Source organism: Acidovorax sp. Root402 (assembly GCF_001425125.1).
In the GTDB taxonomy this organism is placed as follows: domain Bacteria; phylum Pseudomonadota; class Gammaproteobacteria; order Burkholderiales; family Burkholderiaceae_C; genus Acidovorax; species Acidovorax delafieldii.
In genome coordinates, this window is record NZ_LMDQ01000016.1 from 1 (window position 1) to 55,734 (window position 55,734).

Annotated in this window: 54 protein-coding genes (1 of these 54 only partly in view); 19 read left to right on the forward strand and 35 right to left on the reverse strand. The window is 65.7% G+C overall.

Features of this window, described 5'->3' with window-relative positions; all coding sequences use genetic code 11:
• Positions 1-614: 614 nt before the first annotated feature.
• The 3 genes from ASC83_RS18310 to nadC all read right to left on the reverse strand — a co-directional run bounded on the left by ASC83_RS18310 (position 615) and on the right by nadC (position 4,498).
• The gene (locus ASC83_RS18310) at positions 615-2,447 is read right to left on the reverse strand and encodes a chorismate-binding protein (protein WP_056065877.1); all 1,833 of its coding nucleotides are present in this window, start codon (positions 2,445-2,447) and stop codon (positions 615-617) included.
• 75 nt (positions 2,448-2,522) lie between these two features.
• Positions 2,523-3,653 (reverse strand): quinolinate synthase NadA, encoded by a 1,131-nt coding sequence (gene nadA, locus ASC83_RS18315; RefSeq protein ID WP_056065882.1) that lies wholly within the window; start codon positions 3,651-3,653, stop codon positions 2,523-2,525.
• Complete coding sequence (gene nadC, locus ASC83_RS18320) at positions 3,650-4,498, reverse strand: carboxylating nicotinate-nucleotide diphosphorylase (protein WP_056065885.1); 849 nt, start codon at positions 4,496-4,498, stop codon at positions 3,650-3,652. The genes nadA and nadC overlap by 4 nt, the downstream gene beginning before the upstream one ends.
• A 178-nt stretch (positions 4,499-4,676) precedes the next feature.
• On the opposite strand from nadC, the gene panB reads away from it, so the two are divergent.
• Both panB and panC read left to right on the forward strand, forming a co-directional pair.
• The gene (panB, locus tag ASC83_RS18325; protein ID WP_056065887.1) at positions 4,677-5,558 is read left to right on the forward strand and encodes a 3-methyl-2-oxobutanoate hydroxymethyltransferase; all 882 of its coding nucleotides are present in this window, start codon (positions 4,677-4,679) and stop codon (positions 5,556-5,558) included.
• Between the two features lie 36 nt (positions 5,559-5,594).
• Complete coding sequence (panC, locus tag ASC83_RS18330; RefSeq protein ID WP_056065890.1) at positions 5,595-6,434, forward strand: pantoate--beta-alanine ligase; 840 nt, start codon at positions 5,595-5,597, stop codon at positions 6,432-6,434.
• Between the two features lie 70 nt (positions 6,435-6,504).
• Here the strand turns inward: panC and ASC83_RS18335 are convergent, their stop codons facing one another.
• Positions 6,505-7,227 (reverse strand): alpha/beta fold hydrolase, encoded by a 723-nt coding sequence (locus tag ASC83_RS18335; RefSeq protein WP_056065893.1) that lies wholly within the window; start codon positions 7,225-7,227, stop codon positions 6,505-6,507.
• Between the two features lie 161 nt (positions 7,228-7,388).
• Here ASC83_RS18335 and ASC83_RS18340 point away from each other — a divergent pair, with 161 nt between their 5' ends.
• The 3 genes from ASC83_RS18340 (at position 7,389) to ASC83_RS18350 (ending at position 14,822) form a co-directional block, all read left to right on the forward strand.
• Entirely contained in the window at positions 7,389-10,886 is a 3,498-nt protein-coding gene (locus ASC83_RS18340; RefSeq protein ID WP_056065896.1) for a DUF2126 domain-containing protein, read from the forward strand.
• 141 nt (positions 10,887-11,027) lie between these two features.
• On the forward strand, positions 11,028-13,673 hold the full coding sequence (locus tag ASC83_RS18345; protein ID WP_056065899.1) for a circularly permuted type 2 ATP-grasp protein: 2,646 nt from the start codon (positions 11,028-11,030) through the stop codon (positions 13,671-13,673).
• A gap of 168 nt (positions 13,674-13,841) precedes the next feature.
• Positions 13,842-14,822, forward strand: coding sequence for a transglutaminase family protein (locus ASC83_RS18350; protein WP_056065903.1), 981 nt, complete (start codon positions 13,842-13,844; stop codon positions 14,820-14,822).
• Here ASC83_RS18350 and ASC83_RS18355 read toward each other — a convergent pair.
• The 9 genes from ASC83_RS18355 to ASC83_RS24450 all read right to left on the reverse strand — a co-directional run bounded on the left by ASC83_RS18355 (position 14,788) and on the right by ASC83_RS24450 (position 21,927).
• Positions 14,788-15,747, reverse strand: coding sequence for an alpha-E domain-containing protein (locus ASC83_RS18355; RefSeq protein WP_056065906.1), 960 nt, complete (start codon positions 15,745-15,747; stop codon positions 14,788-14,790). The genes ASC83_RS18350 and ASC83_RS18355 overlap by 35 nt on opposite strands.
• Complete coding sequence (locus tag ASC83_RS23675; RefSeq protein ID WP_082522527.1) at positions 15,741-15,896, reverse strand: alpha-E domain-containing protein; 156 nt, start codon at positions 15,894-15,896, stop codon at positions 15,741-15,743. The genes ASC83_RS18355 and ASC83_RS23675 overlap by 7 nt, the downstream gene beginning before the upstream one ends.
• 2 nt (positions 15,897-15,898) lie before the next feature.
• The gene (locus ASC83_RS18360) at positions 15,899-17,431 is read right to left on the reverse strand and encodes a circularly permuted type 2 ATP-grasp protein (RefSeq protein ID WP_056065911.1); all 1,533 of its coding nucleotides are present in this window, start codon (positions 17,429-17,431) and stop codon (positions 15,899-15,901) included.
• 92 nt (positions 17,432-17,523) lie between these two features.
• Positions 17,524-18,705 (reverse strand): putative zinc-binding metallopeptidase, encoded by a 1,182-nt coding sequence (locus tag ASC83_RS18365; protein ID WP_056065914.1) that lies wholly within the window; start codon positions 18,703-18,705, stop codon positions 17,524-17,526.
• Positions 18,706-18,889: 184 nt separating this feature from the next.
• On the reverse strand, positions 18,890-19,207 hold the full coding sequence (locus ASC83_RS18370; RefSeq protein WP_056066545.1) for a BON domain-containing protein: 318 nt from the start codon (positions 19,205-19,207) through the stop codon (positions 18,890-18,892).
• 169 nt (positions 19,208-19,376) lie between these two features.
• Positions 19,377-19,769, reverse strand: coding sequence for a hypothetical protein (locus ASC83_RS18375; RefSeq protein WP_056065917.1), 393 nt, complete (start codon positions 19,767-19,769; stop codon positions 19,377-19,379).
• A gap of 78 nt (positions 19,770-19,847) precedes the next feature.
• Positions 19,848-20,012 carry a DUF1328 domain-containing protein gene (locus ASC83_RS23680; RefSeq protein WP_010463174.1) on the reverse strand — a complete coding sequence of 55 codons (165 nt, stop codon included), beginning with the start codon at positions 20,010-20,012 and terminating at the stop codon, positions 19,848-19,850.
• A gap of 378 nt (positions 20,013-20,390) precedes the next feature.
• A complete protein-coding gene (locus ASC83_RS18380) occupies positions 20,391-21,797 on the reverse strand; it encodes a CHASE3 domain-containing protein (RefSeq protein ID WP_056065921.1) in 1,407 nt (468 codons plus the stop codon).
• 4 nt (positions 21,798-21,801) lie between these two features.
• Positions 21,802-21,927, reverse strand: coding sequence for a hypothetical protein (locus ASC83_RS24450; protein WP_255356923.1), 126 nt, complete (start codon positions 21,925-21,927; stop codon positions 21,802-21,804).
• Here ASC83_RS24450 and ASC83_RS18385 point away from each other — a divergent pair.
• Complete coding sequence (locus ASC83_RS18385; RefSeq protein ID WP_056065924.1) at positions 21,920-22,552, forward strand: response regulator transcription factor; 633 nt, start codon at positions 21,920-21,922, stop codon at positions 22,550-22,552. The two genes, ASC83_RS24450 and ASC83_RS18385, sit on opposite strands and share 8 nt — an antisense overlap.
• Before the next feature lie 125 nt (positions 22,553-22,677).
• Here the strand turns inward: ASC83_RS18385 and ASC83_RS18390 are convergent, their stop codons facing one another.
• The 4 genes from ASC83_RS18390 to gpmA form a co-directional block, all read right to left on the reverse strand.
• The gene (locus ASC83_RS18390; RefSeq protein ID WP_056066548.1) at positions 22,678-23,115 is read right to left on the reverse strand and encodes a response regulator; all 438 of its coding nucleotides are present in this window, start codon (positions 23,113-23,115) and stop codon (positions 22,678-22,680) included.
• Between the two features lie 112 nt (positions 23,116-23,227).
• The gene (locus ASC83_RS18395; protein WP_056066553.1) at positions 23,228-23,977 is read right to left on the reverse strand and encodes a HesA/MoeB/ThiF family protein; all 750 of its coding nucleotides are present in this window, start codon (positions 23,975-23,977) and stop codon (positions 23,228-23,230) included.
• A gap of 105 nt (positions 23,978-24,082) precedes the next feature.
• Complete coding sequence (locus ASC83_RS18400; RefSeq protein WP_056065928.1) at positions 24,083-25,519, reverse strand: S41 family peptidase; 1,437 nt, start codon at positions 25,517-25,519, stop codon at positions 24,083-24,085.
• Positions 25,520-25,641: 122 nt separating this feature from the next.
• The gene (gpmA, locus tag ASC83_RS18405; protein WP_015015479.1) at positions 25,642-26,385 is read right to left on the reverse strand and encodes a 2,3-diphosphoglycerate-dependent phosphoglycerate mutase; all 744 of its coding nucleotides are present in this window, start codon (positions 26,383-26,385) and stop codon (positions 25,642-25,644) included.
• An 87-nt stretch (positions 26,386-26,472) separates the two neighbouring features.
• On the opposite strand from gpmA, the gene ASC83_RS18410 reads away from it, so the two are divergent.
• The 4 genes from ASC83_RS18410 (at position 26,473) to ASC83_RS18425 (ending at position 28,849) form a co-directional block, all read left to right on the forward strand.
• Positions 26,473-26,880, forward strand: a complete 408-nt coding sequence (locus tag ASC83_RS18410; protein ID WP_056065931.1) for a rhodanese-like domain-containing protein — start codon at positions 26,473-26,475, stop codon at positions 26,878-26,880.
• Positions 26,881-26,958: 78 nt separating this feature from the next.
• Positions 26,959-27,216: a glutaredoxin 3 gene (gene grxC, locus ASC83_RS18415; RefSeq protein ID WP_015015481.1), complete on the forward strand. Its 258-nt coding sequence runs from the start codon at positions 26,959-26,961 to the stop codon at positions 27,214-27,216.
• Between the two features lie 108 nt (positions 27,217-27,324).
• Complete coding sequence (secB, locus tag ASC83_RS18420) at positions 27,325-27,783, forward strand: protein-export chaperone SecB (RefSeq protein ID WP_056065935.1); 459 nt, start codon at positions 27,325-27,327, stop codon at positions 27,781-27,783.
• Positions 27,784-27,835: 52 nt separating this feature from the next.
• Positions 27,836-28,849, forward strand: coding sequence for an NAD(P)H-dependent glycerol-3-phosphate dehydrogenase (locus ASC83_RS18425; protein ID WP_056065937.1), 1,014 nt, complete (start codon positions 27,836-27,838; stop codon positions 28,847-28,849).
• Positions 28,850-29,178: 329 nt separating this feature from the next.
• Here ASC83_RS18425 and lysA read toward each other — a convergent pair whose 3' ends face one another.
• Positions 29,179-30,423: a diaminopimelate decarboxylase gene (gene lysA, locus ASC83_RS18430; protein WP_056065940.1), complete on the reverse strand. Its 1,245-nt coding sequence runs from the start codon at positions 30,421-30,423 to the stop codon at positions 29,179-29,181.
• Between the two features lie 113 nt (positions 30,424-30,536).
• Between lysA and ASC83_RS18435 the strand changes: the two genes are divergently transcribed.
• Positions 30,537-31,484 (forward strand): LysR family transcriptional regulator, encoded by a 948-nt coding sequence (locus tag ASC83_RS18435; RefSeq protein WP_056065942.1) that lies wholly within the window; start codon positions 30,537-30,539, stop codon positions 31,482-31,484.
• Positions 31,485-31,596: 112 nt separating this feature from the next.
• On the opposite strand, the gene coaD is transcribed toward ASC83_RS18435, so the two are convergent.
• From coaD to ASC83_RS18455, 4 genes are all read right to left on the reverse strand, one after another.
• Positions 31,597-32,103: a pantetheine-phosphate adenylyltransferase gene (gene coaD / locus ASC83_RS18440; protein ID WP_056065946.1), complete on the reverse strand. Its 507-nt coding sequence runs from the start codon at positions 32,101-32,103 to the stop codon at positions 31,597-31,599.
• A 120-nt stretch (positions 32,104-32,223) separates the two neighbouring features.
• Entirely contained in the window at positions 32,224-32,931 is a 708-nt protein-coding gene (gene rsmD / locus ASC83_RS18445; RefSeq protein WP_056065950.1) for a 16S rRNA (guanine(966)-N(2))-methyltransferase RsmD, read from the reverse strand.
• Positions 32,928-34,286, reverse strand: coding sequence for a pitrilysin family protein (locus tag ASC83_RS18450; protein ID WP_056065953.1), 1,359 nt, complete (start codon positions 34,284-34,286; stop codon positions 32,928-32,930). Before ASC83_RS18450 ends, rsmD begins: the two co-directional genes overlap by 4 nt.
• 22 nt (positions 34,287-34,308) lie before the next feature.
• A complete protein-coding gene (locus ASC83_RS18455; RefSeq protein ID WP_056065955.1) occupies positions 34,309-35,742 on the reverse strand; it encodes a pitrilysin family protein in 1,434 nt (477 codons plus the stop codon).
• Positions 35,743-35,770: 28 nt separating this feature from the next.
• On the opposite strand from ASC83_RS18455, the gene ftsY reads away from it, so the two are divergent.
• The 5 genes from ftsY to ASC83_RS18480 all read left to right on the forward strand — a co-directional run bounded on the left by ftsY (position 35,771) and on the right by ASC83_RS18480 (position 43,457).
• Positions 35,771-37,198, forward strand: a complete 1,428-nt coding sequence (gene ftsY / locus ASC83_RS18460; RefSeq protein WP_056065958.1) for a signal recognition particle-docking protein FtsY — start codon at positions 35,771-35,773, stop codon at positions 37,196-37,198.
• Positions 37,199-37,315: 117 nt separating this feature from the next.
• The gene (locus tag ASC83_RS18465; protein WP_056065961.1) at positions 37,316-39,964 is read left to right on the forward strand and encodes an EAL domain-containing protein; all 2,649 of its coding nucleotides are present in this window, start codon (positions 37,316-37,318) and stop codon (positions 39,962-39,964) included.
• 135 nt (positions 39,965-40,099) lie between these two features.
• Positions 40,100-41,173: a hypothetical protein gene (locus ASC83_RS18470; RefSeq protein ID WP_056065964.1), complete on the forward strand. Its 1,074-nt coding sequence runs from the start codon at positions 40,100-40,102 to the stop codon at positions 41,171-41,173.
• 186 nt (positions 41,174-41,359) lie between these two features.
• Positions 41,360-42,301, forward strand: coding sequence for an RNA polymerase sigma factor RpoH (rpoH, locus tag ASC83_RS18475; protein WP_056065967.1), 942 nt, complete (start codon positions 41,360-41,362; stop codon positions 42,299-42,301).
• A 115-nt stretch (positions 42,302-42,416) separates the two neighbouring features.
• Entirely contained in the window at positions 42,417-43,457 is a 1,041-nt protein-coding gene (locus ASC83_RS18480; protein ID WP_056065969.1) for a tripartite tricarboxylate transporter substrate binding protein, read from the forward strand.
• Positions 43,458-43,549: 92 nt separating this feature from the next.
• Here the strand turns inward: ASC83_RS18480 and ASC83_RS18485 are convergent, their stop codons facing one another.
• Genes ASC83_RS18485 through ASC83_RS18505 form a run of 5 tightly spaced genes read right to left on the reverse strand, consistent with a single transcriptional unit; the run spans position 43,550 to position 47,735 of the window.
• Complete coding sequence (locus ASC83_RS18485; protein WP_156379561.1) at positions 43,550-44,164, reverse strand: SCO family protein; 615 nt, start codon at positions 44,162-44,164, stop codon at positions 43,550-43,552.
• Between the two features lie 8 nt (positions 44,165-44,172).
• Complete coding sequence (gene cyoE, locus ASC83_RS18490) at positions 44,173-45,075, reverse strand: heme o synthase (RefSeq protein ID WP_056065972.1); 903 nt, start codon at positions 45,073-45,075, stop codon at positions 44,173-44,175.
• Positions 45,072-46,253 carry a heme A synthase gene (locus ASC83_RS18495; RefSeq protein WP_056065978.1) on the reverse strand — a complete coding sequence of 394 codons (1,182 nt, stop codon included), beginning with the start codon at positions 46,251-46,253 and terminating at the stop codon, positions 45,072-45,074. The genes cyoE and ASC83_RS18495 overlap by 4 nt, the downstream gene beginning before the upstream one ends.
• Positions 46,250-47,005 (reverse strand): hypothetical protein, encoded by a 756-nt coding sequence (locus ASC83_RS18500; protein ID WP_056065980.1) that lies wholly within the window; start codon positions 47,003-47,005, stop codon positions 46,250-46,252. Before ASC83_RS18500 ends, ASC83_RS18495 begins: the two co-directional genes overlap by 4 nt.
• Positions 46,947-47,735, reverse strand: a complete 789-nt coding sequence (locus tag ASC83_RS18505; RefSeq protein WP_056065983.1) for an SURF1 family protein — start codon at positions 47,733-47,735, stop codon at positions 46,947-46,949. The genes ASC83_RS18500 and ASC83_RS18505 overlap by 59 nt, the downstream gene beginning before the upstream one ends.
• A gap of 15 nt (positions 47,736-47,750) precedes the next feature.
• Between ASC83_RS18505 and ASC83_RS18510 the strand changes: the two genes are divergently transcribed.
• Positions 47,751-47,972, forward strand: a complete 222-nt coding sequence (locus ASC83_RS18510; protein WP_056065987.1) for a twin transmembrane helix small protein — start codon at positions 47,751-47,753, stop codon at positions 47,970-47,972.
• A gap of 124 nt (positions 47,973-48,096) precedes the next feature.
• On the opposite strand, the gene ASC83_RS18515 is transcribed toward ASC83_RS18510, so the two are convergent.
• The 8 genes from ASC83_RS18515 to ASC83_RS18545 all read right to left on the reverse strand — a co-directional run bounded on the left by ASC83_RS18515 (position 48,097) and on the right by ASC83_RS18545 (position 54,465).
• Positions 48,097-48,978 (reverse strand): cytochrome c oxidase subunit 3, encoded by an 882-nt coding sequence (locus tag ASC83_RS18515; protein ID WP_056065990.1) that lies wholly within the window; start codon positions 48,976-48,978, stop codon positions 48,097-48,099.
• Positions 48,979-49,043: 65 nt separating this feature from the next.
• Positions 49,044-49,271 (reverse strand): DUF2970 domain-containing protein, encoded by a 228-nt coding sequence (locus ASC83_RS18520; protein WP_056065993.1) that lies wholly within the window; start codon positions 49,269-49,271, stop codon positions 49,044-49,046.
• Complete coding sequence (locus ASC83_RS18525) at positions 49,268-49,903, reverse strand: cytochrome c oxidase assembly protein (protein ID WP_056065997.1); 636 nt, start codon at positions 49,901-49,903, stop codon at positions 49,268-49,270. Before ASC83_RS18525 ends, ASC83_RS18520 begins: the two co-directional genes overlap by 4 nt.
• Positions 49,904-49,920: 17 nt before the next feature.
• Entirely contained in the window at positions 49,921-50,031 is a 111-nt protein-coding gene (locus tag ASC83_RS24365) for a cytochrome oxidase small assembly protein (RefSeq protein WP_225581085.1), read from the reverse strand.
• Positions 50,032-50,042: 11 nt separating this feature from the next.
• Entirely contained in the window at positions 50,043-51,674 is a 1,632-nt protein-coding gene (gene ctaD, locus ASC83_RS18530; RefSeq protein WP_056066001.1) for a cytochrome c oxidase subunit I, read from the reverse strand.
• A 30-nt stretch (positions 51,675-51,704) separates the two neighbouring features.
• The gene (gene coxB, locus ASC83_RS18535; RefSeq protein ID WP_056066003.1) at positions 51,705-52,874 is read right to left on the reverse strand and encodes a cytochrome c oxidase subunit II; all 1,170 of its coding nucleotides are present in this window, start codon (positions 52,872-52,874) and stop codon (positions 51,705-51,707) included.
• A 59-nt stretch (positions 52,875-52,933) separates the two neighbouring features.
• The gene (locus tag ASC83_RS18540) at positions 52,934-53,410 is read right to left on the reverse strand and encodes a DUF2244 domain-containing protein (protein ID WP_056066007.1); all 477 of its coding nucleotides are present in this window, start codon (positions 53,408-53,410) and stop codon (positions 52,934-52,936) included.
• Positions 53,411-53,562: 152 nt separating this feature from the next.
• Complete coding sequence (locus ASC83_RS18545) at positions 53,563-54,465, reverse strand: methyltransferase domain-containing protein (protein WP_056066009.1); 903 nt, start codon at positions 54,463-54,465, stop codon at positions 53,563-53,565.
• Between the two features lie 35 nt (positions 54,466-54,500).
• Here ASC83_RS18545 and ASC83_RS18550 point away from each other — a divergent pair, with 35 nt between their 5' ends.
• Both ASC83_RS18550 and ASC83_RS18555 read left to right on the forward strand, forming a co-directional pair.
• Complete coding sequence (locus ASC83_RS18550) at positions 54,501-55,223, forward strand: ComF family protein (protein ID WP_056066011.1); 723 nt, start codon at positions 54,501-54,503, stop codon at positions 55,221-55,223.
• A gap of 116 nt (positions 55,224-55,339) precedes the next feature.
• A protein-coding gene (locus ASC83_RS18555) for a tRNA (cytidine(34)-2'-O)-methyltransferase (protein WP_056066014.1) crosses the window boundary here: on the forward strand, positions 55,340-55,734 show its 5' portion. It continues 133 nt past the right edge of the window; the window shows 395 of its 528 coding nt (coding positions 1-395); it begins with the start codon at positions 55,340-55,342; its stop codon lies beyond the right edge, outside the window.

Consider the following 55,734-nt stretch of genomic DNA (forward strand, 5'->3'; position numbering starts at 1 on the left):
ACTGCCTTGCTGCTTCTGGTCGCGGCCCTGCGCGTGTGTGTCGGCGTCGTTGCGGGCACCTTGCTGGCGGTGGGTGTTGCCGCCCGTGCTCTGCTCGGCCTGCTGCTGCCCGGCGGGCGACTGGCGCTGAGACGAAGGAGTGTTGGGCTGGTTCTGCGGGTTGTTTTGAGACATGGTGGCTCCTGTCGAAGTGGTTGAACAAAGGTGGCACACAAAGCCTGCAAAGGCGTCTTGTGTGGGTTCATGTTCGAGGGGCACCGCAGCGCTTTTTGTAGGCCGTGTCCTATAGGCCTGTGGGCCAGGTGCGATGCGGTGTAAGCAAGCGCACAGCAGGTAGCGGGATGCAAAAGGGGGCATTTGCCAGACCGCAGCAACCGGCCTTGCCAGGCCGGTGCGGTCAGGCTGGGTGGGCGCCATGCAAGCGCCTACAGCCCGGGCAAGCAGCGTCACATCCTGATGCACAGGATGCGCGTTGGAACGCTCGGCCCGCTGACTGAACGACCACCGAAGGCAACACACCCACGGCCTGATCCACTGCGCTGAACGGCCCCTGCGGCGGCCGCCAAGCACCTGGGGGCGGGACGCCAACAGGGAGGTTGCGAAAAAAGGACTGGCTACGCGTCCAGCGTGGCGTCCAGCCAGCCGCGCAGGCTGTTGATGAACGCCCAGCCTTGCACGCGGGGGATGTCGGCCACGCGCAGCACGGCCTCCACCACGTGGCCGTCCTGCAGTGCCACGGCGCGGCCCACGCCGGGCAGCAGGCCGCAGGACAGGGGCGGCGTCACCCAGCGCCCATCGACGAGCGCGGCGATGTTGCCGAAGGTGCCTTCGGTGATCTCGCCCGCCTCGTTCCACAGCACCGTGTCGAACACGCCGGGGGTGGTGGGTGCAAACGCCGCGTAGTGCGCGCGGCGCGTGGTCTTGTAGCGCACAAACTCGCTGTGTGCGGCCGCAAAGGGGCGCGGCGCCAGTTGCAGGCGCACAGGCACTGCCGTGGTCTGCAGCGCAAAGGCCTCGGCGCGTGCGCTGCCGTCCGCCGCCAGCAGCAGGCGCACCCGCCAGTCGCCATCGCGGTGTTGCAGGGCGGCAATCTGCAGCTCCTGGCGCACCGCATGGGCGTTGAACACAAAGCCGAAATGCGCGGCCGCCTCGCCCATGCGGCGCACATGCTGGTCGGCGTGCACGAATTTGCCGTGGTGCAAGCCCAGGGTTTCGAGCACCTCGAACGGAGCGCTGGCCCGCTCGACAAAGGCGCGCTTGTGGTGCCACTCGGCCCATTCGGCGCCCGCCCCGGCACCCGAGGTGATGCCGCTGCCAATGCCGCAGGTGGCTTTGGCAACGCTGGGGGAGGCCTCCGCACCGGCACCCGTACCCACGCCACGCAGCACCACGGTGCGGATGGGCACATTGAACGTGGCCGCCACCGGGTGCAGGCCGTCCGGCCCCGCCGCCCCGCCAGGCCGCACCACACCTACCGCGCCGCAATACACACCGCGCGGCGCGGGCTCCAGCGCGCGGATCATCTGCATGGCGCGCACCTTGGGCGCCCCCGTGACGGAGCCACAAGGGAACAGCGCCGCAAAAACCTCTGTCAGCGTGGTGCCGGGCCGCGTGCGCGCCGTCACGTCCGAGGTCATCTGCCACACCGTGGGCAAGGCCTGCGTGGCAAACAGCGCAGGCGCCTGCACACTGTGCGGCAGCGCAATGCGCGACATGTCGTTGCGCAGCAGGTCCACGATCATCACGTTCTCGGCACGCTCCTTGGGCGCCGTGCGCAGGTGCTCGGCCTGCTGCGCGTCCTGCTCGGGGGTGGCGCCGCGCGGGGCCGTGCCCTTCATCGGGCGGGCCAGCAGGGTGCCGCCTTCTGGGGCGTCCTGCCAGTCAAAAAACAGCTCCGGCGACACCGACAGCACCTGCTCGTCACCCGCCTGCAGGTAGGCGGCATAGCCCCCGGGCTGGGCGCGCAACAGTGCAGCAAACAGGGCCTGCGGCGAGCCCTGCAGCGTGCCGCGAAAGGGTGCGGTGTAGTTGACCTGGTACAGCTCGCCCGCCGCAATGGCCTGCTGGATCTGCGCCAGTGCGGCATCAAATTCCTCGCGCTCGGGGCTGTCGTCCCACACCACCTGCGCTGGTGTTGCCGCTGCGGCAGCATCCGCCGCATCGTCGGCCCCAGGCTGGGGCGCGTCGTACACCGCAAACCAGGCCAGCGGGCCGTCGGCCGCGTGGGTCTGCAATGCGGCATCAAAGGCCGGAGCGGCCTCGTAGCGCACATGGCCCACGCACCAACGGCCTTGCTGGGCGGCGGCGAACACGGCGTCGAGCACATTGCGTACCTCGTGCAGTGCGTGGGCCACCAGCACCTCGCGCGGTGCCTCGAACCGGTGGCGCAGGCGCGTGGCGCCCGCAGTCAGCGGCTGGGTGAAGTCAATGTGGCAACTATGGGTCAAAGCAGGCGGTAGCGCTAGTGGATCATGCGCCTATAGCTATCAAAAAATGAGCATACATCACCACACCGAGCGCTCTCAGGCAGCGCCCAGGTGGGGCACCAGTGCGCCGGTGGGTTGACCGTTCTTGAGCGCCGCCGTGAAGGCCAGCATGCGGTCAATCGGCTGGCGCGCACGCGGGATGAGCGCGGGGTCCACATGCACGGCGTTGGCACCCGTCTCCAGCACGCGGGCCACATCGGCCAGGCCGTTCATCGCCATCCAGGGGCAGTGTGCGCAGCTCTTGCAGGTGGCGCTGTTGCCCGCCGTGGGCGCTTCGTAGAAGGTCTTGCCAGGGTTGAGCGTGCGCAGCTTGTGCATCATGCCGTTGTCGGTGGCCACGATGAATTCGGTGGCGTCCATCTCGCGCGCGGCTTTGAGGATGGCGCTGGTGGAGCCCACGGCGTCGGCCAGGGCCACCACGTCGGCGGGGCTCTCGGGGTGGACCAGCACCTTGGCATGCGGGTGCTGCTGCTTGAGCAGCTCCAGCTCCAGCGCCTTGAACTCGTCGTGCACGATGCAGGCACCGTTCCAGAACACCATGTCGGCGCCCGTCTCACGCTGGATGTAGGCGCCCAGGTGGCGGTCGGGGGCCCACAGGATCTTCTGGCCTGCGGCCTTGAGGGCGCTCACGATGTCGAGCGCGCAGCTCGATGTGACGAGCCAGTCCGCGCGCGCCTTCACGGCTGCGCTGGTGTTGGCGTAGACGACCACAGTGCGGTCGGGGTGCTGGTCGCAGAACGCGCTGAATTCGTCGATGGGGCAGCCCAGGTCCAGCGAGCAGGTGGCTTCCAGATCGGGCATGAGCACGGTCTTTTCCGGGCTCAGGATCTTGGCCGTCTCGCCCATGAACCGCACGCCGCTCACCACCAGGGTCTGCGCCGCGTGGTCGCGGCCAAAGCGGGCCATCTCCAGCGAGTCGCTCACCAGGCCGCCGGTTTCCTCGGCCAGGTCCTGCAGGTCCGGGTGCACGTAGTAGTGCGACACCATGACCGCGTTCTTTTCCTTGAGCAGGCGACGGATCTTGTCCTTGAGCGCGACACGCTCAGCCTGTGTGGGCTCGGGCGGCACGCGCGCCCAGGCGTGTTTGGTGGAGCAGACGGCGCCTTCCTCGGTATCGAGCGGCTGCTCATACTCCACGTCGATGCGGTTCAGTACAGCGGTGGTCATGACAGCTCCTGCAGGCGCATCGAAAAGTCCGTGGCCTTCACGTCCTTGGTCAGCGTGCCGATGGAGATGCGGTCCACGCCGGTCTCGGCCAGTTCGCGCAGGCCGTCGAGCGTGACGCCGCCCGAGATCTCCAGAATCGCCCGGCCTGCATTGATGCGCACGGCCTCGCGCAGCATGGTCAGGGGCATGTTGTCCAGCAGCACCATCTTGGCGCCAGCCTCCAGCGCCTCGGCCAGTTGCTCCAGGGTTTCGACTTCGATCTCGATGAACTTTGCCTGAGACGCCACCCGCTCGGCAGCGCGCAGCACGGCGGTCACGCCTCCCGCAGCGGCAATGTGGTTCTCTTTGATCAGCACCGCATCGTGCAGGCCAATGCGGTGATTGGTGCCGCCGCCCACGCGCACGGCATATTTCTGTGCCAGGCGCAGGCCGGGAATGGTCTTGCGCGTGTCCACGATGTGGGCGCGGGTGCCAGCCACCACATCCACATAGGTGCGGGTCTTGGTGGCCACGGCCGACAGCAGTTGCAGGAAATTGAGCGCCGTGCGCTCGGCGCTGAGCAGCGCGCGGGCATTGCCTTCAATCTCCAGCACCACCTGGTCGGGGGCGCAGCGCTGGCCTTCGGCCACATGCCAGGTGATCAGCACCGTGGGGTCGAGGGCGCGCAGCGCGGCTTCGGCCCAGGGGGCGCCGCAGATCACGGCAGCTTCGCGCGCCAGGATGCGCGCACGGGCGCGGCGGGCGGGGTCGATCAGGCCGGCGGTGAGGTCGCCGGTGCCCACGTCTTCGGCCAGGGCGCGGGCCACATCGGCCTGGGCCAGGGCCTTCACTTCGGTATCGCTCATGGGGGTCTTTGCGGGGGAATGTGCGGAATATGTCGCAGCTGTCATGGGCCGCGAGCATACCGGGAACGCAAAGGCCACTGTGCCAGCGCAGGCCCCTGGGACCCGCGCAGGAAACCAATAAGTACACCCAGTATTGGTCGCATAGACTCGCGGCAATTTTTTGGCTCCACCGCGCTAAATGACCGCCACCAGCCCTGTTTCCGCCACGCCCTACGGCACGCTGCCGCCCGCATCGCCCCTGCCCCAGCGCCGCCCCGTGAGCCTGCCCCGCCTGGCGCAGATGCGCGCGGCGGGCGAGAAGATCACCATGCTCACCGCCTACGACGCCACCTTTGCGGCCGTGGCCGATGCGGCGGGGGTGGAATGCATCCTGGTGGGCGACTCGCTGGGCATGGTGTGCCAGGGCCTGCCCAGCACGGTGGGCGTGACGCTGGACACCATGGCCTACCACACAGCCAGCGTGGCGCGCGGCCTGCACCGCGTGCAGGGCACCGCCTGGCTGGTGTCCGACCTGCCCTATGGCACCTACGCCGAAAGCCGCGAACAGGCGCTGCGCAGCGCCTGCGTGCTGATGCAGGCGGGGGCACACATGGTCAAGCTCGAAGGCGGCGGCTGGACGGCGGCCACGGTCGAATTCCTGGTGCAGCGCGGCGTGCCAGTGTGCGCCCACCTGGGCCTGACGCCACAAACGGTGCACGCTCTGGGTGGCTACCGCGTGCAGGGCAAAACCGACGACGCGGCCCGCACGCTGCGCAAAGAGGCCCATGAGCTGCAGGACGCAGGCGCCGCCATGCTGGTGCTGGAGATGGTGCCCGCAGCGCTGGCCGCCGACATCACGGCCGAGCTGCCGCACTGCCACACCATCGGTATCGGCGCGGGCAACGGCACGGCCGGGCAGGTGCTGGTGTTGCACGACATGCTGGGCATGAACCTCGGGAAGATGCCGAAGTTCGTGCACAACTTCATGCAGGACGCGGGCAACGTGCGCGGCGCCATGGAGGCGTATGTGCAGGCCGTGAAGCAAGGGCGCTTCCCGGACAACGCTGTACACGCCTGGTGAGCCCTTTTCCTCTCTCCTTCTGACCCCTCCGACCCCATGCTGATTGCCCGCTCCGTTGCCGACCTGCGCCAGGCCCTGGCCCCCTACCGCCGCCCTGCCTTTGTGCCCACCATGGGCAACCTGCACGACGGGCACATCGCCCTGGTGCGCCAGGCCAAGCCCCTGGGCGATGTGACCGTGGCCAGCATCTTTGTGAACCGCCTGCAGTTTCTGCCGCACGAGGACTTTGACAGCTACCCCCGCACCTGGGAGGCCGACTGCGCGCAGCTGCAGGCCGCCGGTTGCGATGTGCTGTTTGCCCCGCGCGAGACGGACCTGTACCCCGAGCCCCAGACCTTCAAGGTGCACCCTGACCCGCAGCTCGCCGACATGCTGGAAGGGCACTTTCGCCCCGGCTTTTTTGTGGGCGTGAGCACGGTGGTGATGAAGCTGTTTGCCTGCGTGCTGGGCCAGACCGGCGGCACGGCCGTGTTTGGCAAGAAGGACTACCAGCAGCTCATGGTGATCCGCCACATGGTGCGGCAGTTTGCGCTGCCCATTGACATCGTGGCGGGCGAAACCTGCCGCGCAGCGGACGGGCTGGCGCTGAGCTCGCGCAATGGCTACCTGGGCCTGGAAGAACGGCAGGAGGCCGTGGCTCTGTCGCAGGCCCTGAAGCGGCTGGCGCAGCAGTGGCTGGCCGCCAGCGACCGCAGCACGCTGGAGGCCCAGGCGCAAGATGCCTTGCGCGCCCGGGGCTGGGCGCCCGACTACCTCACGGTGCGCCGCCGGGCCGACCTGCTGCCCGCCACGGCCGACGATGCCGCGGGCACGCTGGTGGCGCTGGGTGCTGCACGGCTGGGCAGCACGCGGTTGATCGACAACCTTGAGTTCTGATTAGCTACTATTTTCATAGCTAATCAGGCATATTCCACTAGCGCTTGCAGCCAAAAACTCTTCAATTTATTCAAATCCACCCGTTGCGGGCCAGCCACTGCACCAGCAAGCGGGTCACCACCTCGGGCTGCTCCATGGTCAGCATGTGGCCGCTGTCGGGCAGCAGGTGGTGTTCGGCGCCTGGCACCAGCGCCACGATCTCCGCAGAACATTCGGGCGGCGTGAGCTGGTCGGCCGCACCACACACCACCAGCACGGGGCAGGCCACCTGCGGCAGATGCACCCGCGCATCGGGCCGATGGATCACGGCGCGGTTCTGGCACACCAGGTGGTCGGGGCCCGCATCCAGCACAAAGTCCAGGTAGGCCTGCACCAGGTCCGCCTTGGCGGCGTTCACGGGGTGGAAGGCCAGGACCACGTTGGGCTCGATGACCTCGCGCACCTGGCCCTGTTCAAACAGCGCGATGGCGCCTTCGCGCAGGGCGCGCATGTCGGGCGTCTCGGGCCGCGCGGTGGTACCCAGCAGCGCCAGCCCTGCCACACGCTGCGGCGCGTGGCGCGCGGCCTCCATGGCGACCATGCCGCCCATCGACGCGCCTGCCAGCACCAGCGGCCCCGCGTGCTGTGCCAGCAGGCGTGCGGCAAAGTCTTCGATGCGGTGCAGGTTCACATCCTGGTGGGCGGTGGCGACCTCGGGGCGCAGCGCGGCGGGCAGCAGCGGCAGCACGCCGCGCCACATGCGTTCATCGGCGGCCAGGCCCGGCAGGAGCAGTAGTTGGGGGGAATGGGACATGGGTGAATCAGGGCATCACCAAGTTGGTGCGCGATAAGCTAAAGAGAGACAGCCCCGGCAGCGGGGCACGGACCGCACATTGTGAACAGCCGATGACGGCTTGTCACCGCCCCCGGAATAGTTGCCCGCGATGGCTCGGGACTTGCTAGCATGGCTTGCATATGCCTATCCACGCCGCGCTCCACCACGTCACGCATTACCAATACGACCGGCTGGTAGGCCTCGGGCCGCAGACCATCCGATTGCGGCCCGCGCCCCACTGCCGCAGCAACGTCATTTCGTATTCGCTCAAGGTCGAGCCTGCGCAGCACTTCATCAACTGGCAGCAGGACCCGTTTGCCAACTACCAGGCGCGGCTGGTCTTCCCCGAGAAGACGCGCGAGTTCAAGGTCACGGTGGACCTGGTGGTGGAAATGGCGGTGTACAACCCATTCGACTTCTTCCTGGAACCCGAGGCCGAGAACATTCCGTTCAAGTACAGCAGCGATGTGCTGCAGGAGCTGGCGCCCTACCTGGCCACCGACCCGATGACACCGCTGGTGCAGGCCTATCTGGACAAGGTGGACCGCAGCAAGCAGCGCACCATCGATTTCCTGGTCAAGCTCAACCAGCAGGTATCGCAGGACATCCGCTACCTGATCCGCCTGGAGCCCGGCGTGCAGACACCCGAGGAGACGCTGCAAAAAGCCAGCGGCTCGTGCCGCGACTCGGGCTGGCTGCTGGTGCAGCTGCTGCGCCACCTGGGGCTGGCGGCGCGGTTTGTGTCGGGCTACCTGATCCAGCTCACGCCCGATGTGAAGGCGCTCGATGGCCCCAGCGGCACAGACCACGACTTCACCGACCTGCACGCCTGGTGCGAGGTCTACCTGCCCGGCGCGGGCTGGATCGGCCTGGATGCCACCAGCGGCTTGATGGCGGGCGAGGGCCACATCCCGCTCGCTTGCACACCCCAGCCCTCGGGCGCCGCGCCGATTGAAGGCGGCGTGGACAAGGCCGAGGTGGAGTTCAGCCACGAGATGCGCGTGACGCGCATCTTTGAATCGCCCCGCGTGACCAAGCCCTACACCGAAGACCAGTGGCAGGCTGTGCTGGCGCTGGGCGAGCGGGTGGACGCCGACCTGGTGGCGGGCGACGTGCGGCTGACGATGGGCGGCGAGCCCACCTTTGTGGCCGTGGGCGACCGCGACGCGCCCGAGTGGAACACCGACGCGCTGGGCCCCACCAAACGCGGCTTTGCCACCGAACTCACGCACAAGCTGCGTGCCGAATATGGACAGGGCGGCTTTCTGCATTTTGGCCAGGGCAAGTGGTACCCGGGCGAGCAGCTGCCGCGCTGGGCGCTGTCGATCTGCTGGCGCGCCGACGGCCAGCCTGCGTGGCAGAACCCCGCGCTGTTTGCCGACGAACGCAACCCCTCGCACTACACCAGCGCCGACGCCGAGCGTTTTGTGCGCCACCTCACGCGCAAGCTGGGCGTGACGGACCGCTACATCCAGCCCGGTTATGAGGACACCTTCTACTACCTGTGGCGCGAGCGGCGCCTGCCGGTCAACGTGGACCCATTTGACGCACGTCTGGACGATGAGCTGGAGCGCGCACGCCTGCGCCGCGTGTTCGAGCAAAAACTCGACAGCGTGGTGGGCTACGTGCTGCCGCTGCAGGCAGGCGAAGGCGCGGGCACGCTGGCAGGCAGCGTGTGGAGCACGGGGCCGTGGTTCTTCCGCGATGACCGCATGCTGCTCATCCCCGGCGATTCGCCCATGGGCTACCGCCTGCCGCTGGACGCCCTGCCCTGGGTGAAGGCATCAGACACCGAGCACCTGATCCCGCAAGACCCGACCGCGCCCCAGAGCCCGCTGGCCGCTGCCACCACGCTGCGGGCGCAGTATTCCGTGCCATCCGGCCCGGTCACCGGCGACCGCGACCTGCCCTACCTGGCAGGCGCCACCGCCCCTGGCGAGGCACGGCGCGTAACGCAGAGCACTGCGGGTGGTGATAACGCGCGCCTGTCCGGTCAGCCCGACCCGCATGCGGGCGTGCAGCCACCCGGCAAGTTCCAGTCGGCCGCAGGCCTGTCGCGCACGGCGCTGTGCGTGGAGGTGCGCGATCCGCGCCGAGCCAGCGGCCCCAAGGCCGAGAAGGTGGGCGAAAAGTACGGCGTGCTCTATGTCTTCATGCCGCCGCTGTCGCGCCTCCATGATTACCTGGACCTCCTGGCCGCCATCGAAGCCACGGCCGAAGAGCTGGGCATGAAGATCGTGCTGGAAGGCTACCCGCCCCCGCGCGATGCGCGCCTCAAAGTGCTGGCAGTCACGCCCGACCCGGGCGTGATCGAGGTGAACATCCACCCCGCCAGCCACTGGAAGGAGCTGGTGCAGCACACCGAGTTTCTGTACCGGGCCGCGTGGGAGACGCGCCTGTCGGCCGAGAAGTTCATGACCGATGGCCGCCACACCGGCACCGGTGGCGGCAACCACTTTGTGATGGGCGGCGCCACACCGGCCGACTCGCCGTTCTTGCGCAAGCCCGAGCTGCTGGCCAGCCTGCTGCTCTACTGGCACAACCACCCCAGCCTGAGCTATCTGTTCAGCGGCCTGTTCATCGGCCCCACCAGCCAGTCGCCGCGCGTGGACGAGGCGCGCAACGACCAGCTGTATGAGCTAGAGATTGCACTGCGCGAGATCGAAACCAACCGCGCGGTCTACGGCCAGGACATGCCGCCCTGGCTGGTAGACCGCACGCTGCGCAACATCCTGGTGGACGTGACGGGCAACACGCACCGCAGCGAGTTTTCCATCGACAAGATGTTCTCGCCCGACAGTAGCACCGGCCGCCTGGGCCTGCTGGAGCTGCGTGCGTTCGAGATGCCGCCCCACGCCCACATGAGCGTGGTGCAGCAGTTGCTGCTGCGCGCACTGATCGCCCGCTTCTGGAAGACCCCCTACCGCGCCCCCGCCGCCCGCTGGGGCACCGAGCTGCATGACCGCTGGATGCTGCCCACCTTCATCCAGCAGGACATGCACGATGTGGTGGCAGAGATGAACGCCGCAGGCTACGCGTTTGACGCGGCCTGGTTTGCACCGCAGTTCGAGTTCCGCTTCCCCATGGTCGGCACCGTCCAATCGATGGGTGTGGAGCTGACCCTGCGCAACGCGCTGGAGCCCTGGCATGTGATGGGCGAGGAAGGCTCCGCCGGGGGCACCGTGCGCTATGTGGATTCGTCGCTGGAGCGCATCGAGGTGCGCGTGACGGGCATGAACGAAAGCCGCCATGTGGTCACCGTCAACGGCCAGCCGCTGCCGCTGCAAAGCACAGGCACCACCGGTGAATTTGTGGCGGGAGTGCGCTACAAGGCCTGGAACCCGCCCTCGGCCCTGCACCCGACCATTGGCGCCCATGCGCCGCTCACGTTCGACATCGTGGACACCTGGATGAACCGGTCGCTGGGCGGCTGCCAGTACCACGTGGCGCACCCGGGCGGGCGCAACTACGACACCTTCCCGGTCAACGCGTATGAGGCCGAAAGCCGCCGCCTGGCGCGCTTCTCGCGCATGGGACACACGCCGGGGCGGCTGGCGGTGCCACCTGCGACCATCGAGCTGCCGGGCAGCCGGGAGTTTCCGTTCACGCTGGATCTGCGGCGCAAGATGCGGAGGTAGAGAAGCCCCCTGAGTCGCTGCGCGCCTTCCCCCCAGGGGGACGACGCCCTTGCTTGGCGTCTCTGGCATCGGCCCCGCCAGTTTCGACGGTGCGGGTTACCCGCAGAGTGTTGTCGACCAAATGCCCGAAAATCGAGCGCAGTGAACCACCTCAACGACAGCCTCCCCACCCCCGACCCTTCTGACAGCGCAGCCCAGTTGGCGGCTGCACTGGCGCCCGCTGCGGCGGCCGGGCATTTTGACGAGCTGCGGGGTGCCAGCGTGGCGGACGCCCCCGGCGCTGCCACTGCATCGGCCACTCCCAAATCAATAGCAAACAAGCCAGATATCACTGGCGCCTGGGCCCAATTCTTTGATCAATTGGGGCCCGAGGGCTTCCAGGACCTGGACCGGCGCATGCAGAGCCTGCAGCGCCAGGTGCGCGACAACGGCATCACCTACAACGTCTATGCCGACGCCGACGGCCCGCAGCGGCCCTGGTCGGTGGACCTGTTCCCGCTGATCCTTTCGCAGGTCGACTGGGCACACATCGAGCGCGGCGTGCTGCAACGCGCACGCCTGCTCAACCGCGTGATGGCCGACGTGTATGGCCCGCAGGAGCTGCTGCGCAAAGGCCTGCTGCCCAGCGCGCTGGTTCAGGGCCACCCGGGCTACCTGCGCGCCATGCATGGCGTGCAGCCCGTGGGCGGCACCCATTTGCACATCGCGGCGTTTGACATGGCGCGCGACGCGCAGGGCGACTGGTGGGTGGTGACGCAGCGCACGCAGGCGCCCTCAGGCCTGGGGTATTTGCTGGAGAACCGGCTGCTCATCTCGCGCCTGTTCCCCGAGGCGTTCAGCCAGATGCATGTGCAGCGCCTGGCCGCCACCTACCGCGCACTGCTCGACGGGCTGCGGCAGATGAGCCCGGCGGGGGCGGATGCGCGCATCGTGCTGCTCACGCCCGGCCCGTACAACGAGACCTACTTTGAGCACGCGTACCTGGCGCGCTACCTGGGTCTGACGCTGGTGGAGGGCAACGACCTCACGGTGCGCGATGCGCGCCTGTACCTCAAGACGCTGCACGGCCTGCAGCCGGTGCACGGCATCTTGAAGCGCCTGGATGACGAGTTTCTGGACCCACTGGAGCTGCGCAGCGACTCGCGCCTGGGCGTGCCTGGCCTGCTGCAGGCCATCCGCGCGGGCAACGTGCTGGTGGCCAATGCGCCGGGCTCGGCGTTCCTCGAATCGTCGGCGCTGCTGGGCTTCATGCCCGCGCTGTCGCGCCACCTGCTGGGCGAAGAGCTGGCCCTGCCGTCGCTGCCCACTTGGTGGTGTGGCGAGCGCTCGGCCATGCAGGCGGTGCTGCCGCAGCTCGCGCACAGCGTGATCCGCCCCACCTGGCCCATGGCGCAGCGCGTGCCCGTGCTGGGCGGTGCGCTGTCGGCGCAAGACCTGGCGCAGTGGTCCGCTCGCATCGAGGCCCAGGGCGACGAATACACCGTGCAGGCCCACCTTCCGCTGTCGCAAATGCCCACCTGGCGCAGTGACGCCGCAGAGGGTGCGGGCCAGGACGGTGGCCCCATCGCCCCCCGCTCGGTGATGCTGCGCGTGTTTGCGGTCTGTGACGGCCCCGGCTCGTGGCGCGTGCTGCCGGGCGGGCTGGCCCGCCTGGCCCAGGGCGACAGCGGCATTACATCCATGCAGCGAGGCGGCAGCAGCGCCGACGTATGGGTGCAGACCGATGGCCCCGTGGACACCACCACGCTGCTGGCCCACAACCAGGCCGCGCCCGCCGTGGTACACCGCAGCCGCCAGGTGACCAGCCGCGCGGCCGAAAACCTGTTCTGGCTGGGCCGCTACACCGAACGCACTGAGAACGTCACGCGCCTGGCGCGCATCACGCTGCAATGCCTCAATGGCGAGGACCAGACCTCGCAGCCGCTGCTGACCTGGCTGAGCGCCATGGGCGTGAGCCAGGGGCTGGTGCTGCCGACCGTGCCTGCGGCCGGGCAGGCACGGCGCGTGTTCGAGCGCTCGCTGATCGCCGGGCTGACGCAGCCCGCGCAGGTGACCAGCGTGGGCTACAACCTGCGCGGCATCCTGGGTGCGGCCTCGGCCGTGCGCGACCGTTTGTCGCAGGAACACTGGAACCTCATCGTGCGCGCCGAGGCGGAGTTTTTTGCGCCTCGCACAGGGGCCGAAGACGACGGTGACTACTCGCCACTGGACGCGCTGCGCCAGCTGGAAGGGCTGAGCGGCCACACCGCCGCCATGACGGGCCAGCAGACCGACCGCATGACCCGCGACGACGGCTGGCGCCTGCTGTCCATCGGGCGCCATCTGGAGCGCCTGGGCTTTCTGGCCTCGGCGCTGGAAAGCGGCCTGCAGACCGGCGCCGTGCACGATGAAGGCGGCTTCGAGGCCATGGTGGCGCTGTTCGACAGCACCATCACCTTCCACGCGCAGTACCAGCAGCGGCGCGACATGCCCGCCCTGCTGGACCTGCTGGTGATCGACCGAGACAACCCCCGCTCGCTGGCCTGGGTCGCGCAGACGCTGCGCGGGCGCATTGCCAAGATCGAAGCGGCCGCGGGCACGCCCGGCGAATCCGCCGCCACGGGCATCCCTGAGGCGTCCGACCTGTCGCTGGTGGCCCTGTGCGCACAGGATGCCGAGGGGCGCCATGCCGCTCTGGAGGAATATCTGGGCCGGTGTGTGCGGGGCGTGATGGGCTTGTCGGATGTGCTGGCCACGCGCTACTTCACCCACTCCATCGATGCGTTGCGGCACAGCGTAGGAGCTTGATATGGGACACCCCCCTGAGGCGCTGCGCGCCTTCCCCCCGCTCTCGCATCGCTGCGCGATGCGGGCAGGGGAACGCAGCCTTTGCTGCGGGGCGGCCCTTGCTCGGCCGCCCTCGCCTCGGGCGTGCCAGTTTCGCACCCTGCGTCCGACTTCAAGGCCTGGATTTTTATGAAGCTGCGCGTCATCCACGAAACGGTGTACCACTACAGCCCGGCGGTGCAAAACGCCCAGCACATGGCCCATCTGCGCCCGCGCACCGGTGTGGTGCAGCGCGTGCTGACCCACAGCCTGCAGGTGGATCCCGCCCCAACACAGTGCAACATGGTGCAGGACGTGTTTGGCAACACCCGCGCGTTCTTCAGCCTGCCGTTCACCCACGAGCAACTGCGGGTGCGCGCCGAAAGCCTGCTGGAGACCCTGCCCGTGCCCGCCGCACCGCCTGGCGAGCCCTGGGAGGCCGTGCGCGAGCGACTGGGTTATCGGCGCGGCCAGCCCTACCACGCGGCCACCGAGTTCAGCTTTGCGTCGCCCTACATTCCCCGGCATGCCGACTTTGTGGCCTATGCCGCCGAGAGCTTTGCACCCGGCCACCCGCTGATGCAGGCCGCCCGCCACCTGATGTCGCGCATCCATGCCGACTTTGCCTACACATCCAACGCCACCGACGCGGGCACGCCCGCGCTCGAATCGCTGCGGCTGCGCCGGGGCGTGTGCCAAGACTTTGCCCACGTGATGATCGGCTGCCTGCGCAGCCTGGGCCTGGCGGCGCGGTATGTGAGCGGCTACCTGCTGACCGAGCCCCCGCCCGGGCAACCCCGGCTGGTGGGGGCCGATGCATCGCACGCCTGGGTGTCGGTGTGGTCACCGGCAGCCGACGAAAGTGATGGCGCATCAGACGACAACACCTGGTTTGACCTGGACCCCACCAACGACCGCGCGGCGGGCGAGGACTACGTGACCCTGGCCATCGGCCGCGATTTTTCGGATGTGTCGCCGCTGCGTGGCGTGATCCACGGCGGCGACCACCATGTGCTGCAAGTGGGCGTGACGGTGGAGCCGGTGCCCGCCGCTACGGCCGCTACGGCCGCTGCGCCAGACGCGCCAGATGCGCCCCTCACACCGCCGCAGGCACCAGAAAATCCCGGCTGATCCGCGCGCCCAGGTCGTTCACCCGCTCTAGGAACTGGGTGAGGTAGGCATGCAGTCCATGGGTCAGGATTTCATCGATGCGTGCGAACTTCAGGTGCGCCAGCAGCCGCCCCGCGTGCCGCTGGGTCTCGGCCGACTGGCCGCTGCCCAGCATGTCGAGGTTACCCAGCACCTCTTTCATGCAAGCGTGCAGTGAGCGGGGCATGTCGGCCCGCAGGATCAGCAACTCGGCCACACGTTCGGGCGTGATCACGTCGCGGTACACCTTGCGGTAGGTCTCGAAGCCCGACACGCTGAGCAGGATGGCGCTCCAGTGGTAGAAGTCGTAGTCTTGGTCCTGCGCCGTGGCCGCGCCCATGAAGTCGCTTTGCACCGCGTGAAACTTCACATCCAGCAGCCGCGCCGTGTTGTCGGCCCGCTCCAGAAAGGTGCCCAGGCGCATGAAGTGCAGCGCCTCGTCCTGCAGCATGGTGCCCACCGTCACACCCCGCGAGAGGTGCGAGCGGAACTTCACCCATTCGAAGAATCGCGCCGGGTCCTGCTCCAGTGCACCGCTGGCGATCAGGCGGTTCACTTCGAGCCAGGTCTGGTTCTGGATCTCCCAGGCCTCGGTGTTGAGCGCACCGCGCACCGCCCGCGCGTTCTCGCGTGCAGCCTGCAGGCAGGCCACGATGGACGACGGGTTGGACGGGTCCTTGACCATGAAGTCGAGCACCTTGGCGGGCGTCACCTCGCCATGCTGGGCGATATAGGCAGGCAGCAGCTCGCTGATGGACAGCAAGCCCTGCCAGCCCAGGGTGGCCACCTCGGTCGATTGGGGTAGCAACGCACTCTGGTAGTTGACGTCGAGCATGCGTGCGGTGTTCTCTGCCCTTTCGGTGTACCGGGCCATCCAGAACAAATGATCGGCGGTGCGGCTCAGCATGTGATCTCCTTCTTGGACGAGGGCAGAGAACCCCGAGCGTGTTGCACACGCTTGCGGTATTTTTTCGAAAGCCCCGCTGCGCAGGGCTTTTCTGCCCGTTCGGTGTAACGGGCCATCCAGAACAAATGATCGGCGGTACGGCTCAGCATGGTCATTCCCTCCCTTGGCGTTGTGTTTGCATTGGTGGTGACGGTATGTGTGCTGTAGCGGGCTGATCGCCCAGCACCCAGGTGTCCTTGGTGCCCCCGCCCTGCGACGAATTGACCACCAGCGACCCCTCCTTGAGCGCCACGCGCGTGAGGCCGCCCGCCACCATCTGCACCTTCTGGCCGCTGAGCACAAAAGGCCGCAGGTCGATGTGGCGGGGCGCAATGCCGCTGTCCACATAGGTGGGGCAGCTGGAGAGGCTCAGCGTGGGCTGGGCGATGTAGCCGTCGGGCTTGGCGATGACTGCAGCGCGGAAGGCCTCGATCTCGGCCCGGGTGGCCGCAGGGCCAATCAGCATGCCGTAGCCACCCGCGCCATGCACCTCCTTCACCACCAGTTCATGCAGGTGGTCCAGCACGTACCGCAGGTCGTCCGGCTTGCGGCACATCCAGGTGGGCACGTTCTGCAGGATGGGCTCCTCACCGAGGTAGAAGCGGATCATGTCCGGCACATAGGGGTAGATCGACTTGTCGTCCGCCACGCCTGTGCCCACGGCGTTGCAGATGGCGACATTGCCGGCCCGGTAGGCGGACATGAGCCCCGCACAACCCAGGGTGGAGGTGGGGCGGAAGACATCGGTATCGAGGAAGTCGTCATCCACCCGGCGGTAAATCACGTCCACCCGCTGCAGCCCGCGCGTGGTGCGCATGTACACAAACTGGTCCTTGACCACGAGGTCCTGCCCCTCGACCAGCTCCACGCCCATCTGCTGCGCGAGGAAGGCGTGCTCGAAATAGGCGCTGTTGTACATGCCGGGGGTCAGCACCACCACGGTCGGGTCGGCCGCACCGGCCGGGGCGCTGGCGCGCAGGGTGTCCAGCAGCAAGTCCGGGTAATGCGCCACCGGTGCCACCTGGTGCTGAGCGAACAGTTCGGGGAACAGCCGCATCATCATCTTGCGGTCTTCGAGCATGTAGCTCACGCCGCTGGGCACGCGCAGGTTGTCTTCCAGCACGTAGTACACGCCCTCGCCTGCCGCATCCGGTGCCCGCACGATGTCGATGCCGCTGATGTGGGAGTAGATATCGAGCGGCACATGAACGCCGACCATCTCCGGCCGGAACTGGGCGTTGCGCAGGATCTGCTCGGCAGGCACGATGCCTGCGCGCAGGATGTCCTGGCCGTGGTACACGTCGTGGATGAAGCGATTGAGCGCCGTGACCCGCTGCACCAGGCCCCGCTGCATGTGCGCCCATTCCTGCTGCGGAATGATGCGGGGAATCAGGTCGAAGGGGATGAGCCGCTCGGTGCCCGCGCCGTCCTCGTCCTTGGCGCCGTAGACGGCGAAGGTGATGCCCACGCGCCGGAAGATGACCTCGGCCTCGGCGCGCCGCGCCTGCATGGATTCGGCACTCTGGCGCGCCAGCCACTGGGCAAACCGCGCGTAGTGGGGCCGTACATCACTGCCCGCCCAGCCTGCCGCACCGCCCAGGCCGGCCAGGGGCAGCCGGGTAACCATCTCGTCGAACTTCTGCATGAGAGCCAATCTCCTGCAAGCCCTCAAGCAAGTTCCAGGCCGTTTTCATGCCCGGCCGACAGCCACCGTCAATATTTCGACCGAATCGCTATCTAGCGCCGGTCTTTATTGGCTGCCTTGCTATTCTTTTTGACACCTTGATTCGCAGCCGGCGAGGGTGGCGGCATGGGTGCCATAGTGGCCACAGGGGCAGGGCGCGCGGCCGCTGCACGCACCATGTCGTGCACAAAGCGCAGCTTGGCCAGCACCTCACCCGCCAGCGCGAACGGGTAGGCATCAGGTTGACCCAGGCTGCGCGTAAGGCTGTTGAGCAGCAGCGTCAGCGGCACCAAGTGTTGCACCATGGACTGAAAGTCGGGCGCCGGGCTGGCAAACGGATCGATGGCGCTGCTGCGCTGCGCGCCATAGATACCGGGAATAGTGACCTCGGTGGCATAGCTGGCCGAGGTTTCCAGCAGGTCGATCATGTGCAGGTAATGGGCCCAGGTTTCAGCCCAGTCTTCCCAGGGGTGGGCGGCGGCATAGGCACTCACATGGTGGTTGGCCCAGTCACTGCCCTCGTTGCCCTTGGCGTAGTGCGCCTCCAGCGCCGCTGCGTAGTCCTGGCGCTCGTCACCAAACATCTGTCTGAAGTCGTCCAGCCGCCCGCCGTCGCGCACCAGCTGGTCCCAATAGAAGTGGCCGGACTCATGGCGCAGGTGACCGATCAGAGTGCGGTAGGGCTCACCCAGCGCGATGCGGCGACGCGCGCGCTCGTCGTCGTCCGCCTCGGCCACGTTGAGCGTGATGGTCCCACTGTGGTGGCCCGTCAGCACGGGCGGTCCGCCCGGCACCTCGGCCAAAAACTCGAACACCGGACCGGTACGCCCGGGCGCCGGCTCCAGGCCCAGGCGGGCCAGGCTGTAGAACAGCCGCCGCTTGGCCGCTTCGATCTGCATCCAGCGCCCCATGTTGGCGGGCTCGGACAGGTCGGGCATCACCCGGGTCTGGCGGCACGACACACACAGCTCTGCAAAGTCGTTGGCGGGTATCGCAAAGTTGCAGGCTTGGTGGTCCGTGTGGTTGCGGCACATGCGGTACAGGCGCCCGCTGTAGTGGGCACTGCCCTGCCCCCCTTGGCGGCGCCACAGGTCGGCTCCGTCCTGCGGTGCAGGGGCCAGGGCAGCCATGGTCAGCACATCGGGCAAGAAGGCCAGCGCACTGCCGCAATGCAGGCACTGCACGCTATCGAAAAACACCAGATGACCGCAATGGTCGCAATTGAATACCCGCATGGTGTGGAGCTTATACCCCGTGGACCGGAGCAGTGAGGAGGAACAACGCACGGACCCCCTTTTGCAGCGCCAGGATGGGTCCATGAAAAAAGCAGGCCCCGGGACATGCCCGGAGCCTGCTTCAGGATCGAAGCCACTGCGCCAGGGGCGTGGGACCCCGGGTGCAGGGCGTCAGCCCTACCGGTCAGGGCCGCACAACGATGCTGTTGCGCACTTCGCGCACATGCTTGGTGTTGCGCGCAATGTTTTCGGCCTGGTTCTTTTCAGCCTGCGACTTGGCAAAGCCCGACAGCTGCACCGTGCCATTGAGCGTTTCCACGCTGATGGAGGTGGCAGACACGTTCTTGTCTTCAGCCATCTTGGCCTTCACGGCGGTGGTGATGCCAGCGTCATCCACATAGGAGCCAACTGTTTGCTGTTCGCGGGCCACCGAGCAACCGGTGGCTGTGACGATGGTGATACCGGCAACTGCGGCAAAAGCGAGGGCACGTGCGTATTTCATGGTGTTTTCCTTGTTCAAGAATGGTTGGGAACGCGGGTGCTGGGACATGTTCAGTCCACCGGTCTGTTGCACCCTCCGCGACCGGCGGACTGTGGGAAAAGGACAGCGCTGGCGCATAGCCAGGCGCTGCGGGCAAGGCACCGGCGTGCAAACACCGGCGTGCTAGCCCTCAGTATGCATTGCGCCGGCGGGACATCCACATCGCCACGGTGGCCAGCAAAGCCCCCGATGCGGCGGCGATGACCAGCGACTTGCCGGGCTGCTCGGCCACATACTTGCCGGTGACTTCGGCTGCCTGCTGGATCTGACGGCGTGCACGCGCGCTGGTCTCGGCGCAGTAGTCAATGCTGCGAGCAGCCAGGTCCTGTGCACGGGCGGCCAGGTCATCAATCGCCGGGTCGGTCTGGCGGCGCAGGGCGCGCACGCTTTCTTCGGCCTTGTCCAGCGACTGGTCGGCGGCAGCCCGGGTGGTCTGCACTGCGTCCTGCGCGCTTTGCAGCACGTCATCGGCCAGGTTGCGAACACCGTGGGTCACTTTGTCGGTAGCGGTCTGAAGGCTCATGGGGAAACTCCTTGGGGTATGGGGTACAGGGGATGCGGGAGGGGGTGAAGGGCAGCAGTCCAGGCGTTGCGGCCTGACTCACCCCTTTTTCAGGAGCCCCAGCACGAAGGTGACGACAGCCATGATCACGAACACAAAGAACAGAATCTTCGCAATGCCCACGGCACCGGCAGCAATACCGCCAAAACCGAAGAGGGCTGCAATCAGCGCGATCACCAGAAAAACAACTGCGTAGTGCAACATTTCCATCTCCTTATGGGTGGCCGGCTTGCCGGCAGATCGGGTGGCGCCAAAACCTCAACGCCTGGGACCAACTGTAGGTATCTCCCTATGCCCTGGATGCCGGTGCGCGGCGCGCGCCCATGTCGGCGGCGCAGTGGGGGTCATGTAGGACGGCGCGCACTGGCCGGACCGGTCGGACTGGGCGCACGGTAGCGCGCACAAGCGGCTGCAGCGCAGGCACGCCACAACGGGACGATGGCTCCGGGCAGCATGGCGTGCCCACAGCCCACAGCCCACAGCCCACAGCCCACAGCCCGCAGATGTCGCACGTGGGCCTGCATGCGCTGCGCCACGCAATGCAGGGAATGAGGGAGATGCAGGAAGAGGGCGGCGTATGCCTCAGGCATCGTGTGCAGCGGCGTTGCGGCGCGGCTCCGACGAGGTGCGCGGCAGCGGCAGCACGGCCGACAACAAGGTGCCATTGCCAGGCCGCGAAGTGAGCGTGAGACGCCCGCCCGCTGCCTCGACCCGGTGGCGCATGCCAGCCAAGCCGTGCGAGGTGGGGCGCACGGTGCCAGGGTCGAAACCCACACCATCGTCGCGCACCTGCACCGCCACATGCGTGGGGTAGCCGTGCACCGACACCAGCACCTTGCTGGCCTTGGCGTACTTGCCGATGTTGGTCAGCGCCTCTTGCACCATGCGATACACCGTGAGCTGCGCTGCGTCGGGCAGTTGAACGGCCTCCAGACTGGTCTCAACCTCAATGCCTGCGCGCTCGGCGTATTCGCGTGTCAGGATCTCCAGCGCTGCCGTAAGCCCCAGGTTCGACAGCGACGACGGCCGCAGGTCTTCGATGATGCGACGCTTGAGCGCAATGCCGCTGTTGAGCGTTTCGGTGAGGTGCTTGAGGCGCTCGGCAATGTCGGGCGCAGTGGCGTCGATCTTGGATTTGAGGCGCGCCACATCCAGCTTGGCAGCCGTCAGCAGCGCGCCCAGCTCGTCGTGCAGTTCCCGCGCCAGATGACCCCGTTCTTCTTCGCGCACCTGCTGCAAGTGGTTGGCCAACTCGGACAGCGTGGCCGTGCGGTCGCGCACCAGCCCTTCCAGACGGTCGCGCTCACGCTCCAGCACCTCTTGCTCGCGCAGGTTGACGGTCTGAACCGCCTGCGTCTGGCGCAGGTACATGTAGAACGCCAGCAGGCCAATGGCAGTGACCGTGGCAATGCCGATGCGCGACAGCATCAGCGACTGCTCGATCTGCTCGCGCCCCTGTTGCAGGCGCTGGTCGCTGCGGGCAATCAGCTCTTGCGCGTGCTGCCGGATCGCCTCCATGTGCTCCTTGCCCACATCCGTGTTCAGAATGAACTTCCATGCGTCTTCGTTGCCCTGGCGGCGCAGGCGCAGGCTCAGCTCCATCTCAGCCAGCTTGCGCGAGATCTGCCGCGACAGCAACGCAAACTCCTGCATGTCCTCGGGCGACGCCATGAACTGGTTGCGCAGGCGATCCAGGTTGGTCTGCACGGTCGCTACGGCCTTGTCATACGGTTCCAGGTAGGTCTCGTTGCCCGTGAGCAGATAACCCCGCTGGCCGGTTTCGGCATCCAGCATGCTTTGCAGCAGCTTGTTCACATCGGCCCGCGTGGTCAGCCCCTGGGCCAGTTGTTCCACCGCGTCCTGCGAACGCATGTGCCCCGTTTCATTGATGCCCACCAGCACCATGGCCGCCAACAGCGCCATGGGCAGGCTCAAGGCCATCTGTCGGACTTTTGGTAACCAACGCCGGGTGTTTTCTTGGAGATTCATACGCTTATTCTGGATAATGACCCGTTACCTGCCAGGTGCGCCAGCCATGCAACCACATGCCGAGCGCCTGGACTTCAATACACACCGGCAGCACCTTTGCTGCCGCCTCGAAAGAAGCATCAATGATCAAGATTGGCATTGTGGATGACCACGCGATTGTTCGTTCCGGGCTGCGGCAGTTCTTGTCCGAGCACGTGGACTTGCGGGTGGAAGGCGAGGCCGCCAACGGCCGCGAGGCCATCGACCTGGTGCGCAACAAGGAAATCGATGTGCTGCTGATGGACCTGTCGATGCCTGGCCAAAGCGGGCTGGACGCGCTGGCCATGCTGCGCGCCAAGGCGCCCGACATGGGCATCCTGATCCTGAGTGGCTACCCTGAAGAACACTACGCGATCAACCTGATCCGTCAGGGTGCCAGTGGTTACCTGAACAAGGAGTGCGAACCGTCGGAGATCGTGGAGGCCATTCGCACCATTGCTCTGGGCCGCCGCTACCTGACGCCTGCCGTGGCCGAACTGCTGGCACAGCAACTCAACCGCAAGGACGATGCGCCACCGCACGAGCAGCTGTCTGAGCGAGAGTTCCAGGTGTTCCTGAAGCTGGCCAAGGGAGAGACGGCGGGCGATATCGCCAAGTCGTTGTCGCTGAGCGTGAAAACGGTGAGCACGTACCGCACACGCCTGATGGAAAAGATGAGCCTCTCGTCCAACAGCGACCTGACCTACTACGCGCTCAAAAATCGCCTGATCGACTGACATCCAGGATCTGGCCAGAGCCCGGCGCTGCCGGGCGTAGGCAAGTCTTGCTTTTGCGCTGAAAAAGAAGGAAAAAGAAGCATCCCGACTGCCGCATGCACCCACGCACGCGGCGGTGGGTTGTGTCACTGGGATGCGCCCGATGAGGCGGCTGACACACCGCCGCCGCTACCGGCGTCCAGCCCGTGAGCCGGGCTGCTGTGCTGTACGCAGTAGTCCACCAACGCGTCGATCTCGTTGGATTTGTCAAACACGGCATCCACACCCAGCTGCGCACAGCGCATGCGCACATCCGGCGTGGCGTAATTGCTGAGCACCACCATTTTTTGGCCAGGCCGCCGCGTGCGGCAGGCAGCCAGCACACCCAATCCGCTGCCCTGGCGCAAGAACAGATCCACGATGGCCAAGTCCCATTCCTCAGGGTGCGAGGACAACCAGTTCGTACCGTCGTCTTCGGTTTCTGCCACGCCCACCGCTTCTACAGACGCCAACTCCTCCAGAGTTCCGATCAGGTTCTCGCGGATGGTCGCGTTGTCTTCAACAATGTAGGTGCGCAGTTTCACGGGCGGGTCCATGTGTACGGACAGTGCGGGTCACGCTGTCCTAGCCTTGAATTTAAGGCTTCCATGCGCCGGATTCTGCCAGCCACAACACGCTGGCCATGTAGGAAAAATCCTACCGCGCAACACACACCTTGCAATGGGCGTGGCGCTGAACGCGCATGGTGCTCCACTCCATAGCCCGGCCATCGAGCATCAGCAGCCGACCCGCCAGCGACTGCCCCACACCCGCTATGAGCTTGAGCGCCTCGGCTGCCTGCATCGCACCCACCACACCCACCAGCGGAGCAAATACACCCATCGTGGAGCAGCGGACTTCTTCAAACTCCGCATCCGGCGGGAAGATGCAGGCATAACAAGGCGACTGCGCATCGCGCGGGTCCACCACCGTGATCTGCCCATCGAACTGGATCACAGCCCCCGCCACCAAGGGTTTGTTATGACGCACACACGCGGCATTGACCGCCTGGCGGGTCGCATAGTTGTCGCTGCAGTCGAGTACCACGGTGGCATCGCGCACCAGACTGTCGAGAGCCGCCGCATCCACCCGGGCCTGCAGTGCGGTGACCTGCACCTCGGGGTTGATGTCGGCCATGGCCTGCGCCGCCGACTGGACCTTGGGACTGCCCACGCGCGCGGTGGTGTGCGCAATCTGGCGCTGCAGGTTGGTCAGGTCCACCACATCGTCATCGACGAGTGTGATGTGGCCCACACCGGCGGACGCCAAGTACAGCGCAGCGGGCGACCCCAACCCGCCAGCGCCGATGATGAGAGCATGGGCTTCCAACACCCGCTCCTGCCCCTCGATGCCCACCTCGTCGAGCAGGATGTGGCGGGAATAGCGCAGGAGCTGGTCATCGGTCATGGGAAGGCTGGCCTGCAGCGGCCAAAAAATCAACGGTGAAACAGGCGGACATGAAAAAGGCTGGATTCCTCGCGAAATCCAGCCCGGGGTCGGAGCGCGAAAGGCTCAATTCTCTTTCTTTTCTTCCTTGCGCTCTGTCAGCGTCTTGCTGACCAGCACAGGGCGACCCTTGAGCTGATTGAGGGCCTGCACCAGCTGGAAGTCCTTGTCCGAACCGAATTCGGGCACCTTGCGGTCGGCCGCAGGCTTCTTGGCTTCTTCTTCCATGCGCTTGCGGGCTTCCTCACGGGCCTTTTCACGGGCTTCGTCCTTCTTCTCTTCACCCTGGCCGCTGTTCAAGTGCTTGTCCAGATCTGCCTCGCGCATGCGCAAGGCGGCAAAGATGTTGCCCTCTTCCGACTCGTCAATCATCACGTCGGGCACGATGCCCTTGGCCTGGATCGACTTGCCACTCGGCGTGTAATAGCGGGCGGTGGTCAGCTTGATGCCCGTGTCAGGCCCCAGCGGACGCACGGTCTGCACCGAGCCCTTGCCAAAGGTCTGGCTGCCCATGATGGTGGCGCGCTTGTGGTCCTGCAGCGCGCCAGCCACGATCTCGCTGGCGGAGGCAGAGCCTTCGTTGACCAGCACTACCAGCGGCACCGCCTTGAGGGACGCGGGAAGGCGTTTGAGCGGATCACCGCCGCCGCGGCGCTGGTAGTAGTCGGGGGCAGCCTTGTAGGTGGCCTTGCTGTCGGCCAGCTGGCCATTGGTGGTGACCACCGTCACGTTCTCGGGCAGGAAAGCCGCAGAAATTGCCACGGCTGCATCCAGCAGGCCACCGGGGTCGTTGCGCAGGTCCAGCACCAAGCCCTTGAGGTTTGGCTCCTGCTTGTAGACCTCTTCCACCTTGCGCACAAAGTCATCCACCGTGCGCTCCTGGAATTGCGACAGGCGGATCCAGGCGTAACCGGGCTCGATCACCTTGCCCTTGACGGACTGGGTCTTGATCTCTTCGCGCGTGATGGTGACAGGGAACGTGCGGTTCTCGTCCTTGCGGAAGATGGTGAGGGTGACCTTGGTACTGGGCTCGCCGCGCATGCGCTTGACGGCGTCATTCAGCGCCAGGCCCTTGACGGCGGTTTCGTCAATTTTGGTGATCAAGTCGTTGGTCTTGAGGCCGGCGCGGAAGGCCGGCGAGCCTTCGATGGGCGACACGATCTTGATCAGGCCGTCTTCCTGCGTGATCTCGATGCCCACGCCCACGAAGCGGCCGGAAGTGCCCTCGCGGAATTCCTTGAAGGACTTCTTGTCGAAGTACTGCGAGTGCGGATCCAGGCTGGAGACCATGCCGGAGATGGCGTCGGTGATGAGCTTCTTGTCATCGACCGGCTCGACGTAATCGGTCTTGACCAGGCCGAACACGGCGGACAACTGCTGGATTTCTTCGAGCGGCAACGGCGTCATGGCGCCACGCGCCACCGTTTGCAGTGACACCGTGGTGAGCGCACCCGCCACCACGCCTACCGATACCCATCCTGCAATCTTGAGTTTGTGGCCCATACAACACCTTTTACCGCTTCGAAACCAATATACACCTTGGAAGGGCCAAACCCGCCGCAGTTCCGCATGGATGCTCACTTTGGCGGGGATAAGCGGGGTTTTCCCCGCTCTTTACCTGCGATTTACGCTTTGCCCTGCGATGCCACGGCGGCTGCGGCCTTGGCCGCCGCTTCGGCATCGCCCAGATAGTAGTGACGGATGGGCTTGAGGTCGGCGTCGAGCTCGTATACCAGTGGAATCCCGTTGGGAATGTTCAGACCCACGATGTCGGTCTCGGAGATGTTGTCCAGGTACTTCACCAGCGCGCGGATGGAGTTGCCATGCGCAGCCACCACCACCCGCTTGCCCGAGCGAATGGCGGGCGCCATGGCCTCGTTCCAGAACGGCAGCACGCGGGCCACGGTGTCTTTCAGGCACTCGGTCAGGGGCACATTCTCGGCAGCCACCCCAGCGTAGCGGCGGTCACCACGCTCGCTGCGGGGGTCGGTGGCTTCCAGCGCTGGCGGGGGCGTGTCATAGCTGCGGCGCCATACCAGCACCTGCTCGTCGCCATACTGCTTGGCCATGTCGGCCTTGTTCAGGCCCTGCAGGGCGCCGTAGTGGCGCTCGTTCAGGCGCCAGTCCTTGACCACGGGCAGCCAGGTGCAGTCCATTTCGTCCAGCGTGTACCAGAGGGTGTGAATGGCGCGCTTGAGCACGCTGGTGAACGCCAGATCGAACTCGTAGCCCTCGGCCTTGAGCAGCTTGCCGGCCGACATGGCCTGGGAGACACCGGTGGGCGTGAGGTCCACATCGGTCCAGCCGGTAAAGCGGTTTTCAAGGTTCCAGGTGGATTCGCCGTGGCGGATCAGAACGAGCTTGTACATGGTTTCCCCAGGAAAGGCAGGTCAAAAAAATGCGGGCCAAAACCCAGCATTCTAGAATTACGCTGTTCGCCAACCCAAGGAAGCTTCGTGAAATTCATTATTGATAACTGGTATCTGTTCCTCGTTGCACTGGCTTCGGGCAGCATGTTGCTGTGGCCGGTCCTCAAGAACGCCAGTGGCGGTTCGCTGACGCCAGCACGCGCCGTGCAGCTCATCAACCGCGAAAAAGCGGTGGTCATCGACGTGTGCGAAGCCGAGGAATTCGCCACGGGCCACGTGACTGGCGCCAAGAACGTGCCCGTGTCCCAGCTCGAAGAGCGCCTGCCCGCCGTGATCAAGAACAAGGCCCTGCCCGTGGTGCTGGTGTGCGCCAGCGGCGCACGCGCCAACCGCGCCGTCGCCATTGCCAAAAAACTGGGCTACGACAACGCCCAGGCACTCGCCGGTGGCATGAAGGCCTGGCGCGAAGCCAGCCTGCCTGTGGAAAAAGCCTGATCCGCCCCCAGTTATTCGGTCAGCGCTAGTCTTGCGACTGGTTTTTCAGTCCCACAGGAAGAAAGAGGAAGGTTCGCCATGCAACCCGTGAAGATGTACACCACCGCCGTCTGCCCCTATTGCATCCGGGCCAAGCAGATCCTCAAGTCCAAGGGCGTGGAGCAGATCGAAGAGATCCGCATCGACACAGACCCCGCCGCGCGCAGCCACATGATGGAAATCACCGGTCGCCGCACGGTGCCGCAGATCTACATCGGCGACACCCATGTGGGTGGCCACGACGATCTGGTGGCGCTGGACAGCCGTGGCGAGCTGATGCCCTTGCTCGGCGCCTGACCCCCTGTCTGGGCGCTGCATAATGCAGCCCCATGTGCCCGCTGCGGGAGCTGCTCCCCGGCGGGTTTTGTTTTGCTAGCAATTTCGTAAGAGCAAAGAGACTTCACCATGGCCGACCAAGAAAACCCCGTGTTCCAGATCCAGCGCGTCTACCTCAAGGACATGTCGCTGGAGCAGCCCAACTCCCCCGCCATCCTGCTCGAACAAGAGCAACCCAGCGTGGACATCCAGCTGGGCGTGGAAGCCACCCCCGTGGCCGAAGGCATCTTTGAAGTGGCTGTGACCGCCACCGTGCAGACCAAGATCAAGGACAAGACTGTGTTCCTGGTCGAAGCCAAGCAAGCCGGCATCTTCGAAATCCGCAACGTGCCCGAAGACCAGATGGGCCCCATCATGGGCATCGCCTGCCCCCAGATCGTGTACCCCTACCTGCGCGGCAATGTGGCCGACGTGATCAACCGCGCTGGCTTCCCGCCCGTGCACCTGGCCGAAATCAACTTCCAGGCCATGTACGAGCAACAGCAAGCCCAGGCCGCAGGCCAGGCCTCGCCCATCATCACGCAGTAAGCATTTACAGGCATTTTTGCCTGTAGTGCTGGATGAATAAGCGCATACAGCTATGAAAATCATAGTATTGGGCGCTGGAGCCTGGGGGACAGCGGTGGCCATGAGTGCCGCCCAGCACCCCGCAGGCCATGCCGTCACCTTGTGGGCGCGCGATGCCGCCCAGGCAGCCCAGATGCAGACGCAGCGGCAGAACGCGCGTTACCTGCCCGGCATCACCCTCCCCCCCTCCCTCACTCTGGCCCATGGCGACTTTGCGGCGCTGTGGACCGGGGCCGACCTCGTCATCGTGGCCACACCCATGGCGGCTTTGCGCGGCATGCTGCAGGCCTTGCATGGCTGCGCTGCCCCTGTGGCCTGGCTGTGCAAGGGCTTTGAGGCTGCAACCGCTGGCAATTCCACGTCTTTTGGGCTGCTAGCGCACGAAGTACAAGCCCTGGTAGCTCCTGAACTGATAGCAGGCGTATTTAGCGGCCCCAGCTTTGCGCAAGAAGTGGCGCTGGGCCAGCCCACCGCCCTGGTGGCTGCCAGTCCCCATGCGCAGGTGCGTGATGCGCTGGTCAGCGCCTTCCACAGCCCGAGCGTGCGCGTGTATGCCAACGAGGACATCGTGGGCGTGGAGGTGGGTGGCGCGGTGAAGAACGTGTTGGCCATTGCCACCGGTCTGTGCGACGGGCTGGCGCTGGGGCTGAACGCCCGCGCCGCGCTCATCACGCGCGGCCTGGCCGAGATGACGCGGCTGGGCCTGGCGCTGGGCGCGCGGCCCGACACCTTCATGGGCCTGTCGGGCCTGGGGGACCTGGTGCTGACCGCCACGGGCGACTTGTCGCGCAACCGGCGCGTTGGCATGCTGCTGGCCGAGGGCAAAACCCTGCCGCAGGCCGTCGAGTCGCTGGGCCATGTGGCCGAGGGCGTTTACAGCGCCCGCACCGTGGCGCAGCGGGCGGCCCAGCTGGGGGTGGACATGCCCATCACCCGCGCGGTGGTGGCGCTGCTGGATGGCCAGCTCACGCCGGCCGATGCGGTCGTCACGCTGATGGGGCGCGGGCCCGCGTCCGAGTTGATGTGACCCCAATAGTGATGCCCAAAACAAAAGGCCTCTGCGGAATTCCACAGGGGTCTTTTGTTTGGTGGCGCTGATGCCATGCGCTCCGCGGGTGGATTCAAAACACCCCAAACAGCATCAGCAGCAGCACAACCGACAGCGGGACGCCAAGTAGCCAGGCAATGAGAGGCATGGGGATCTCCTTGAAAGGTGAGAAGTTCAGGTGGTTTCACTGTATTTCTCACCCCGGCTGGTGCTTGTCCGGCTTTGCACCCCAAACCCGTAGGCCCTCACCTACCCGCACCTCTTGCCGGCTCGGCCCGCGGCGCCCCTGAGCAGCGCTGCGGCCTGGCTTACAGCCCCAACTCCAGCGCCAGCAGCTCGTCCACCGTCTGGCGGCGGCGGATCAGGCGGGCCTGGCCGCCATCCACGAGCACCTCGGCAATCAAAGGCCGCGTGTTGTAGTTGGAGGACATGCTGGCGCCGTACGCCCCGGTGTCGTGGATCACCAGCAGATCACCCACCTGCGCGGCGGGCAGGTCGCGCGGCAGCACCACGCCGCCGTCGCCCTGGGTGAACACGTCGCCCGACTCGCACAGCGGGCCCGCCACCACCGTGGGGTGTTCGGCCGCCGTGGAGCCATCACGCCGCAGCACGCTCATGGCGTGGTAGCTGCCGTACATGGACGGGCGCATGAGTTCGTTGAAGCCGGTATCAACCAGCACAAAGTGGTTGTTGCCCGCGTTCTTGGTGGCGCGCACCTGGCCCAGCAGCACGCCCGATTCGGCAACCAGGAAGCGGCCGGGCTCGATCTCCAGGCCGAGCTTGTGGCCCACGATGGCCTCGGCCTGCTGGCGCGCGGCGTCCCACAGGCCGTGGTAATGCTGCGTGTCGACCACGGGGTCGCCGCTGCGGTAGGGGATGGACAGACCACCACCGGCGGAGATGGCGTGCAGGTCATGCCCTGCCGCATGCGCCGTGCGCACCAGGTTGACCATGGCGCCACACACTTCCTGCAGGTGGCTGTAATCCACACCCGAGCCAATGTGCATGTGCAGGCCCACCAGCTTCAGGCCATGCTGCTTGATCGCATCCAGCGCCGCAGGCAGGTCGGTGTGCCAGATGCCGTGCTTGCTGTGCTCGCCACCCGTGTTCGTCTTGTTGCTGTGGCCGTGGCCAAAGCCGGGGTTGATGCGCAGCCACACCGCATGGCCGGGCGAACGCGCGCCCAGCTGGTGCAGCATGTCGATGGAGCCTGCGTTCACGGGCACGCCGTGCTCCACCACGCAGTCCAACGTGGCGGCGTCGAACAGGTCGGCGGTGAAGACGATCTCCGAAGGCTCGCCACCCGCCACATAGCCCGCCGCCAGCGCACGCAGGATCTCGCCGCGCGAAACGGCATCCACCTTCACGCCCTGCTCGCGCATGAGCTTCAGGATATGGATGTTGGAGCAGGCCTTTTGCGCAAAACGGATGGTCTCGAAATTGGACACCTGCGCAATGCGCTGGCGGATGGTGGCCGCGTCATACACCCATAGCGGGGTGCCGAACTGGTCGGCCAGGGCCCAGAGCTGGGCGGGGGAGAAAGGGTTGGACATGGGGAAGCTCCAAAGGCAGAAGGCGAGAACGATGCGCGGATGATGCCGCCATCTATGTATTCAGTCGAATGCTTTGATTTACGCCATCCATTCAATATGGATATGCTCCATGCATGACCGGACCGACCGACACGCCCCTGGCCCACCGCATCACCCACCGCCACATCGAGGTCTTTCGGGCCGTGATGACCGCTGGCAGCGCCACGGGTGCGGCCGACCTGCTGCACAGCTCGCAGCCCACCGTGAGCCGCGAGCTGGCGCGGCTCGAATCGCTGCTGGGCTATGCGCTGTTCGAGCGCGTGCAAGGCCGACTGCGCCCCAACGCCCGGGCGCTGGCGCTGTGGGACGAGGTGCAGCGCTCGTGGCAGGGGCTGGAGCGTGTGGTGGACCGGGCCGTGGCCCTGGGCCGGTCGGGGGCCGTGCAACTGTCGGTGCTTTGCCTGCCCGCGCTGGCCCATGCACTGCTGCCAGGTGCGGCGGCACGGCTGATGCAGGCGCACACCGAGGCACGCTTGTCCGTCACACCGCAGGAATCGCCCCTGCTCGAAGAATGGATGAGTGCCCAGCGGTTTGATCTGGGCCTGTGCGAACAGACCACCGCCCCGCCGGGCACACGGGCCGAGGTGCTGCTGACCCTGGACGAGGTGGCCGTGCTGCCCGCCCACCACGCTTTGGCACGCCAGCCGGTGCTGCAACTCGGCGACTTTGCCGGTGAATTTTTTGTGAGCCTCTCGGCCGACGACCCCTACCGCCGCCTGATCGACGCCCGGCTTACCGAGGCGGGCGTCGAGCGCACGCTGCGCGTGGAAACCCATAGCGCCGCCGCGGTGTGCGCCATGGTCGAGCAGGGCCTGGGCATCGCCATCGTCAACCCGGTCACCGCCCTGGCCGCCGCCAGCGAGCGGCTGGTGCTGCGGCGGCTGGCGTTTTCTATCCCGTTCAGCGTGACAGCGCTGCTGCCGCTGTACCGCCCGCCGCTGCCCGAGGTGGTGCCCATGCTGGAGGCCCTACGCGCGCAGGCCCAGGCCATTGCAACGCAGCTGCCGCCCGCCATGGACTGATGCAACAGAATCTACATACTATGATTTTGATAGCATTCAAGGCATATTGCACTAGCGCTATCGGCAAAAAGGAGCCACAACCGGGGATCCTTGTGCGTTTCGGACAGTGTCCTCAGCCGCCCGGCGCCGCCAGGCTGCGCACCTTGACCGCCAGCCGCTCTTCGACCGAGGGCGACACGAACTTGGTCACCTCACCGCCCAGCACCGCAATCTCGCGCACAAAGGTGCTGCTGATGAACTGGTACTTGTCGCTGGGGGTCAGGAACACGGTCTCCACCTGCGGCATCAGGCTGCGGTTCATGCCCGCCAGCTGGAACTCGTAGTCAAAGTCGGTCACGGCACGCAGGCCACGCACCATGGCCTTGCCGCCGCGCGACACCACAAAGTCGCGCAGCAGGCCCGAGAAGGGCTCGACCTGCACCTGGGGATACATCTTCACGGCCTCGCGCACCATCTCGATGCGCTCTTCCAGCGAGAACAGGGTCTTCTTGTGGTGGCCCGCCGCCACGGCCACGATCACACGTTCAAACAACTGGGTGGCCCTGCGCACCACGTCTTCATGGCCCAGCGTGATGGGGTCAAAGGTTCCGGGGTACACGGCGAGCACGTTCTGGGCCATGGCTGGTTGTCTCCTGTCTGGCGATTGACGTTGGCCCCGGCCCCCGGGGCGCTCCCCGCAGGGCCCGCCGGGCCGCGTGCGCGCATTATGCAGTGCAGTGCAACATGAACCGGCGTTGGCTCATTCTGTGGTGGCTGCCACAGGGCGCAGCAGGTGTGCGTGCACGGCGCCAGCCTTCAGATGCCGGTACACGGCCAGGCCGCTCCCGGCCAGTTCCTCGTCCGTCCAGGCGCGGGGCGCTTCGAGGTAAATAAAGCCCTGGGCGGCCACAGCCTTGGCTGCGGCTTGCAGAGCGGGCGCAAACAGGTCGCCGTCAAAGGGCGGGTCCAGCAGCACCAGGTCCACACTGGCAGGTGCGGCCTGCTTGAGGGCGGCTACGCCGTCGCCGCGCTGCACGCGCACAGCGCTGGCCTGCAGCTTCGCTTGCAGCACCTGCAGCTGGGCCACCAGTGCAGCATCGCTTTCCACCAGTTGTACCGACGCGGCGCCGCGCGAAGCGGCTTCCAGCCCCAGCGCACCGGTGCCCGCAAAAGCGTCCAGGCAGCGCCAGCCAGAGAGGTCCTGGCCAAGCCAGTTGAAGAGCGTTTCGCGCACCCGGTCGGGCGTGGGGCGCAAGCCGGGGCGCTGCGCCACGGGCAGGCGGGTGCGCTTCCATTGCCCGCCAATGATGCGGATTTCGCCCGCGCCCTTGGGGGCGGCAGCCGCCGCAGCTTTGTCCTTGGCGTTTTTCTTGGTGGCCTTGGGGTCCACAGGGGCCGCAGCGGCTGCGGCCTGGGCCTTGCGGATTTCGGCGGTGATGGCGCTGCCGCGCAGGGTGGAGCGGCTCATGGCTGCTTGCCTCCCACCACCACCGTCACCATGCGACCGGGTTGCAGCTTTTGGGCCATGGCGGTGCGCACATCGGCCACCGTCAGGGCCTCGACCTTTTTGGCCCACTGGTCCAGGTAGTCCAGGGGCAGGTCGTTCCACGCGATGTTGGCCACGTTGCCCAGCAGCTTCTTGTTGCTGTCGATGCGCAGCGCAAAGCCGCCGATGAGGTTGTCCTTGGCGGCGCGCAGCTCGGCCTCGGTGGGGCCTTCGGCCACAAAGCGGGCGATCACGTCGCGCGAGACCTGCACTGCCTGGGCGGCCTGGTCGGGGCGCGTCTGCAAGCCCACGGTGAAGGCCCCGGCGTGCAGGCCGGGGGCGAAGTAGCTGTAGACGCTGTAGGAGAGGCCGCGCTTTTCGCGCACCTCGTGGGTCAGGCGCGACACAAAACCGCCGCCGCCCAGGATGTGGTTACCCACCAGCAGCGCGAGGAAGTCCGGGTCGCGGCGCTGGAAGCCCGGCTGGCCGATCAGCACATGGGCCTGGGCCGACGCGAACGGGATGGTCTTCTCGGCAGGCGCCGTCAGCGCTACCACCTCGCCCACGGGCGGCAGCGGTGCGCAGCCTGCAGTGGCAGGCAGGCGCGACAGCAGCGTGGCCACCAGCGTCTGCGCCTGGGCGCGCGATACGGCGCCCACGATGCTGACCTTGGCGCGGCAGGCGGCCACGTACTGTGCGTGAAAGGCCTGCATGTCGGCCACGCTGATGCGGGCCAACGTTTCTTCGGTGGTGCGCACGCCGTAGGGGTGGCTGCCATACACCGCAGCGGCAAACGCGTGGTTGGCCACGGTGGCGGGGCGCGTGTTGGCTTCTTTCAGGCTGGCACTCCAGCGGGCGCGGTCGCGTTGCCAGACGTCTTCGGTCGTCACGGGCTCGGCAATCTGGCGGGCCGCCAGGCGTGCGGCGCGCTCGAGCAGCGGCGGGTCGGTCAGCGAGCGCAGCACGTAGTGCAGTGTGTCGTTGTCGGCATTGGCTTCAAAGCTGGCGCCCAGGTCGGCCCAGGCCTCGCCCAGGCCGTTTTCGTCCAGCGCGGGCTCGGCTGTGGCGTCGCGCCCGGCTTTCACGCCCTTGCTCGCCATGGCCGCCACCGCATTGGCCAGGCCGGACTGGCCTGCCGGGTCGCGGCGCGTGCCGGCGTCAAAGTCGATCTGCACATCCACCATGGGGATGACCGGGCTTTCGACCAGGTAGACCTTGGCCCCATTGGGCTCCGTCCAGTGCTGGATGGGCAGCAGCGCCCAGGCCGAATTGGAAGAAAAAAGGGCGATAGCGCTAGTGCATAAAGCACGGACAGCTATGTTTTTGATAGTAATCATGGGCAGTTTCCGCAGGGCGGGTTCAGCGGATGGCAGCGCCCGGGGGCAGCTGGGGACGGGCGCGGGGGGCGTCCAGGGGCTGGGGCAGCAGCGTGGCCACGGTGAGCTGGTCGTCGCCAAAATACCTGGCAGCCACGGCCTGCACCTGCGCAGGGGTCACGGTGCGCAGCAGGGCCAGCAGGCGCTCGTTGGCGTCCAGGGGAAAGCCCTGCACCCAGTTGCCCCCCAGCTCCTGCGCCTGGCTCATCACCGAGTCGCGCTCGTACACCGTGGAGGCGATCCATTGCGTCTTCACGCGGTTCAGCTCGGCCTCACTCACCCCATCCTTGGCCACACGGGTCACCTCGGCGCGCAGCGCGTCTTCGACCTGTTGGGCGGTCTTGCCCGCAGCGGGCACGCCGCTGAGCATGAACAGGCTGGGTCCGCGCCCGGTGACCATGGCGGAGCTGCTGGCGCTGTCGGCCACGCGGTTGGGCCCCTGGGTCAGTGCGCGGTCCAGCCGGGCACCGTCATAGCCATTGAAAACGGCCGAGAGCACCATCAGCGCGAGGGCGTCGCGGTCTTCGTCGGTGAGGTTGTCCACGCGGTCCAGGCTGGGCGCGCGGAAGGCCAGGGCCACATAGGCCTGCTCTGCCGGGGCCTTGACGGCAATGCGGCGCAGGCCCTTTTGCTCGGGCTCGGTGCGCGGTTTGCGCGCGGGCAGCGCGTGCACGGGCAGGCTGCCGTAATACTTTTCGGCCAGCGCACGCACCTGGGCCACATCCACATCGCCCGCCACCACCACGGCGGCGTTGGTGGGGGTGTACCACTGGCGGTGGAAGGCGCGCACGTCATCAGGCGTCATCGCGTCCAGGTCGCTCATCCAGCCCACGATGGGGCGGCGGTAGGGCGACGCATTGAAGGTGGCGGCAAACAATTGTTCGGCCAGCACGGCCCGGGGCTGGTCTTCGGTGCGCAGGCGGCGCTCCTCCTTGACGACCTCGATCTCTTTCTTGAACTCCTCGTCGGGCCAGTGGTTGTTGGCAAACCGGTCCGATTCGAGCTTCATCACGTCCTCCAGCCGGTTGGACGGGATCTGCTGGTAGTAACCGGTGTAGTCGCGGCTGGTGAATGCGTTCTCCCGCCCGCCCAGCGCCGCCACGCGGCGCGAGAACTCACCCGGCGGCAGGGACTTGGTGCCCTTGAACATCATGTGCTCCAGCGCATGGGCCACGCCCGAGGTGCCGTCCACCTCGTCCATCGAGCCCACACGCACCCAGACCATGTGCACCGCCGTCGGGGCGCGGCGGTCGGGCTGGACGATGAGCTGCATGCCGTTTTTGAGCGTGAACTGCTGCGCGCCAGAGGCCGTGGCGGACGGCGTGGTGGAGGGTTGAGACACCGGGGTGGTTGCCGCAAAGGCAGCCCCGGACGAGAGGCAGGCCAGCAGGCCCAGTAGGGTGAAAGCGCGTTTCATAGAATGGGGTGATTCTAAGAACCCGCCAATGTTCAGTTTTTTCAAGAAAAAGCCCGCTCCTTCGCCCGCCCCCACCGATGTGCCCGCCCCGGCCCAGCCGGTAGGCGCACCGGCGCCCACCCTGGTTGCGCCCGTAGCGCCCCCCCTGCCCGCCACGCCGCCCGTGGCTACCCTCAACCCGCCAGCGCCCGCTACACCGGCTCCCGTGGCGGCGCCCGCCCCGGCAGGCTTTGGCTGGCTGCGCAACCCGTTTGGCAACAAAGCCCCTGAGCCCGCTGCGCCGCCCCCCGCAGCACCAGCGCCCGTCACTGTGACCCCGCCAGCGCCCGTGGCGATGCCTCCGGTGGCACCGGTCGTCACCCCACCGCCCCCTGCAGCACCGGCAGCCACGACGCCCGCCGCTGCTCCGGTGGTTACAAGCCCTGCATTGCCCCCCGTGGCGCCCCCGATTTCCGTTGCTGCACCTGCGCCGGTTGCACCACCCACGCCCGCCACACCACCGGTTGCGCCAGTGGCAGCACCCGCAACCTCGGCTGCGCCCCCTGCCCCGGCGCTTGAGCGCAAAGGCTGGCTGGACCGCCTCAAGGCGGGCCTGCGCAAGACTGGCAGCAGCATTGCCACCGTCTTCACCGGCACGCAGATTGATGACGCGCTGTATGAGGAGCTGGAAGAGGCCCTGCTGATGGCCGACACCGGCGTGAAAGCCACCACGCACCTGCTGACGGACCTCAAGCGCCGCGTGAAGGACAGCAAGACCACCGACCCTGCGGCAGTCAAGGGCCTGCTGGCCGACGCGCTGGCCGACCTGCTGCGCCCGCTCGAAAAAGCCCTGGTGATTGGCGAGCACACCCCCACCGTGATCATGGTGGCCGGCGTGAACGGCGCGGGCAAGACCACCTCCATCGGCAAGCTCACCAAGCACCTGGCGGATGAAGGCGCCGCCGTGCTGCTGGCCGCCGCCGACACCTTCCGCGCCGCTGCCCGCGAGCAGCTGGGCGTGTGGGCCGACCGCAACACGGTCGAGATCGTGAGCCAGGAAGGCGGCGACCCTGCCGCCGTGAGCTTTGATGCCGTCACCGCCGGCAAGGCGCGCGGCAAGGATGTGGTGCTGGTGGACACCGCCGGCCGCCTGCCCACGCAGCTGCACCTGATGGAGGAGCTGAAAAAGATCCGCCGCGTGGTCACCAAGGCCGATGCCACCGCCCCGCACGAGGTGCTGCTGGTGATCGACGGCAACACCGGCCAGAACGCGCTGGCCCAGGTGCGCGCGTTTGACGATGCGCTGCAGCTCACCGGCCTGATCGTCACCAAACTGGACGGCACGGCCAAGGGCGGCGTGCTGGCCGCCATCGCGCAGGAACGCCCCATCCCGGTGTATTTCATCGGTGTGGGCGAAAAGCTCGAAGACCTGGAAACCTTCAACGCCCGCGAATTTGCCCAGGCTTTGCTGAGCTGAGCCTCGCGATCTCCCCTCAACCTTGTGAGCAATGGCCCCATCCGGGGCCATTTACACGTTTACGGATCGCAACGTTTCCTCCATCATGGGCTTTCCCCTCGGAAAGCACGGAGGCCCATGTTCATTGAGCTGGTCAAAGGCGTTGCGCTGCTGCTGGCGCTGTGCTTTCTGCATGGGTTCAACATCCGCGTCTGGCGCCAGCACCCGTGGGTAGGCCAGGTCTTTTCGGGGCTGATCTTCGGCGGGATCTGCGTGGTGGGCATGCTCACCCCGGTGGTGCTGATGCCGGGCGTGATCTTTGACGCGCGCTCGGTGGTGCTGAGCATGGCCGGCCTGTTTGGCGGCCCGCTGGTGGCGGGCATTGCGGCGCTGATGGCGGCCACCGGGCGCCTGTGGCTGGGGGGCGCGGGTGCCGAGGTGGGGCTGATGGTGATCGTGCTGTGCACAGCCATGGGGCTGGTGTACCGCGAGGGCCGCGCCCGGGGGCGGCTGGGAGTGGAGCCCGTCCCCCTCGCACTGTTCGGGCTGCTGCTGCACACGGCGGTGATCGCGCTGTTTCAGCTGCTGCCCGCCGAGGCCGTGCAGCGCATCAACCAGACGCTGGCCCTGCCCTATCTGCTGACCTTCACCCCAGCCACTGTGGTGCTGGGCCTGCTGCTGCACGATGTGGAGCAACGCATGGCCACCGAGCGTGCACTCACTGGCACGGCAGCCCGCCTGCATGCCATCACGCAGGCCATCCCCGATGTGCTGCTGGTGCTGGATGCCCAGGGCCGGTATGTGGAGGTACTGTCCCCCAACGACGCCACCCTGGTCGCCAGCGCCCCCGAGCTGGTAGGTAAACGGCTGCACGATGTGCTGCCCGCCGAGCAGGCAGAACGGTTCATGGCGCTCATCCAGGACACGCTGCAGTCTGGCCAGACCCACAGCGTGGAATACGAGCTGCAGACCCTGTCAGGGCTGCGCCAGTTCGAAGGACGCACCCAGCCCCTGGGCGTGCAGGTGGGTGGCCAGGCGGCTGTGGTGTTCCTCGCCCGCGACATCACGAAGCGCAAGCAGGCTGAAAGTGCGCTGCGCGAGTCCGAGCTGCGTTTTCGCTCGCTGCTGCGCAATATCCCGTCCATCTCGGTGCAAGGCTACCTGCAGGACGGCACCACCAGCTACTGGAACCAGGCGTCCGAGCAGCTGTACGGCTACACGGCCGAAGAAGCCCTGGGCGGCAATCTGCTCGACCTCATCATCCCGCCGCCAATGCGCGACGGCGTGCGGGCACACATGCAGCACATGTTCGCCACCGGCGAGGTGATCCCGGCGGGCGAGCTGCAACTGCAGCGCAAGGACGGCACGCCGGTGCATGTGTTCTCCAGCCATGCCTACATCCAGGTGCCGGGGCACCCGCCCGAGATGTTCTGCATCGACATCGACATCTCGGGCCGCAAGGCCGCCGAGGACGAGGCACGCTACCTGGCGTTCTACGACGCACTCACGCAACTGCCCAACCGCCGCCTGCTGGTGGACCGGCTGCAGCAGGTGCTGGTCAACGGTGCGCGCTCGGGCCTCACCACGGCCGTGCTGTTTGTGGACCTGGACAACTTCAAGACCCTGAACGACACCCGGGGCCATGAGGTGGGCGACCTGCTGCTCAAGGACGTTGCCCAGCGCCTGCGCAGCTGTGTGCGCGAGCAGGACACCGTGGCCCGCCTCGGAGGTGACGAGTTTGTGGTGGTGCTGCAGAACCTGAGCAGTGACGCCCCCGAGGCCGCTGCGCAGGCGCGCACGCTGGGCGAGCTGATCCTGGCGCAATTGCGCCAGCCCTACGAGCTGGCGGGGCACGAACACCACTTCACCGCCAGCATCGGCGTGACCCTGCTCAACCACCAGCGCGACTCGGTGGACGAGGTGCTCAAGCAGGCCGACATGGCCATGTACCGTGCCAAGGACGCCGGGCGCAACACACTGCGCTTTTTTGACCCCGACATGCAGCAGGCCGTGAACCGCCGCGCCCTGCTGGAAACCGAGCTGCACAACGGCCTGCGGCGCGCGCAGTTCCTGCTGCTGTACCAGCCGCAGGTGGACAGCCAGGGGCGCGTGACCGGCGCAGAGGCCCTGGTGCGCTGGCAGCATCCGGTCCAGGGCATGGTGCCGCCGTTGGAGTTCATTCCGCTGGCGGAAGAATCGGGCCTCATCCTGCCACTGGGCCACTGGGTCATGGAAACCGCCCTGCGCCAGCAGGCCCGCTGGCGACAAGACCCGCAGTTTGCGCAGCTGAGCCTTGCCATCAACGTGAGCGCACGCCAGTTTCTGCAAGACGACTTTGTGGCCCAGGTGCTGGCGCTGGTGCAGCAGACCGGCGCCAACCCCGCGCAGATCAAACTGGAGCTGACCGAAAGCCTGCTGCTGGACAACGTGGACAGCGTGATTGCCACCATGCGCGCCCTCAAGGCCCATGGCCTGGGGTTTTCGCTGGACGACTTTGGCACGGGCTACTCGTCGCTCAGCTACCTCAAGCGCCTGCCACTGGACCAGATCAAGATCGACCAAGGCTTTGTGCGCGACGTGCTGCTGGACGCCAGCGACGCGGCTATCGCCCGCTCCATCATCGCGCTGGCTGGCAGCCTGGGCCTGTCCGTGATTGCCGAGGGGGTGGAGACCACCGCCCACTACCAGTTTCTTTTGGCCCATGGCTGCCAGGCTTTCCAGGGCTACCTGTTTGGCCGCCCGCTGACGCTCGAAGACTTTGAAAGCCGGGTGCGGCAAGAGGTGTAGCGGGGGGGGGCGGAGACTGCCACCACGCCAGCCATCGGGTACCCGGCAAAAGGAAGCCAGAAAGAGGGCAAGGCAACATTCAAGTTCTTTCTCCGTGGCGTCGATATCTCTGTGTGGAAGCCCTGGAGGTGTCCCATGAAGATTGAATCGTCCGCCCTGCAGATGCAGGCCCAGCACGTTGCCAGCCGCGTGCACACCCAAAGCAGCCACTTTGAAGCCTGGGTCGGCGATCGCCGCCCCACCAGTGCCCCTGGCCTTACCCGAGCGACCCCGGCCGTACAAATTTCTAGCACAGCACGCCTGGCCCGCGCCGCCCAGGAGGCCATCGACCCCAACCATGCCGCAGATGCCGCGCCCGGCAGCAGCCCCAGCGACGGCCTGACACCCCAGCTGGCCATGATCCGCGACCTGATTGCCCGCATGACGGGCGTGCAGGTGCGGGTGTACACCGGCCAGACGGAACCCGCACCTTCCCCACCCGCCAGCCGCCCCGACACGACGCCGACCGCCGATGCAGGCCGTCCCCGTGCCGGGTGGGGCCTGCTGGTGGAGCAGCGCGAAGTGGTCGTAGAAACCGAAAGCACCCAGTTTGCCGCCCAGGGCACCGTGCGCACCGCCGACGGGCGGGAAATCCGCTTCAGCCTGCAGCTATATATGCAGCGCAGCTACCGCCAGGAATCATCGTTCAGCCTGCGCCTGGGCGACGCTGTGGCGGTAGACCCGCTGGTCATCAACTTCGACGGCTCGGCCGCGCAGTTGCAGGACCTGCGCTTTGCGTTCGACCTGGACAGCGACGGCCAGACCGACAACGTGCCCCTGCTCTCAGGCAACCGGGGCTACCTGGCCCTGGACCTGAACCACAACAGCCGCATCGACAACGGCCGGGAGCTGTTCGGCCCCGGCACCGGCAACGGCTTTGCCGAACTGGCCGCCTATGACAGCGACGGCAACGGCTGGATTGACGAGGCGGACCCGGTCTTTCAGCAGCTGCAGGTATGGACCCCGTCGGCGGATGGCGCCGAGGGCGCCGGCAGCCTGCGCACCTTGGCCGACGTGGGCGTGGGCGCACTCTCCACCAACGCCATCGCCACCCCTTTTGCCCTGCGCACCGCCGACAACGCCAGCCTGGGCACCGTGCGCTCCACCAGCGCCTACCTGCGGGAAAACGGCAGCGTAGGCACAGTGCAGCAGGTGGATCTGACCGTCTGACGGTATTGCAGCGACAGTCCGCTACTATGATTTTTATAGCTTCACAGGCATGAAACACTGGCGCTTGATGGCAATTTGACTCAAAAAAGTCCAACGGTATCAATGAGCAACCCGACGGGAACTCCGGGCTTAGCACTCAATCATAGAGAGTGCTAATATCATGGCTTAGAGGAAAGGATTCCCGGAATGAACATTCAATCTGGAACCGCGACGATGTCTCTGGCGCCCGCCAATCCCTGGGCGCTGGTGCCCCCCTTGGGCAATCTGGACGCCTACATTTCGGCCGTCAACCGCCTGCCCCTGCTCACGCACGAAGAAGAGCAGACTTACGCACGCCAGCTCAAGGACAACAACGATCTGGACGCCGCCGGCCGGCTGGTGATGTCGCACCTGCGCCTCGTGGTTTCGATTGCACGCCAGTACCTGGGCTACGGACTGCCCCATGGCGACCTGATCCAGGAAGGCAATGTGGGCCTGATGAAGGCCGTCAAGCGCTTCGACCCCGACCAGGGCGTACGCCTGGTGAGCTACGCCATGCACTGGATCAAGGCCGAGATCCACGAATACATCCTGAAGAACTGGCGCATGGTCAAGGTGGCGACCACCAAGGCGCAGCGCAAGCTGTTCTTCAACCTGCGCTCCATGAAGCAGGGCTTCAAGGCCGATGCATCGGCCGCCGATGCCGCCACGCACCGCGACACCCTGTCGGACCATGAGATCGACGCCGTGGCCGCGCAGCTCAATGTGAAGCGCGAAGAAGTCATCGAAATGGAAACCCGCATGGCGGGTGGCGATGTATTGCTGGACCCGGCCCCCGCCGACGATGGCGAGCAGGCGTTTGGCCCCATTGCCTACCTGGCCGATGCGTCGCACGAGCCCACGGCCATGATCGAGTCGCGCCAACGCGACGCCCTGGCTACCGACGGCATTGCCAACGCGCTGGCCAGCCTGGACGACCGCAGCCGCCGCATCGTGGAAGAGCGCTGGCTCAAGGTCAATGACGACGGCAGCGGCGGCATGACGCTGCACGACCTGGCGGCGGTGTACGGCGTGAGCGCCGAGCGCATTCGCCAGATCGAAGTGGCTGCCATGAAGAAGATGAAAAAGGCCCTGGCCGAATACGCCTGACCGGTCCGGGCAGCGGGGTTAATATCCCCGGCTGCAGAAGTTGCCTCGCGGGGCCCCAGTTCTGGGGCCCCGCGTCGTTTGGGCCCCCGAATATTCTTCAAGGAGATTGCACCCCATGCCCTCACGTCCCGCCTTTCCTGGCCGTGTTTCCCGCCGTGCTTCGCTGTTGATCGCGCTGGCTGCCGCGTCCCCCTGGGCCCTGGCGCAAAGCGCCGGCAAGGCTGCTGCCACTGCGCCCGCGCCGCTGGCCTGGCCCACCAAGCCGCTGAAGATCATCGTGGGCTTTCCTGCGGGCTCGTCGCCGGACCTGACGGCACGCACGTTCTCGGAACCCCTGTCCAAGGCCCTGGGCCAGCCCGTGATTGTGGACAACAAGGTGGGCGCAGGCGGCAACATTGGCGCCGACGCAGTGGCCAAGGCCCGTGACGATCACACCATCGGGCTGATGATCAACGGCAACATGACGATTGCCAAGCTGCTGAACCCGGCGGTTCCGTATGACCCGATCAAGGACCTGGCACCGCTGAGCCTGATCGGCACTTCACCGCTGATCCTGACTGCACCCGTCAACCAGCCCGGCGTGGCCGCCAACAGCAGTGCCCGCGACTTCTTCGTGGCAGCACGCAATGGTGGTGACAAGTGGAGCTACGGCACGCCAGGCGTGGGTACGGTGGGCCACATCGGCACCGAGCTGCTCAAGGCGCGCAGCAACATCAACCCCGTGCATGTGCCCTACCCTGGCTATCCGCAGGTGGCCAACGCGATGCTGGGCGGCCAGCTGCAGATGGCGCTGCTGCCCCCGGCGCTGGCGCAGGCCCAGGTGCGTGCGGGCAAGCTGCGCGCGATCGGCGTGACCTCCTCCGGGCGCAGCCCGCTGGCACCCGAGGTGCCGAGCCTGGCCGAGGCAGGCATCAGCAACTTCAACCTGGAAATCTGGAACGCCTTCGCAGCACCTTCCACCATGCCCAAGCCCATCCAGGCCAAGCTGGCCGCGCTGATCAGCGAGATCGGCCGCAGCGAAGACGTGCGCAGCAAGCTATTTCAGCAGGGGTGGCAGACGGTGGGCTCGTCTCCCGAAGGCTTGGCCAACCGCATCAAGGCCGACACCAATCTGCTGGGCGGCGTGATTGCGATGCGGGGCATCAAGGCCGAATAAGGCCCAAGAGCATCAACTCATGCGGGGCCGCACAGTGCCTCGCATAACGGCGGCCTGACACAGGCCCCGGGTCACTCAGGGGCTGGAGGGGCTCAGCCCCCGGCCTCGGCCAACAACACCTTCACATCGGCCGCCAGGGCCTGTGCGCCGCTGCCATAGCGGTTGTAGACCCGCAGGCGCCCTGCGGGGTCGTACACGTAGCTACCTGCAGAGTGGTCCATGGTGTAGCTGGTGGGCGTCTTGCCATCGACTTTCTTGTAATAGATCTTGAAGTCCTTGGCGACGGCGGCCAGTTGCTCGGGTGTGCCGTGCAGCGCCAAGAAGCTCGGGTCGAAGTTGGCCATGTAGGCCTTGAGCACTTCGGGCGTGTCGCGCTCCGGGTCCACCGTTACAAAAATGCCCTGCAGACGGCCTGCGTCCTTGCCCAGCATCTGCTTGACCTCGGCCAGCTCCTGCATCGACGTGGGACACACGTCGGGGCACTGGGTGTAGCCGAAGAACACCACCACCACTTTGCCGGCAAAGTCCTTGATGTGGCGTGGCTGGCCGTTGTGGTCGGTCAGTGGAATGTCGCGGGCGTACTCAGCGCCGGTGACGTCCACGCCGCGGAATTCGGCCTTTTTCTCGGAACATGCACTCAGGAGGCCTGTAGCGCATATGGATATTGCACCAGCCGCTATCAATTGAAGAGCGTTTCGTTTCTGCATGGAGATCATCACAGCACATAGTGGTCCACCAGCAGTGCCGCAAACAGCACGCTCAGGTGGATAAGGGAGAAGCGGAAGGTCTTGCGGGCCAGAGCGTCCGAATAATTGCGCCACAGCGCGAACGCGTAGCCGCAGAAACCCAGACTGAGGAGCACGGCGGCAACCAGATAAATCCAGGAACTCATGCCGTAGATGAAGGGCATCATGCACCCCGCCAGCAGGATCAGCGTGTACAAGAAAACTTGCAACCGCGTGAACTCGTTGCCGTGCGTGACGGGCAGCATGGGCAGGCCAGACTTGCGGTAATCCTCCACCCGGTACAGGGCCAACGCCCAGAAATGCGGTGGCGTCCACAAAAAGATGATGAGGAAGAGGATAAGCGCCTCGGGCCCTACATCGTTGGTCATGGCCGCCCAACCCAGCACCGGCGGCATGGCCCCCGAGGCACCGCCAATGACGATGTTCTGGGGCGTCAAGGGCTTGAGGATCACGGTGTAGACCACCGCGTAACCCACAAAGGTGGCAAAGGTGAGCCACATGGTCAGCGGGTTGATCCAGACATACAGCAGCAGGGAGCCGGCGGCACAGAGTACGGCCGAGAACAGCAGGGTCTGCGCGTTGGACAGCTCGCCCTTGGCCGTGGGCCGCCAGGCGGTGCGCTTCATTTTGGCGTCAATGCCTTGCTCGACGATGCAATTGAACGCGGCTGCAGCACCAGCCACCAGCCACACGCCCAGGCAGGCCAGCGCCATGTGGCCCAGTTGCGCAGCGTTGGGCAGGCCGGGCACAGCCAGCACCATGCCGATCAGCGCACAAAAGACGATGAGCTGCACCACGCGGGGCTTGGTCAGCGCATAAAACTGCTGGAACCGCGAGGGCGGCGCAGCAACGGCGGAGGGGGCAACACTCATGCAGATACTCTCGATGCGCCCGTAGGCGCGGAAAACTCTTGGGGCGCAGGTGCCGCGCGGCTGGACAACAGGGCCCAGGTCAGCACCACCACCAGGGCAGCAGCGCCTCCGGTGTGCAGCACCGCCGCCACCAGGGGCCAGTCCAGCACCACGTTGGACAAACCCGTCACCAGTTGCAGCAAGGTCAGCCCGCCGATCCAACGCGCCTGCGTGGGCAGCACGCCACTGCGGTGAAAGCGCCAGGCCACCAGGCCCAGCGCCAGCAGCACCACATAGGCCATCAGGCGGTGCACGTAGTGAATGGCGGTGAGCGCAGCAAAGCTGATGTGGCTGCCGTCTTGCAACAGGCCCAGCTTGCGCCAGATCTGGAAGCCTTGCGCAAACTCCATGGCGGGCCACCAGCTGCCCTGACAGGTAGGAAAGGTGGTGCATGCCAGCACCGCGTAGTTGGTGCTGACCCAGCCACCCAGCACCACCTGCAGGGCCAGCAGCAGCGAGGTCACCACCAGCCCCCAGCGCAGCGCGGGGGACAGGGCCACCGGTGAACGCCCCTGGGCACTGTGGGTGTGTCGTACCGCTTGCACACATAACAGGGCCAGCAGCACCAGGCCACCGATCAGGTGCAGGGTGACGATGGCGGGAAAGAGCTTCATGGTCACCGTGAGCGCGCCAAACGCACCCTGCAGGCACACCCAAAACAAGGTCACCGTGGGCCACCAGGGACTGAGCGGAGGCGCCTGCCCGCCATCGCGCCGGGCACGCCGCTGCTGCACCCAGGAGGAGACAGTGATGACGATGATCAGCACCCCCACCCCCGTGGCGAGGTAACGGTGGATCATCTCGATCCAGGCCTTGCCGTGGGTCACCGGGCCGGTGGGCATGGCCTGCTGGGCGGCTGAAATCTCGGCGCGGGCGCCCACCGGGCTGGCACTGCCATAGCAGCCAGGCCAGTCGGGGCAACCGAGGCCCGAGTCGGTCAGGCGCGTGAAAGCGCCAAACAGCACCAGATCAAATGTGAGGAACAACGTGAGCACCGTGAGCGCCTGCAGGCGCCGCATGGGAGAGCTGCGGCGGTTACGCGCCCACACCCAGACCAGCGGCCCCAGTGCGATCACCAGGCCGAGCAGCATCAGCTCGAGCACTGGAGCCAGGTCGTACAGCGGTTGGGTATCGGTCATGGCTTGACCGGCCGCCCCGGCTCGTCCCACGAAGAAGAAGCGCGCAGCAGACGCTCCAGGTCACGCTTGGCCTTGGCGGCGCCACCGGTGTCCATGGCGGCCGGAAAACGCATCATCCAGTTGCCCATCGGGTCCACCACATAGAGGTGGTCCGCCAGCTGCTGGCCCGGGGCAGGCTCCAGCCAAGCCTTGAGCGCGCCCGGGTCCACCCGCAACACGGTGGCCTGTTGCAGGGCGGGAGTGAGGGCGGCCGGAGGCAAAGCGTTGTCGTTGATCAGCCAGACCCAGTCCACACGGTCCTTTTCCTTGCCCAGGCTCTCGCGCAGCTGGCGCTGCAGGTACAGGTGCTTCTGGCAGGCCGGATCACAGTCGCCCCCCGCCACGCTCACCAGCAACCATTGGCCTTTGAGGGCCTCCAGCCGGGCGGCCCCACCATCGAGCGTAGAGGCCATGAGCGCGGGCACTGTGCGCTGGGGACTGATCAACTCACCGTAATTGCGCCGCCCCTCCGGACGGATCACGTAGTAAGTGAAGTACGAGGCAACCACCGGCGCCGCGCAGATCAGCAGCACGCCCAGCATCTTCCAGCGCCCATGGCGCGCACGCTGCACGGTGGCGACCGCATCCCCCGCCTCGGGCAAGGTGTGCACGGTCAGCCCCAGCGGGTGCTCTGCACGGGCGCCCGCCTGTGAATCAGGCGGCTGGCTGGCTGCGCGGGCGAATGAACCGTCGGACGATTTGGAACCAGACATAAAGGAGTGCTATCAGGCCGCAGAGCCCGAACCATTGAAATGCGTAACCGTAGTGTTTTTCGACGCCTGCGCCGACCACAGGCCAGTCGCGTTGCAGGTCATCGCCCGCGTCGCCTGCCGGACCTGTCTGCAACACCGTAAGGGGGGCGAGCGCCAGACCGGTTTCGGTACGGAACGCTGCCAAGTCGAGATTTTGCCGGATGCGGGAAGACCCCTGTGCGCTATTGCCCCCTTGGAACTCATACAGCCGCGAGGGCGCCAGGGCCACGCGGCCTTGAACGAGCACCTCAGTATCAGCCGGCGTGGTCACGGAAGGCAGCTGGGTGCGGTCCTGAAAATTGCGCCCCACCCATCCGCGCTGCACCAGCACCACCCCAGCACCCCCGCCAGAAAGCTGCAGTGGCGTGAGCACAAAAAACCCAGGGCGCCCCTGCATCTGCCGATTGTCCAGATATACCGTGTGCTCAGGCCACCAGCGCCCCTGCAGCACCACAGCACGGTGTACGAGGGCCTGTTGCGCCTCGGGTGTCTGGTTAGTCAGGTCTGTCAGCGCGCGTCCATCAATGGCCGGCAAGGTGGCGCGCGCATCCAGCATCGCCTGCAGCGATTCTTTCTGGGCGGCTCGCGACAATTGCCAGCGCCCTAAAGAGGCGGTGACCAGCATGCCCACCACCGCAGCCAGGGTAATGAGCCAAAAACGCAGGTCCACAGGACGACGAAGGGGGGTCACAGGATAATGCGCTCCATGAAATACCTCGTAGTGCTGGCGTTCCTCGCCATTTTGGCCAGCCTGGCATCGGCCCTGTTCTTCATGATGCGCAATGGGCGCGACGACAAGAGCAAGGGCAACCACATGGCCAAAGCGCTGGCGGTGCGTGTCGGGCTGTCCATCGTGCTGTTTTTGTGCATTCTGGTGGCCTGGCAGCTGGGATATATCCAGCCCACCGGCCTGCCCGCCACCCGTTGACCTGAGGGCTTGGTCCGCAGCCTGGGGGGCTTGGGCCCATCACAGGCCACCACTGGCCAGCACGCAGAGGGTGGAACAAAAAAAGCGCCGCGAGGCGCTTTTTTTGATGGCGTCCGGGTCTGACTTACATCCAGTAGACCAGCACGTACAGACCCAGCCACACCACGTCCACAAAGTGCCAGTACCAGGCCGCACCTTCAAAGCCAAAGTGCTTGTCAGCCGTGAAGTGGCCCTTTTGCAAGCGCAGCGTAATCACCAGCAGCATCAGCATGCCCAGGAACACGTGGAAGCCGTGGAACCCGGTGAGCATAAAGAACGTGGAGCCGAACACACCCGAGCTGAGCTTGAGGTTCAGGTCGGTGTACAGGTGGTAGTACTCATAACCTTGCACCAGCAGGAACACGAAACCCAGCAGCACCGTGGCCCACATGAAGCCGATGGTCTTGCCACGCTGGTTTTCACGCAGGGCGTGGTGGGCAATGGTCAGCGTCACGCCGGAGGTCAGCAGCAGCGCTGTGTTGATCGTGGGCAGCCAGAAGGGGCCCACCGTCTGGAAGGGCTCGATGATGCCGGCCGGCGAAGCGGTGGCGCCAGCGGCGAGGCTGGGCCAGACGGCCTTGAAATCGGGCCAGAGCAGCGCATTGTCCAGACTGCCCAATGCAGGCACCGAGTGCGAGCGTGCCCACCACAGGGCTGTGAAGAACGCGCCGAAGAACATCACCTCGGAGAAGATGAACCAGCTCATGCTCCAGCGGTACGACAGATCGATCTTGTGACCATACAGACCACCTTCGCTCTCACGCACTGCGTCGCCGAACCACTGGTACAGCGTGAACAGCCACCACACCAGCCCCACGGCCAGAGAATATTTACCCCAGTCGTGGCCATTGATCCACTGGCCTGCGCCGAGGATCACAAAGAACAGACCGGCCGCGGCCATCACCGGGTGGCGGGACTCGGCGGGCACATAGTAGTACGGGGTTCCGCCGTGGGTTGATGCACTCATTTCAGCTCCTGATTCTCAAAATCTTTGTTTTCAGTATTTGTTCGCACGAACCAGCCAACACACACTCACACAATCCAGTTCACCAGCCCTATCAGACCAATGACGAGCAAGAAAACCGCGATCAATCCCACCACGATGATGTGAATCGGATTGAGCTTTTCGACATCTTGCTGGTACTCGCTGCCTTTGCGCAAGCCAATCAGCGACCATGCCACTGCACGCACTGTGCGCAGCAACGAGCCCTTGCGTTGCGAGGGCTTGACGTCTGCCGATGGCTCCAGGGGCGCACTCATGACCCGGCTCCTTGCATGCCTGCAGAGCTGGGCGCGGGCACCACCACCGCCGCCGTCGATTCGGGAGCTGCCGGCGTCTTGCCGCCCACCTCGAAGAACGTGTACGACAGCGTGATCGTGGTGACGTCTTTGGACAATTTCGGATCAATCACGAACGCCACGGGCCAGGTTTTCTTTTCACCCGGCTCCAAGGTGTACTGATTGAAGCAAAAACATTCCAGCTTGTTGAAATGCGCAGCGGCCTGCCGGGGCGCGTAACTGGGGATGGCCTGAGCGGCCATGCGACGGTTCTGCACGTTCTGGAACTCGTACATCACAGTCGTCAGTTCACCAGGGTGCACCTGCACAGAACGCTGCGCTGGCTTGAAGTCCCAGGGACCGCGCGAGTTCGCGTCGAACTCCACGGTGATGGTGCGCGACTTGTCCACCTGGGTGTTGGCGGGTACGCGTACATCCTTGCCAGCCACACCGTTGCCAGGCACCTGCCGCTCGGACAGCGACAGGATGTTGATGCCCGTCATCTCACAGATGTGCTTGTAGATCGGGATCAGCACGTAGCCGAAGGCGAACATGCCAGCCGCAATCACGACCAGCTTGCCGACCATCTTGGCGTTTTCGCGGTGCAGGCTCATGGGGTGGGCCAGTGGCTTCAGCGAGACAGCAACACCACCTTGACCATGAACCCGACAAAGAACACCACCGCCACGGACGCCAGAATCAGCGCCAGCCGCAGGTTGCTCTTTTTTTGCTCGGGGGTCATGGACATGGTGTTCAGCCAATCACGCGGGTTGCAGTGGCGTCCAGTTTGGGAGGATTCTCAAACGTGTGGAAAGGCGCGGGGGAAGGAACTTCCCACTCCAGGCCCTCGGCACCGTCCCATGGCTTGGCGGGGGCCTTGGCGCCGTTGCCACGCATGGCAGGCACAACGACCGCCAGGAAGAAGTACACCTGCATCAGACCGAAGCCAAACGCACCCACCGAGGCAATCGCGTTGAAGTCAGCAAACTGCATGGGGTAGTCGGCATAACGACGGGGCATGCCAGCCAGGCCCAGGAAGTGCATCGGGAAGAAGGTGATGTTGAAGGTGATCAGCGAACCCCAGAAATGGATCTGGCCACGGGTTTCGGAATACATCACACCGGTCCACTTGGGCAGCCAGTAGTACACGCCAGCAAACATGGAGAACAACGAACCTGCCACCAGCACGTAGTGGAAGTGAGCCACCACGTAGTAGGTGTCCTGCAGCTGGATGTCGATGGGCGCCATGGCCAGGATCAGGCCGGTGAAACCGCCCATGGTGAACACGAAGATGAAGCCCACAGCAAACAGCATGGGGGTTTCAAACGTCATGGAGCCGCGCCACATCGTGGCGATCCAGTTGAAGATCTTCACGGCCGTGGGCACCGAGATCAGCATCGTGGCGTACATGAAGAACAGCTGGCCGGTCACGGGCATGCCGGTCGTGAACATGTGGTGGGCCCACACGATGAACGACAGGATCGCGATGGACGAGGTGGCGTACACCATGGAGGCATAGCCAAACAGCTTCTTGCGGCTGAACGCGGGCACGATCTGGCTGATGATGCCGAAGGCCGGCAAGATCATGATGTACACCTCGGGGTGACCGAAGAACCAGAAGATGTGCTGGTACATCACCGGGTCACCGCCACCGGCGGGGTTGAAGAAGCTGGTGCCGAAGTGACGGTCCGTCAGCGTCATGGTGATGGCACCGGCCAGCACAGGCATCACGGCGATCAGCAGGTAGGCAGTGATGAGCCAGGTCCACGCGAACATGGGCATCTTCATCAGCGTCATGCCGGGGGCGCGCATGTTCAGAATGGTCACGATGATGTTGATCGAGCCCATGATGGACGAGGCACCCAGGATGTGCATCGCGAAGATGCCAGCGTCCATGGAAGGGCCCATCTGCAGCGTCAGCGGTGCGTACAGTGTCCAGCCCGCAGCGGGAGCGCCACCGGGCATGAAGAACGAGCTGACCAGCATCAACGCGGCGGGAATCATCAGCCAGAAGCTGAAGTTGTTCATGCGCGCAAAGGCCATGTCGGATGCGCCGATCTGCAGCGGGATCATCCAGTTCGCAAAGCCCACGAAGGCCGGCATGATCGCGCCGAACACCATGATGAGGCCGTGCATGGTGGTGAGCTGGTTGAACAGCTCGGGGTTCACCAGTTGCAGGCCGGGCTGGAACAGCTCGGCGCGGATCAGCAGGGCCAGGATGCCGCCGACCATCAGCATGGTGAACGAGAACAGCAGGTACAGCGTACCGATGTCTTTGTGGTTGGTGGCAAACACCCAGCGGCGCCAGCCGGTGGGGCCATGGTGGTCGTGGCCGTCGTGTGCGTGGTCGCCAGCGTGCCCGTGGTTGTCGAGTACTGCGCTCATGGTGAATTCCTCAATACGATGGGGCGATGATTACTTGCCACGCTGGGCCACAACTTCAGCGGGCTGCACCAGCTGGCCGGTCTTGTTGGACCAGTTGTTCTTGGTATAGGTGACCACGGCGGCGATGTCGGTGTCGCTCAGCTGTGCCCATGCAGGCATGGCGCCGTTGTTCTGACCCTTGAGCAGCACCTGGATCTGCTTGGCATGATCGGCATCCAGCACCACGGCGGCGCCGTCGAGGGGCTTGATGGGGCCAGCGCCCTTGCCGTTGGCCTGGTGGCAGGCGGCGCAGTTGGCCGCATACACCTTCTCGCCGCGCTTGAGAATGTCGTCCAGTGCCCACACCTTCGTGGGGTCGTCCAGCTTGGCTGCGGCCTTCTTCTTTTGTTCGGCCACCCAGGCGGTGTAGTCCTCGGCGGACACCACCTTCACGTGGATGGGCATGTAGGCGTGTTCCTTGCCGCACAGCTCGGCGCACTGGCCGTAGTAGTCGCCGATCTTCTCGGCGCGGAACCAGGTGTCACGCACGAAACCGGGGATCGCGTCCTGCTTGATGCCGAAGGCAGGCACCATGAAGGCGTGGATCACGTCGTTGGCCGTAGTGATGATGCGGATCTTCTTGTTGACCGGCACCACCATGGGGTTGTCCACCTTGAGCAGGTAGTTGACGGGAGCGTCCTTGACGTTGCCGCTGTCGGACATCACGCGGTGGCTGCTGTCCAGCGTGGAGATGAACGCCAGGCCTTCGCCTTCGCCCGTGATGTAGTCATAGCCCCACTTCCACTGGTAGCCCGTGGTCTTGATCGTGAGGTCGGCGTTGGTGGTGTCCTTCTGGGCCACCAGCACCTTGGTGGCGGGCAAGGCCATCAGGATCACGATGATGAACGGAACAATGGTCCACACCACTTCAACCGTCACCGACTCGTGGAAGTTGGCAGCCTTCGCGCCTTTGGAGCGGCGATGCTTCCAGATCGAGTAGAACATCACGGAGAACACTGCAACAAAGATCACCGTGCAGATGATCAGCATCATCCAGTGCAGAAAATGCTGCTCTTCTGCGATCTTGGTGACGGGCGGCGCCAGGTTCAGCTGGTTGACTGCAGGGCCGCCAGGCAGGTCCTGAACGGCATGGGCTGCGGAGCCCACCCATGCACCGGCAATCAGCAGCAGAGAAGCCAGCTTGTTGGAAATGCTCTTCATAGTTCTCACTTACTTCTAAGCCTCAATTTAACCAATCCCTTACGCGCGCCTGCGTGGGGTCAGGCAGCGCGCAAGGCCATGCGGATCTCCGATGCCAGGGCCGGCCGGAGCTCTGGGCGCACATAGCGCCCCACCTCCACCGAACGGCCCTGAGCAGACAGCGTGATCAGCGAATGGTCTCCCGTCTTGGGCTCTACGCGAACCCGGCTCCGGTCAAACTCCGCGCGCTCCAGCCTGCCTGCTGTCTCCAGCTCCACCACAAGGCGTGAGCCCTGCAATGAAATCCTCTCGCCATCCGCCGCATGGCGACCGTACATGGCGAATGCAATCCCTACTGCCACGATTTCGAGCCAGGCGAAGGGCATCACCAGGTGGGCGCCGAGCATCCAGAAGAATGTCGCGATCCCCAGGGACACCACACACAGCGACAGGTACATCCAGCCCAATTGCGTCGGCGTGACCGAACAATTGCGAACCAGACGCCAGTCAATGCGCTGACCCGACACCGTGGCAAAACGAAAAACCAAGCCCGTCACCGTGAGTGCTCACAAGACTGCCGGCTGCAGCACACGTTGCGCCTTGGGCACAACAGGCACAGCCTGCCAAATTGCGCGGGAAGATGCCCGAAATCTCAGTAACCAAGAATTGTAGCGTGCCTTGTTCCAAGTCATTGACACGCCGTTACAGGTTAGTTCTCAGTGCCGCCCTTGCGCAACATGGCACGCATGTCCTGCAGCGACACCGCACTGCTGGAACTGACGCGCACCCGGGGTGCAGGCTTGAAGGCATGGCCATAGATGATTTCAAAAGTCAGTGCCAACTGACCATCCTGGCCCGAATCGGCCAGACGCTCAGACAGCACTTGGTAGAGCTTGTCGCGCCAGCGCCGTCCGCGCAATGAGGGAAAGCGATCAGGGTGCAAATTGACACCCAGCTCGCGCAGCTCCTGAACCAACCGCTCGGGCGTGGCAAATGTGAGCGTGATGCGCTCCATGTCCATGACCGGCTCTGCAAAACCTGCGTGCACCAGCATGTCGCCCCAGTCGTGCATGTCGGTAAAGGCATGGCCCGCAGGCGGCCAGCCCAAGACGGCGTACACGCCATGCAGTTCGCGCAGCGTGTCCGGTCCGAGACACGAGAACATCAGATAACCGTCCACCGCCAGGGCGCGATGCCAGCGGCCAATCAGGTCTTGCGGGTCGGCCGCCATGTGCAGCGCCATGTTGGACCACAACATCTGCACACTGGCATCGGCCGGAGGCCCCATTTGCAGGGCCCCAGCACCCCAGCGGGTGGGGTTCCACCAGGGCTTGGCCAATGCCTGCCTCGCAACGGGTTCGCAATGCGCGCTGGTTTCGTACACCTGGCAGCGCGCCTGCGGGTAGCGAGCACTCACCAGGGCATGCGCCTGCAGACCGCCACGCACTGGGTCCCAGTGGCACCAAGACTCTGGGGCCTGGCGAATCCACTGCAGTCGGTCCTCCATGCGGCGCGCCACTTCTTCGTGCAGCCAAGGGGACGCAGCCGGGGCTGCGGCATGCCAGCGGGCGGCGGCAACAGGATCAATGGTGGGGGGACGCTCGGAGGACATGGGCGGTGCAGAAGGACGCGCGAGTATATTGATTCATGCTCTTTTTGGGTTTGCCAGGGATTTCACGCCGCCTCCACGCCTGGGTGGACAAAGTGCCCAGCCAGTGCGCCGTGTGCCACGCATGGCCATCGCAGCGTGTCTGCAACGCCTGCGTGATGCGGTTCGCCCAGCCCGCCACGCGTTGCCGGCGATGTGCACTTCGGGTGCCCGCAGGGGTTGACGTTTGCGGCGCCTGCCTGCAGAACCCGCCCAGCTTCGACGCCTGCATTGCCGCCGTGGACTACGCCTACCCCTGGGCCGACGCCCTGGCGCAGTTCAAGTTTCGCGGCGATCCGGGGTGGGCCAGGGCCTTGGCCACCCTCATGCGCAGCACACCCTGGATGGAGCCGGCACTGGACGCGGCCGACCGGGTACTGGCGGTGCCCCTGTCCACCGAGCGCCTTCGCGAGCGGGGCTTCAACCAGGCGGCCCTGCTGGCGAGGCAACTGGCTGGTGCCAAGGCAGACGGCCACACGCTGTTGCGCCTGCACGCCACCGAGGCACAAAGCGGCCTGCCCAGGGCGCAGCGGCTGCGCAACCTGCGTGGCGCCTTCGCCGTTGAACCCGCCCGCGCAGCCAGCCTGCGCGGCCAGCGGGTGGTACTGATCGACGACGTGATGACCACGGGCGCCACCCTGCATGCTGCTACGTTGGCACTGCGCGAGGCGGGTGTCGCGCACGTCACAGCCGCTGTGCTGGCGCGCACGGAGCTGGACTGAAAAGCACCAGACAGGTAGCGGACAGGAACCGAGGAGGTAGTGCACACCTACCAAAGGGATACTTTTGATTACGAGCGGTTGCTCAACTCACAGGTCCAACGATGACAATGGCGGTCATGTTCCATATCGTCCTCGTCGAACCCGAGATCCCGCCCAACACCGGCAACGTGATTCGCCTGGCGGCCAACACCGGGTGTTCGCTGCACTTGATCGAGCCCCTGGGGTTCTCGATGGAAGACCGCCAGATGCGGCGGGCAGGGCTGGATTACCACGAATACGCCAGCGTGCAGGTCCATGCGGGCTGGACGGCCTTTCTGCGAGACACCCAGCCGGACCCGACCCGCATGTTTGCGATGACCACGCATGGCTCACAACCCGTGCACTCCACGTGCTTCCTGCCCGGCGACTGGATGGTGTTTGGCGCTGAAACGCGGGGACTCCCCCCAGAGTTGCGCGAGAGCTTCCCCCCGGCGCAGCGCCTGCGCCTGCCCATGGTGCCGGGTCAGCGCAG

What these genes read in the sequence shown, in the direction of transcription:
- ASC83_RS18545 (WP_056066009.1), bottom strand. Translation starts at nt 54,465, where the DNA reads ATGTCCTCCGAGCGTCCCCCCACCATTGATCCTGTTGCCGCCGCCCGC.
- coxB (WP_056066003.1), bottom strand. Translation starts at nt 52,874, where the DNA reads ATGAAGAGCATTTCCAACAAGCTGGCTTCTCTGCTGCTGATTGCCGGT.
- ASC83_RS18495 (WP_056065978.1), bottom strand. Translation starts at nt 46,253, where the DNA reads ATGACCGATACCCAACCGCTGTACGACCTGGCTCCAGTGCTCGAGCTG.
- ASC83_RS18435 (WP_056065942.1), top strand. Translation starts at nt 30,537, where the DNA reads ATGACCGGACCGACCGACACGCCCCTGGCCCACCGCATCACCCACCGC.
- ASC83_RS18425 (WP_056065937.1), top strand. Translation starts at nt 27,836, where the DNA reads ATGAAAATCATAGTATTGGGCGCTGGAGCCTGGGGGACAGCGGTGGCC.
- ASC83_RS18335 (WP_056065893.1), bottom strand. Translation starts at nt 7,227, where the DNA reads ATGTCCCATTCCCCCCAACTACTGCTCCTGCCGGGCCTGGCCGCCGAT.
- ASC83_RS18455 (WP_056065955.1), bottom strand. Translation starts at nt 35,742, where the DNA reads ATGAAACGCGCTTTCACCCTACTGGGCCTGCTGGCCTGCCTCTCGTCC.
- ASC83_RS18485 (WP_156379561.1), bottom strand. Translation starts at nt 44,164, where the DNA reads ATGCAGAAACGAAACGCTCTTCAATTGATAGCGGCTGGTGCAATATCC.
- ASC83_RS18525 (WP_056065997.1), bottom strand. Translation starts at nt 49,903, where the DNA reads ATGAGCCTGCACCGCGAAAACGCCAAGATGGTCGGCAAGCTGGTCGTG.
- ASC83_RS24365 (WP_225581085.1), bottom strand. Translation starts at nt 50,031, where the DNA reads ATGACCCCCGAGCAAAAAAAGAGCAACCTGCGGCTGGCGCTGATTCTG.
- cyoE (WP_056065972.1), bottom strand. Translation starts at nt 45,075, where the DNA reads ATGAGTGTTGCCCCCTCCGCCGTTGCTGCGCCGCCCTCGCGGTTCCAG.
- nadA (WP_056065882.1), bottom strand. Translation starts at nt 3,653, where the DNA reads ATGACCACCGCTGTACTGAACCGCATCGACGTGGAGTATGAGCAGCCG.
- ctaD (WP_056066001.1), bottom strand. Translation starts at nt 51,674, where the DNA reads ATGAGCGCAGTACTCGACAACCACGGGCACGCTGGCGACCACGCACAC.
- ASC83_RS23680 (WP_010463174.1), bottom strand. Translation starts at nt 20,012, where the DNA reads ATGTTGCACTACGCAGTTGTTTTTCTGGTGATCGCGCTGATTGCAGCC.
- ftsY (WP_056065958.1), top strand. Translation starts at nt 35,771, where the DNA reads ATGTTCAGTTTTTTCAAGAAAAAGCCCGCTCCTTCGCCCGCCCCCACC.
- ASC83_RS18365 (WP_056065914.1), bottom strand. Translation starts at nt 18,705, where the DNA reads ATGCGGGTATTCAATTGCGACCATTGCGGTCATCTGGTGTTTTTCGAT.
- panC (WP_056065890.1), top strand. Translation starts at nt 5,595, where the DNA reads ATGCTGATTGCCCGCTCCGTTGCCGACCTGCGCCAGGCCCTGGCCCCC.
- ASC83_RS18480 (WP_056065969.1), top strand. Translation starts at nt 42,417, where the DNA reads ATGCCCTCACGTCCCGCCTTTCCTGGCCGTGTTTCCCGCCGTGCTTCG.
- ASC83_RS18380 (WP_056065921.1), bottom strand. Translation starts at nt 21,797, where the DNA reads ATGAATCTCCAAGAAAACACCCGGCGTTGGTTACCAAAAGTCCGACAG.
- ASC83_RS18515 (WP_056065990.1), bottom strand. Translation starts at nt 48,978, where the DNA reads ATGAGTGCATCAACCCACGGCGGAACCCCGTACTACTATGTGCCCGCC.
- ASC83_RS18395 (WP_056066553.1), bottom strand. Translation starts at nt 23,977, where the DNA reads ATGACCGATGACCAGCTCCTGCGCTATTCCCGCCACATCCTGCTCGAC.
- ASC83_RS18375 (WP_056065917.1), bottom strand. Translation starts at nt 19,769, where the DNA reads ATGAGCCTTCAGACCGCTACCGACAAAGTGACCCACGGTGTTCGCAAC.
- secB (WP_056065935.1), top strand. Translation starts at nt 27,325, where the DNA reads ATGGCCGACCAAGAAAACCCCGTGTTCCAGATCCAGCGCGTCTACCTC.
- rpoH (WP_056065967.1), top strand. Translation starts at nt 41,360, where the DNA reads ATGAACATTCAATCTGGAACCGCGACGATGTCTCTGGCGCCCGCCAAT.
- ASC83_RS18465 (WP_056065961.1), top strand. Translation starts at nt 37,316, where the DNA reads ATGTTCATTGAGCTGGTCAAAGGCGTTGCGCTGCTGCTGGCGCTGTGC.
- ASC83_RS18520 (WP_056065993.1), bottom strand. Translation starts at nt 49,271, where the DNA reads ATGAGTGCGCCCCTGGAGCCATCGGCAGACGTCAAGCCCTCGCAACGC.
- lysA (WP_056065940.1), bottom strand. Translation starts at nt 30,423, where the DNA reads ATGTCCAACCCTTTCTCCCCCGCCCAGCTCTGGGCCCTGGCCGACCAG.
- ASC83_RS18340 (WP_056065896.1), top strand. Translation starts at nt 7,389, where the DNA reads ATGCCTATCCACGCCGCGCTCCACCACGTCACGCATTACCAATACGAC.
- grxC (WP_015015481.1), top strand. Translation starts at nt 26,959, where the DNA reads ATGCAACCCGTGAAGATGTACACCACCGCCGTCTGCCCCTATTGCATC.
- gpmA (WP_015015479.1), bottom strand. Translation starts at nt 26,385, where the DNA reads ATGTACAAGCTCGTTCTGATCCGCCACGGCGAATCCACCTGGAACCTT.
- coaD (WP_056065946.1), bottom strand. Translation starts at nt 32,103, where the DNA reads ATGGCCCAGAACGTGCTCGCCGTGTACCCCGGAACCTTTGACCCCATC.
- ASC83_RS18550 (WP_056066011.1), top strand. Translation starts at nt 54,501, where the DNA reads ATGCTCTTTTTGGGTTTGCCAGGGATTTCACGCCGCCTCCACGCCTGG.
- ASC83_RS18470 (WP_056065964.1), top strand. Translation starts at nt 40,100, where the DNA reads ATGAAGATTGAATCGTCCGCCCTGCAGATGCAGGCCCAGCACGTTGCC.
- rsmD (WP_056065950.1), bottom strand. Translation starts at nt 32,931, where the DNA reads ATGAGCCGCTCCACCCTGCGCGGCAGCGCCATCACCGCCGAAATCCGC.
- panB (WP_056065887.1), top strand. Translation starts at nt 4,677, where the DNA reads ATGACCGCCACCAGCCCTGTTTCCGCCACGCCCTACGGCACGCTGCCG.
- ASC83_RS18370 (WP_056066545.1), bottom strand. Translation starts at nt 19,207, where the DNA reads ATGAAATACGCACGTGCCCTCGCTTTTGCCGCAGTTGCCGGTATCACC.
- ASC83_RS18450 (WP_056065953.1), bottom strand. Translation starts at nt 34,286, where the DNA reads ATGATTACTATCAAAAACATAGCTGTCCGTGCTTTATGCACTAGCGCT.
- ASC83_RS18510 (WP_056065987.1), top strand. Translation starts at nt 47,751, where the DNA reads ATGAAATACCTCGTAGTGCTGGCGTTCCTCGCCATTTTGGCCAGCCTG.
- ASC83_RS23675 (WP_082522527.1), bottom strand. Translation starts at nt 15,896, where the DNA reads ATGCTGAGCCGTACCGCCGATCATTTGTTCTGGATGGCCCGTTACACC.
- ASC83_RS18355 (WP_056065906.1), bottom strand. Translation starts at nt 15,747, where the DNA reads ATGCTGAGCCGCACCGCCGATCATTTGTTCTGGATGGCCCGGTACACC.
- nadC (WP_056065885.1), bottom strand. Translation starts at nt 4,498, where the DNA reads ATGAGCGATACCGAAGTGAAGGCCCTGGCCCAGGCCGATGTGGCCCGC.
- ASC83_RS18385 (WP_056065924.1), top strand. Translation starts at nt 21,920, where the DNA reads ATGATCAAGATTGGCATTGTGGATGACCACGCGATTGTTCGTTCCGGG.
- ASC83_RS18400 (WP_056065928.1), bottom strand. Translation starts at nt 25,519, where the DNA reads ATGGGCCACAAACTCAAGATTGCAGGATGGGTATCGGTAGGCGTGGTG.
- ASC83_RS18360 (WP_056065911.1), bottom strand. Translation starts at nt 17,431, where the DNA reads ATGCAGAAGTTCGACGAGATGGTTACCCGGCTGCCCCTGGCCGGCCTG.
- ASC83_RS18500 (WP_056065980.1), bottom strand. Translation starts at nt 47,005, where the DNA reads ATGTCTGGTTCCAAATCGTCCGACGGTTCATTCGCCCGCGCAGCCAGC.
- ASC83_RS18350 (WP_056065903.1), top strand. Translation starts at nt 13,842, where the DNA reads ATGAAGCTGCGCGTCATCCACGAAACGGTGTACCACTACAGCCCGGCG.